A 44,427-nucleotide genomic window follows, 5' to 3' on the forward strand; every position below is an offset into this window, starting at 1 on the left:
TAGAAGTAAATGCTGGTCCAGGATTTAGAATGCACTTAGCACCAACTACTGGGTTACCACGTAATGTTGCAGCTCCAGTAATTGATAAATTATTTCCAACAAAAGGAGAAACAGGACGTATTCCTATTGTAGCAATTTCTGGAACGAATGGTAAAACAACAACCACAAGACTTATTGCACATATTGCAAAAATGAATGGCCATCGTGTTGGTTATACTACAAGTGATGGTGTTTATATACAAAATAGATTATTAATGACTGGCGATTGTACTGGTCCTGCGAGTGCCGAATTTGTACTTAAAGATCCAACCGTAAATTTTGCGGTTTTAGAATGTGCAAGAGGTGGATTGCTTCGTGCTGGATTAGGTTTTAAAAAGTGTGATGTCGCTGTAGTAACTAATGTTGCAGCAGATCATTTAGGCTTAAAAGGAATTCATACTGTAGAACAATTAGCAAAAGTAAAAGCGGTGATTCCGGAAACGGTTTTACCAGATGGTTATGCTATTTTAAATGCAGACGATGATTTGGTTTACGATATGCGTCGTAACCTAGATTGTAACGTCGCTTTATTTTCTATGGATGAAAACAATCCGCATGTAAAAGCATTACAACGTCTTAATGGTATTACTGCTGTTTACGAAAACGGTTGGGTTACTATTTGCCGCGGCGAATGGAAAATGCGTATTATGGAAGCGGTGAATATTCCGTTAACCTATGGCGGAAAAGCAAAATTCATGATTCAAAATGTACTTGGAGCTGTTCTTGCAGCGCACGTGCAAGGTATTAGTATTGAAGATATGAAAGCTGCTTTAGAAACGTTTATTCCTTCGGCAGCGCAAACGCCTGGTCGTTTAAACCTATTCGAATTTAATGACTTTTCTATTCTTTTAGATTATGCACATAATCCAGCAGGAATGCGTGCCCTTCAAAATTTTGTAGAAGAATTGGATGCTACTGTTAAAGTCGGAATTATTGCAGGAATAGGCGATAGAAGAGTAGAAGATAATAACGAAATGGGAAGTATTGCAGCCGAAATGTTTGATGAAATAATTATTAGACAAGACAAACGCTTACGCGGAAAAACGGAAGAGGAACTTATTAAAATGCTGAATGATGGTATTAAAAGTAAAGATCCGAAAAAGAAAACCACGATTATTCCATCGGAAAAAGAGGCGATAAAATTTGCGGTTAAAAATGCAGTGAAAGGTTCGTTAATTATTTTGTGTAGTGATGTGATTCCGGATGCTTTAGAACTGGTAAAAAAGTTTAAAGAACAAGAGTCTAGAGGCGAACTGAATTATGCCGATTAGTTAGAAATAAAGCTCTCGAAAATAATATATAATGTCCGTTTGAGCACAGTCGGAAACCTTTATCTTTTTAAGTATTTCGACTGCGTTTAATATGACATTTTTTAATTGTAAACTTTTTAGTCAGCTTCTCGTTGATTTTAAATAATATTTATGGAACAATGAATTACTCCGATAATAAATACGCTACTTTATTTCATATCCAGAAAGCAAATCAGTATTACATAGGAAATACCACCTATAAGCAACGTATTGCAAAACTGAATGCGTTAAAAAAAGCAGTGGAGTTTACGTATAAGGATAAAATAAGAGAAGCGTTATATACAGATTTTAAAAAACCGTTTACTGAAACCGATTTAACAGAAATCTATCCGGTAATTGGTGAAATTAAATTTGCAAAGAGTAATCTGAAAAGCTGGATGCAACGCCAAAAGGTAGAAACGCCAATGGCTTTACTTGGATCTTCTTCGTATTATATACACGAGCCAAAAGGGGTTTGTTTGCTTATTTCTCCATGGAATTTTCCTTTAAACTTAACGTTCGGACCATTAGTTTCTGCAATTGCAGCAGGAAATACAGTGATTATTAAACCTAGCGAAATGACGCCGCATATTTCTAAAGTGATGGCAGAAATTATTTCTGATTTGTTTGATGCCAATGAAATCGCTTTGGTAGAAGGTGAAGTAGAAGTTTCTACCGAATTATTAAAACTTCCTTTTAACCACATCTTTTTTACAGGATCGCCACAGGTTGGAAAAATTGTAATGAAAGCGGCATCGGCGCATTTAACTTCGGTGACTTTAGAACTTGGAGGCAAATCGCCAACCATTATTGATGAAACGGCAAATTTAAAAGCTGCCGCTAAAAAGATTGCTTGGGGAAAGTTTTTAAATAGCGGACAAACCTGTATTGCTCCAGATTATATTTTAATAAAAGACACGATTAAAGACGCTTTTGTTTCGGAGTTAAGAGCACAGCTGAAAACGTTTTTTACCGAAGATGCTTCTGCTTCCGATTCGCTTTCTCGTGTGGTAAATGCAAAACATTTTGAGCGTTTAGTAGCGCATTTGGAGGATGCGAAATCTAATAATGCCACGATTGAAATTGGAGGTAAAACAGCTTCCGAAGATAACTTTATAGAACCAACCGTTATTTCCAATGTACCAGAAAGTGCTTTGCTTTTACAAGACGAGATTTTCGGACCTATTCTTCCTATAAAAACATATAAAACACTAGAAGAAGCTATTGGTTATATCCATTCTAAAGAAAAACCTTTAGCGCTTTACATGTATAGTAAAAGCAAGAAAAATATAAATCAGGTTATAAAAAACACGAGAGCAGGAAGTACCGCAATTAATAATAATGTATTGCAATATACCAATCATAACTTACCGTTTGGAGGAAGTAATAATAGCGGTATAGGAAAAGCACATGGTATTTTTGGTTTCCAAGAATTTTCGAATATGCGTTCGGTATTAAAGCAGCATACTATAGGTTCTATAGAATTTTTGTTTCCGCCATATACTAATTTTAAACAGAGTCTTGTGGACTTAACTATTAAGTGGTTTTAATGAAAAAAGGGAGTGTTAGTTTTACTTAACCTTCCCTTTTTTACTTCAATTAATAGCGTCTTTAATATTTTATTGAATAACAATTCTTTTGGTAATCTGACCTTTTTTGGTGGTAATGGTAACGAGATAAATCCCTTTTTGAAAAGTACTAACGTCGATTAATTTTGCTTTTGTTGTTCGTGCTTTTTTTCCTAACAGGTCAAATATTTCTACTTGTTCAATTTGGTGTTTTGTTGCAATATTTAAATATTCTGAAGTTGGATTTGGATACACCACTAATTCATTTTCTATAGCTGTATGGTCTTCTAATGAAAGTGTCGAAAAGTTTATTGTTTTTGCAGATGGATCATTTTGATTATAAATGTTTCCTATTCCATTAATATTGATATAATTTTCTAAAAAATTATCTGTAAGAATAGTGTCGCCATTTTCAATAAAAGTAATACTTCCAGACATTGGATTTGGGTTGGTAATCACATCAAACAAAACTAATTGAAAAGGGCCGTCGCCATTTAAAAAGGTACCAAAAGCTCCTCCTTCCACACGAGCTAAATAGTAGGCATCTCCATTTGCATTAGATCCTAAAGAATTAGAAGACCAATCGTTAATAGGTATACCCGAGTTTCCTAATTCAAAATTACCTAAGGTCATTCCTGGAGGTACATAAAAAGCTGCTACCATATCATCGGTGTTCGCATTAGTCATGTTGCTACTAGGCGTGGCTATTAATGCTATTTGATAATTATTAGTAGCGCTATTAATTCCTAAGAAAGAAATACTAAAGTCTATGGTTTGTGCATAGCTACATATACTTAAAAGCATAAGCAGCATTGTTTTGTAACGGTTTTTCATAATTTATGTTTTTATAATTTTTTATTTAAAATGCAATTTGAATTGGGAAATAGTTTGAAAATGAGGTGTTACTAGGATGGTTAACAATCACGTTTTTTAAAATAGCACTATCATTATTTGGTCCGAGATAGCGTACTTGACCATTCATGTTAATATCTGCATTATTATAGCCAGTAAAAGGATAGTAATTACTACTTGTAGTATTACCAGAATGGTTAACGATAGCATTTTTTAAAGCACTAGCATCATTATTAGGACCTAAATATCGAGATTGATTATTTCCATTTACATCTCCTGCCCAAAGTGCCATGGTACCGTTTAGGTTGGCTTGACTATTAGTACCTAAGGTTGCAAAGGCTGGCGTAGTAAAATCTACAAGGGTAGCAGCGTTTTCGTTTAATCCAATAGTTGTAGCACTCATAGCGCCTAAATGATTTCTGTGTTTAACCACTATATAATAGTTGGTTGGTGCTGCGTACATTACCAAATCGGATAGACCATCTAAGGCAACCACATCACCATCGCGTTGTAGTAAAGCCGATTTTCCATTTATCAATTTTTGATTGTCATTAGCAGCGCGTAGTTCTACCCAAACCCAATCTACAATAGCCTGGTTTCCTGTTACTGAAAATACAGACGGGTTACAAGTAGCAGCGTCAGCATACGGACTTGTAGTTGGAAGATAGTTTGAACTACGCAGGTTGTCATTCATTAATCCAGGAGTAGCAGGATTTAGAAATGGTCCTTGTAAAAATAATTTTGGTTCTATTTTAATTTTCAGGATTCCATTAATAAAGCCTTCAGAAACCTGTATGTTTCCAGTGCTCAATTCTTGTGTGTTTAGTTCACCAATGGTATATAGTATTTCAATATTTCCTGCAGTAGCAATTGCACCTCCACTGTCTATACTGAACTTTTCTATGGTTTGTCCAAAACTTATGTAACTACATAATAGACAACTTAAAAAGATAAGACTTGTTTTACTCATCCTCTTCCTTAGGATTACTTGGTGTTTGTTATGTTTCTTTGAAAATTTCATTTTTTGGATGTGTTTTCGGAAATTAAATTTGGTATTTCTCCTTCCATTTTTGAAGCCATCGACAGCACCATTTTTTCAAGGGAAGTATATTTATCATCTTGGGAAGCAATCTTGGTTTCTTGTTCTTGGATGATTGCTTGTTGTTCTTGAATAGCTTTAATCAACACTGGAATCAATTCGGTATAACTTACACTTAACATTTGTGTTGAATCATCACCTATCTGTACTACATTAGGAATTATTTCTTCTATTTCTTGTGCGATTACGCCTAAGGATTTATAGGGTTTATTCTCCTTATCTTTCCAGTTGTATTGTACGGGGTTTAACTTTAAAATTTCAGCAATACCAAAATCTATTGTTTCAATATCACGTTTTAGACGTTTGTCGGATGCATGCGCAAGATTTCCGTTTACAAAAACATTACCACTTCCCGTCATATACATAATATCCCCACCATCACTGTTATTAAATGTTAAGCGATCTAATGAGGAACTAGTGCCTGATATAAATGCATCTATGTCCCAACGATCATTTCCACCACGACCAGAACCCTGCATTCTTAGAGATACCGTGTTAATACCTTCTGACTTTAAAATTAGTAAAGGGATGCCTATATCGTTCTTAATCTCTAACCATCCATTAAGATCTACATCGCCAAAGCCACCTAAAGACAGTATATTACCTTGGTAACTACTAAAAAAATTGAGTCTATCATCAATTCCTTGTTCGCCTATGAAACCAGCGATATCCCAGTAACCATTACCAGGGCGATTGGAGTTCGTGAATTTTAATCGTGCAAAACCTGCATTATTTTCTACTAAGGAGAGTTGAGGTTTACTTAAAGAACTATTACCTTCTATTTCTAACATGCCATTTAGATCGCTATGTTTTCCTATACCTACACGCCCGTTTTTGAGTACGGTTAGCGCATTGGATAGATTGCTGGTAGAAGTACCATTTCCTATTTCAAATAATGGGTCTGTTGATAACCAATTAGTAAGACTACCGCCTCCAATATTATACTGACCAATTGCAGTGTTAGAAAGCGCTTCGGCTTTTGTGTTTTTACCTAAAGATGTTGCGTAATTTGCTGAAGCTTTTGTGTTTCTACCCAAAGCCGTAGAAGCTGTTCCTGAAGATATCGTGTAATCTCCCATTGCTGTAGACATAATACCCGAAGCATTGGTGAAATTACCCATTGCCACAGAGCCATATCCAGAGGCAGTAGTATGAGATCCTTGAGCAAAAGATTTATTGCCAGTTGCACCATACGTTGTCGATGCTATGCTGTTTATATTTAAATCGGTTGCACCAATTCCAATATTTCCATAATTAGCAGGGTTTGTACCTTTTATTCGATATCCTATTCCGTTGCCTTCGTCTATAGCCTCTAAACCAGAAGTTACTAAATTAATGTCAGCGTATTCTTTAGTAATAAGTGCTTTAGGGTCTGTAATTTCAGCTAAATCAAAACTTGGTGCTGTAACGGTGCCATTTTGTAATACGGTAAGGGCATTACTTCGCGTATTCGTATTAGTTCCATTACCGACTTCAAACAGTGGGTTTGTAGAGGCGAAATTGGAAGGAGCACCTCCACCTACATTGTAAGAACCAATTGCTAAAGAAGCTAATGCCTCTGCTTTTGTGCGATATCCCATTGCAGTAGAGTTACCACCAGAAGCTTCGCTTTCAAAACCAAAAGCAGCAGTGGAACTGTTTGAAGCAATTGTGTTTGTCCCTACAGCAAATGATCTATTACCAGTTGCGCCATGGTCATCGGATACTTCGAAAGAAGTACTAAGATCTACAGCTAAATTACCAATATTCCCAAATTGTATGGGGTTTTTCCCTTTTAATCTCCATCCTGGCCCAGTACCCTCATTAATGGATTCTAGACCCGAAACATTACCGGCTTCTGTAGCAAAGGATGCATAAGGCACAGTTTTAAATTGTGTTGTTCCAAGATCAATAAGTCCATTTCCGGTATCGATCTGCACATTTAAAAAATGATCATTTTCTCCCCAGTCAATCGTTGAGAAATCATCAGAAGTAGTACCTTCTCCTATGTTTACAATAATGACCCCATTGGCATTGGTTGTTGGTGTATGGGTTTCTTGATATACATTAGCTAGACCTTTTCGAATGATAAATTGAACTGTAATATTTTGGTTTGCTACTACATTACCAAGGTTGTCTTTTACTATGGCTTTATAGTTAATGCTATTGCCTTGTGCAAACGTAAATTGGATAATGAGTAATAGCGCAATACTTAAAATTGTGTTTTTCATAATCATGTTTTTTATGGACTTTGTTTAGAGAAAGTACCGGATTAACTGCTTTTTATTATGATTTCCTTTTCTAAAAAAAAGAGGTTTATTGAATAACTATTCTTTTTGTGACTTGTCCTTTTTCGGTGGTGATTTTAACGAGATACATTCCTGTTTGAAAATTACTAACATCAATAGATTTTACTTTTGTTATTAATACTTTTTTGCCCAACATATTATAAATAGTAATCGCTGAAATGGTTTGGTTTTCTGCAGATGAAATGTTTAAAATAGTATCTGCTGGATTGGGATACATTTGAATACTGTTTTCTAATGCATTGCTATTTGTGCTTAATGTTTCTGTGCTATGAATAGTAAAGCTTTTGTAGGATTCATTATCTGCAAGTGCTAAAGTTCTAAATACGCGAAGCTTATATGTTGTTCCAGATGTTAAATCAGCAATAGTTCCTTCATCTTCAAAGCAATCTAATGCTGTGCCATTACAAGCGTCGTAAAGGGCAAAATTATTCCAGTTTATTGTTCCATCTATAACTATATAACCATTTATTGGCATGGTGAAATCGTACCAAACATCTGCATAATCTTCAGCAGCAGTTCCAGAACAACCAACTTCATTATTAATGGTTGCTCCAGCAATTCCGAAGTTTACGGTTGTAGGTGAATTGGTAACTGTAATGTTTTCCGCGGAAGCGCAATCGTCATTATTTATAATTTCAAAAGCTTGAATAGAAAAACTTAAGTAACTATTGTCTGCTAAATCAACGGTCCTAAAAAGGCGTAATTTATAATTTGTTCCTGCGGTTAAACCGGAATACAGTTCGTCGGTATTGCCACATTGAATTTGTGTACCATCACAGGCATCATATAATGCAAAATTATTCCAATTTATTGTGCCACCAACAAATAAATTACCGTTTACTGGCATGGTAATATCATACCAGATATCTACATAGTTAGCTGTTGTTCCTGTGCAACCTTCTTCATTATTTAGCATTGCACCACCAATTTCAAAATTGATGTTTGTTTCTTCTGTTGTCACTGTTAATGTTTGTGCGGAAATGCAAAAATCATTTGTTGCTTCTGGGTATGCTTTTATGGAAAAGTTGGAATAGGCGTTATCTGCTAAAGCAACGGTTCTAAAAACACGAAGTTTATAGTTTGTTCCAGCTGTTAATTGAGGATATAGCTGGTCGGCATCACCACATTGTATTTGTGTACCACCACAAGTGTTATATAGCGCAAAGTTATTCCAAGAACTAGTGCCATCAATAAATAAATTTCCGTTTACAGGCATGGTGAAATCATACCAAATATCTACATAGTCAGCTGTTGTTCCAGCACAGCCTTCTTCACTATTTATTGTTGCACCACTAATTTCGAAATCTACATTGGTTTCTACTGTAGTAACATTTAATGTTTGGGCAGATGCACAAGTATCATTTATTACTTCTGGATATGCTTTAATTGAAAAGTATTGGTAGGTGTTATCTGCAAGTGCCACCGTTCTAAAAAGGCGTAATTTATAGTTTGTTCCTGCGGTTAAACCAGAATACAGTTGGTCACTAGTGCCGCATTGCATTTGTGTGCCACCACAAGAATCATATAGTGCAAAGCTATTCCAAGTAGTTGTACCGGCAACAAATAAATTTCCATTTACAGGCATGGTAAAATCATACCAAATATCTATATAGTCAGCTGTTGTTCCAGTGCAACCCTCTTCATTATTTATCGTTGCGCCACCAATTTCGAACGCTACGTAGGTGTCTTCTGTAGTAACGTTTAGTGTTTGTGCAGAAGCACAATCATCATTTGCTACTTCAGGATACGCTTTAATTGAAAAATTCTGGTATACATTGTCTGCAAGCGCAACCGTTCTAAAAAGGCGTAATTTGTAATTTGTTCCTGCTGTTAATTCTGAATATAATGCATCGCCAGAACCACATTGCAATTGTGTGCCACCACAAGCATCATATAGAGCGAAACTATTCCAGTTACTAGTTCCATCAATAAATATATTTCCATTTATAGGCATGGTAAAATCATACCAGACGTCTACATAGTCACTAGTTATTCCACTACAACCTTCTTCATTATTTATGGTTGCACCAGCAATTTGGAAATCGACTTCTGTTTCTTCGGTAGAAACGTTAAGTGTTTCCGCAGAAGCGCAATCATCATTTGTTGCTGCTGGATATGCTTTTATGGAGAAGTTTAGGTAGTTTGTATTCGTAGCATTCGAAGCGGTTCTAAAAAGACGTAGTTTATAGTTCATTCCTCCGGTTAAACTAGAGTATAATTGGTCACCAGAGCCACATTGTATTTGTGTGCCACCACAAGCATCATAAAGTGCAAATCTATTCCAAGAAGTTATACCGTCAATAAATACATTTCCATCAACAGGCATGGTAAAATCATACCAAATATCTGCATAGTCTGCAGTAGATCCAGCACAACCTTCTTCATTAGTAACTATGGCATCGATAATTGTAAAACTGATATTCGTTTCACTAGTGGTAACTATTATGGATTCGGCATTAGCACAAGTATCATTTGCGGGTTGTGCCAAAGCGAATTGTGTTAATAATATGATGCTAATTAAAAAGTAAATCTTTTTCATGTTATTATATATTAAAACTTTAATTGTGAGTGGTTTATGTGTTGTTTTTTTGTGTGACGTTTTTTATTTTTTAGAAAACCAATAGTTTGAGTAGCTTTCTTCTTTAAAAAATAATTGAATTCACTTCAATTATTTCGATTAATAGCGCTTTTGTATCTTATAGAATAATGATTTTTTTAGAGGCCTTACTTTTCCCTGTTTCAATTTTATAGGAATTCCATTTTGGGAAACGGAGATGTTTTTAGATAAGGCAGAGTCATCAATTACTATCTGAGAAAATAAAAAAGGGGTAAACAATAGAGTAGTATAAAAAAAAAGTAGTTTTTTCATTAGATTGACGTTTAAGGAAATTTAATTCCACGAGATTAATAGCTTATGTTCCTTTTTAAGAACGATGTAAAATTCATACTTTATCTGCATTTTTTTTTCATCCTAATGGGTGATTTTTTTAAAAACAGGATGTTGTACTTTTGTATCCTAATGATTAAAAGCAAATGAAATTTTCTATAAAACTATTTTATATATGTATTCTAATTTGTTCGTTGTCTTATGGGCAAGATGCAAAACCGGATGCGTATCAGGATAGCTTGCAATCTGTAATAAATAAGAGTACCAATAAAAAAGAAAAAACGGAAGTACTGTTTTTAATGGGGGAACATTTGGTACAACGTAACCCGCAATTGGCAGAAAAAATTGCGAATCAATTAAAGCAAGAATATGTAAATACTGCAGACAGTAGTCAAGTAAGGCGTAATAATTACATATTTGCAGCTTGTCATCGATGGCATGGAGATTATGCTACGGCACTTAATTATTATCAAAACATTTACAATTATTCTAAAAAGCACAAAGATTCTTTAGATATCGCTATTAGCGGACATTTTATAGGTACCTTAAATATGTATTTAGGTAATAATGTGGTGTCTCAAAAACATTTAATTGAAACCGCCAAAATTTACGATGCTATAGGAACAGCAGAACAAAAAGCGAGAATTAATAATTCTTTGGCAGGCTTTTATATGAATATAGATCAGTTAGAAAAAAGTAAAGAACAATATGTAAAAGCATTACAACAGTTTGAAGTTTTAAAGGATAGCTCTGGTATGGCTGGAACAAATGCTAATTTAGGTTTACTTTATACTGAATTGGGTAATTTTGATAAGGCAGAACTACATTTAATGAAGCAAAAAGAACTCAATAAAGTGTTTCCAACACTTCGAGAAATGGGTTTTCATTATGATTTTTTGGGACTTTTACGACAAAAACAAGATCGCTTAGAAGAGGCATATATGGAGCATCTTAAAGCACTAAAAATTAGAGAACATTTAAGTAGTACCTATAATTTATGTGAATCAAAACTAAATATGGGTAAGGTTTTAATTAAATTAAATAGATACCCAGAAGCAATTTCTCATTTAAAAGATGTTTTTAAATATGATGAACATGAATCGCTTTACCAACAACAAACAGCGTATCAGCTTTTGTCGGAAGCATATGAAAACAGTGGGAATTATAAAGATGCGCTAAAGGATTATAAATCTTTTAAAGAGATTAGTGATTCTATTTACTCTAAAGAATCTATAGAAATTATAGCAGAAAAAGATGCTTTGTATGAAAAACAAAACCAAGATGCAGAGATTTTATTATTGAATAAAGAAAAAGAAGTTGCTACCGTAAAACTTTCTAGAACTCGAGCAATATCTATTGGTACGCTTATTGTTTTGTTTTTACTTTCTATAGCTGTTCTTAGTCTCTTTAAAGTGTATAATAAGATAAAAACCAAAAATCAGATCATAACCAAAGCGTTAAAAGATCGAGAATTATTGCTTCACGAAACACATCATAGAGTTAAAAACAATTTACAAATGATATCTAGTTTGCTTAACCTGCAATCTAAATATGTGGAAGATGAAAAAGCTTTTGAAGTATTACAGAATGGAAGAAATCGAGTGCAGTCTATGGCTATTTTGCATAAAAATCTTTATGCAGGAGACGATTTAACTTTGGTTAATATTCAAGATTATTTTGAAGGATTAGCTACCAGTATATTTAACTCCTATCAAAAATCGGGAAAGGAAATACAGGTTACTATTCAGGCGAAAGGTATTGTTATGGAAATTGAATCGGTTGTGCCTATTGGTTTAATTGTTAATGAATTGATGACAAACTCGCTAAAGCATGCTTTTGAAGGTGTGAAATCTAAAAATCCAGAAATTATAATAGTAATGAAAGAAAGTACTGCTAGTTATGATTTGTCTGTAAAAGATAATGGTATTGGTCTTCGAGAGGATTTTATTAAAAAATCGAATACAGAAACATTTGGGCAACGTCTTATAAATTCGTTTGTTCAAAAATTAAAAGCTACTATTACAACAAATAATAATAATGGTACCGAAGTTGCTTTAACAATTCCTAAAAAATTAGCGTAGCAAGTTGTTTAGTGCGTTTATGGTTTCTAAACGTGTATGCGTATTTAGTTTTTCGTAAATGTTTTTAATATGTGTTTTTGTAGTATTAATACTAACAAATTGTTCGTCGGCTAACTGTTGGTTGTTTTTACCGTCATACATTCCTTTTAGTACATCAAATTCTTTTTGTGTTAACGGCGTTGCAATTAATTTATTAATAACCTCTCGATGTAGCTCTAGCGGGAGTATAAATTTGGAGAAATTATAAAAAGCTATTTCAATACTTGTAAAAAGTTCTTGCTCATTAAATGGCTTTACGATATAGCCCATTGGTAAAGTCTTTTTTGCCTTTTGTACTATTTCTTTTCCGGAATAAGAAGTTAAATATAGAAATGGAATTTTCCGAGTTTTGTTAATATGTTCTGCAATTTCAAAACCTTCATAATTTCCATCCAAATTAATATCTAATAAAACTAAATCGGGTTTCATTTTTTCAATAGCCTGTAAAGCATCTGTTTTATCGTAGGCAGTTCCTACTACTTCATAGTTTACACTAGTTAGCATATCTTTAATATCTTCAGATATAATTGGGTCGTCTTCAACAATTAAAATACGAATAGCAGACATACAAACTCTATTTCAGTTTTTAGGTTAATTTTACGAAAAGTGAAAGTTAAGCTATTTGTGATTTGTAAGTAAGTATTTTTGGTAAAAAATTTAAAATCAGCTGTTTAGTTTTTATTTAGTCTTAATATGTCACGCCTTGTTTATCTAAAACCGTTTTTGTTCTAAAGGCATAGAATAGTAAGTACACAAAACATAAAACAGCAATCCAATAGGAAGATTGAATATTAAAAACATCTGCTAATTTTCCTTGCAGTGGCGGAATAATTGCACCACCAAGAATCATCATGATTAAAAAAGCAGAACCTTGAGAGGTGTATTTTCCTAATCCTGCAATGCTTAATGTAAAGATGCAAGGCCACATAATAGAGCAAAATAATCCTCCAGATAAGAATGCAAATAATGCCACATTTCCAGAAGAAAACAAACCAATTAGCATTGCTAGAACACCAAATAGACTAAATATTTTTAATGTTTTTACAGGATTGTCTTTCGCTAAAAAGAAACCAAAGATTTGTACTGCTACGCAAAGACCAAAAAAGAGTATTTGGTCTGAGGAGTATTTTCCAAAATTGACTAATAGAATAACACCAAATGCAATATATGGTACAATAATTAGTAATACTTTTTTAAGCCCTTTACTAGGATTAAAAATGGTAATCGATCCAACCCAACGGCCAACCATTAATCCGCCCCAATATAATGAGATGTAAGGCGCTAGCTGCCCATCATTTAATGTTGCTAGGCCTAATGCGTTTAGATTTGTGCCGTTTACTGCTTGTTTCAATAATTCGCCTAAATTACTTCCAATAGTAACTTCTACACCAACATAGGTGAATATGGCTAGCATACCTAAAACGAGTTGTGGGTACTTCATTGCTCCCCAACCTTCCGCTTTTTTAGAAGAGCTAGAATATGCAAAAATAAGGCAGCCTATTACTGCAAATAATGCGATAACTAAAAGGATTAATCTTTTGTGTTCTAAAGCTTCCGAAGAAATTTGGCCACCAGAGTATGTGCTAAAAATGTATCCAAAACATGCAACAATAATTACCGTTAAAACTAGAAGTAAGTTTTTGGCTTTGTTTGCGGGTTCAAAGGCTGTTTCTGACTTTAAAGCGGGTAGTTTTTTTGAAAAATGAAACAAGGCTGCAGCTACTAAAAATAATACCCCAACACCAAGATAGAGCGATTGTATTGTGGTTAGTTTTATTTCATTATTTTGAATCATAGTGGTTAATTCTTCACCAGATAAAGGTGCAGAACCAAAGATGATAAATGCTACTACAATTGGGCCAATAGTAGTCCCAAAAGAGTTTATTCCTCCTGCTAAATTAAGTCTATGAGATCCCGTTGCAGGATCACCAAGTGCAATGGTAAAAGGGTTTGCTGCAGTTTGTTGTAACGAAAAACCTAAACCAACAATAAAAAGCGCAATTAAAACAAAATAGAAAACTTGTGTTTGTCCTTGTTCGGCTCCCATAGTTGCCGGGTACATAACAAATGCACCAATGGCAGATAGGAGTAAACCGTAAACAATGCCGTTTTTATAACCCCAAGAATTTAAGATGTCTTTTTTTATAGAACTCGATAAAACAAATAGGAGTAATGCGCCCAAATAATATGCACCATAAAAAGCAAAATCTACTAATTGCGATTGAAACTGATCAATATTGAAATACGTTTTACAAAAAGGAATAAAAACACCATTGGATGCAGCTATAAATCCCCAGAAAAAGAAAACAGTAACCAAAGTAGTTAAAGCCGATTTGTTATTTTGATTGTTCATTTGGTTGGTTTAGTTAATTTAAGAACGGTAATATAATAAATCTTAAGGTATAGTTAAATATAAATGCGGAATGTTAAAATGGGCTGCAATGAATTACATTTGATAAAAAATTATTAAATGAAATTTGTTATCACGCTTATACTAGTTTCACTAGTCTTGTTTTTTGTAGAGTTTTATGCTTTTCAAGCTTTAAAGACGGTTACAAAAAATAAAATAATAAAATGGGTTTGGATTCTTATTGCAGTGGCTATTTACGCCAACTTATTTTATACTGTTTTTACAACACCTAGAAGTGCCGGGCAAACCAAAGGATTTCAGTTAGCTGCAGGGTTTTTGCTTACATTTTTAATTCCTAAAGTATTGATTTTAGCTGTTATGTTTGGCGAAGATGTTTTTAGAGGATTTATGAAATTATTATCCGTTTTTTCTAATGGAGAAACACAACCAGTTGAGGGAAGACGTGCTTTTATAGCTAAAATAGCATTGGGGCTAGCAGCATTACCGTTTGCCTCTTTTTTGTACGGAATAATCCAAGGGCGTTACAACTATAAAGTACTAAAATATCAATTAACTTTTGACGATTTACCGGAAGCTTTCGACGGATTTAAAATCACGCAGATATCCGATATTCATTCGGGGAGTTTTACCAATAAAGAGAAGATTGCATATGGTGTGCAAATGATTAATGACCAGAAGTCGGATATTATTTTATTTACCGGAGATATTGTAAATAATAAAGCAGATGAAATGAACGATTGGATTACTCTTTTTAGTACACTGGAAGCACCAATGGGGAAGTATTCTGTACTTGGTAATCATGATTATGGCGATTATGTAGAATGGGAAACACCACAAGATAAGGTGAAGAATTTTCAAGATGTAAAGGATATTCACCCAAAAATAGGTTTTGATTTATTACTGAATGAAAACAGATACATTGAAAAAGATGGTCAGAAAATAGCTTTAGTAGGCGTAGAGAATTGGGGAAAAGGATTTAATCAAGCGGGAGATTTAGCAATAGCTTCCGAAGGAATTCATAAAGACGATTTTAAAATCTTGATGACGCATGATCCTTCACATTGGGAATATAAAGTGAAAAACGATGATTTTAACTATCACTTGTCTTTAAGTGGGCATACACACGGACTGCAAATGGGTATTGAAATTCCAGGTTTCTTTAGATGGAGTCCGTCACAGTATGTATATAAACAATGGGCTGGTTTGTATAATGAGTTTGGTCGTTTTATTAATGTGAACAGAGGTTTTGGTTATCATGCATTTCCAGGAAGAGTTGGGATTTGGCCAGAAGTAACTGTAATAGAGCTTAAAAAAGGTTCTAATGTTACATAATTTATAAGAAATGTTATTTTTAATACGAAAATGCTTATTTTTATAAATAACACGTAATCCAATTAAAATAGATTTGGATTATTAAACGAATAGAAATAGTAAGTTTGTATATACGTGTTGGAACAAAAACTATTGTATATGTCAAAATTTGGAGAACTTATAGATGTAGAAATTCCTGTGCTTTTAGACTTTTTTGCGGTAGATGAACAATCGCATAGTATGCATGCAATACTTCGAGATGTTGCTGCTGCATTAGGTGATAAAGCAAAAGTTATTAAAATAGATGTAGATAAAAACCAAGAATTAGCAGAAGCTTTGCGTGTTAAAAACGTACCTACTTTAATTATCTATAAAAATGGAGAAATGAAATGGAGGCAAACTGGAGCGCAAGATTCAGATACGCTTATTGGAATCATTCAAGAATACGTTTAATGTATTTCTTTATAAGCAAGAAGCATATTCCTTGCTTTTTTTTCTAAAAAACTATGCTATACTTTTAAAAGCATAGCCCTTTTTACTAAAATATTCTAATACTTTAGGTAATGCATATTGCATGTTTTTTGAAGCTTTTATGCTATCATGAAATACAACAATACTTCCGGAATCTGCCTTAGTAATTACATTGTTTAAGCAAGTTTTTCTAGAAACAAAATCATCCCAATCTATAGAAAGTACACTCCACATGATTATTTTATAACCTAGCTTTATAAGTGCTGTCCCTTGTTTTGGAGTTATTTGCCCATAAGGAGGACGAAACAAATTCAGCTTGATTTGATAATTGTTTAATACTAAATCATATGTTCGTTTTGCGCTGTGTAAATAATCTATAACCGAAGTTTTCCAACCTTTTATATGATTTTGTGTGTGGTTTCCAATTGCATGACCGTCATTAATTATATCTTGAAATATTTCTGGATGCTTTTCTATATTATTTCCAATACAGAAAAAGGTAGCTTTTGCATTATATTGTTTTAGTAAATCTAAAACCCAATTGGTGATTTCAGGTGTTGGGCCATCATCAAAAGTCAAGTAAATTTCTTTAGTATCAGAAGCTATTTCCCAAGTATATTTAGGAAATAGTTTCTGTACAACTAAAGGTGTTTTTACTGGCGTTAAATTCATGTGTTCCAGATTTTATTCTGGTGCAATCACCGTGTCTTTTTGAATTAAATCTATATCTTCTACTGGTGCTCTAGGTGCTTCGTCAGAAATACCAGCATTAAAATGATCAAACAACTGTAAGAAGTTAGTAAACGTTTTAGCTTCGGTTTTAGATAATTCATCATCATAGTCTAGAACAACATCTACAAGTGCTTTATAACGCTCTATATCTGTAATGATAAGTTCCCCAAGTTCGCGCTGTTTTCTTTGGTCTAAAGTGCTGTAATATGTTAAGTTTTCTTGATACTTAACACTTACGTCTTTAAATAATTTGCGTGCCTTTTCTTTTGCACCAACTTCATAATAAGCGCTTATATATGGTTCTAGCAATGTATAGTAACCAAAGTAATCCACAGGCATGTTATCCATTGCTAAATCTGCAATTTCTTCTGCTTTTTCAGGCTTTTCTTCATTTATAAATTGTTCTACCAAACGTGCTAAGTTTCCTCTGTAAGTAATAGAATTTGTTCTTGTTTCTACATCATGGTAAATATCTGGGCTGTTGCTATTTCCCCAATCCCATTTTTTAACAATATTGTACATTTTTTCACTATCTACTCTTCCCATATCAAATGGGTTCGCTCTATCTACAGCAGTTTTAATAGGTGTTAATTTATAACACATACCGTCAAGTTGCAGATAATCTTTCATCCAGATATAATCATCTTCGCCAAAAGCGCCACCTGTAAAATAGATTGGTCTTTTCCAATCATTATTCGCAACAATATCTAACATCAGAAGACGGTTTTTATATAATGCGCTTTCTGTGATTTTGATCTGAATATGATCTTCTATTTTATCGGCATCTTTCGCGGCTACAATTCCGTATTTTAAAGCATTTTCTTTATTCACAGGAATGATAACATCTTCCACAGGGAAATAATTAGAGTTCGTTAAATAACTTGGATACTCATTCGGGTTGTCTCCTTGCTGCTCAATAATATATTTGAATTTTGTTTTAGGATTTTCACTTCCTATAAAATCTAAGAAGTCTTTAATCATCATGGTATCCTTAGAGATGGTTCTTTTCATTACATAATCACGGGTACCATGTTTGTATTGGTCATGCGTAAATTGCGAAGGAATTGGATCACTCTCGTATGCTTTACGTTTCATTTGATCGATATACCAATCGGTTTGAAAAAGACTTGTATTCACCACACGAACATCTGTTCTATAACCTTCAATTTCTTGGGCATACCAAAGTGCAAAGGTGTCATTATCTCCAATAGAGAAAAGTATGGCGTTTTCATCACAAGAATCGAGATACATTTTAGCCATTGCTTCTGCAGTGTATTTTCCAGATCGATCATGATCATCCCAATTATTTGCAGCTAAAATTCCAGGAACTAAAATAAGAGAAACCAATGTAATTGCGGGAGCTAGCATTTTGGAAGGCGCATATTTTTTAAGCGCGTCATAAATGCCGTAAACACCAAATCCAATCCATAAGGCAAATACGTAGAATGAACCAACGAGAGAGTAATCTCGTTCACGAGGTTCAAAAGGTCTTACGTTTGTATATACTTGAATTGCTAATCCTGTAAACAGGAAGAACACAAGCATTGTCCAAAATGTTTTTTTGTCTTTATTATATAAAAAGAATAAGCCAATTAACCCTAGAATTAATGGGAAGAAATAATATGTATTTCTAGCTTTGTTGTTTTTTACATCTCCCGGTAAGTCTGTTTGTGACTGGTCTAAATGCCAAGAATCGATAAAGTTAATACCACTAATCCAGTTTCCGTGGTTGTCATATTCCCCTTGCATATCATCTTGTCTTCCGGTGAAATTCCACATGAAATAACGCCAATACATGTAGCCTAATTGGTATTCAAACATGTAGACAATGTTACTCATTAAGGAAGGTTTTTCAATATCTAGATATTGTCCAAACTGCTTTAAAAATTTGTTATAATCTTCATAGTCTATTAAACCTTGAGAGACATCGGATTTAAAATCAGTAATCGTTTTTTTAAGTTCCGTTTCTTTAAAATATGCTGAAATTAATTCTCTATTCGAAGTAATAAAGTTTTCATATTCGCTTTCCGATATTCCTCCAGATTGGTATCTACCAATAACTTCAGAAATATTAGAACGTTGTTCGTGGTCTAAAGAAACTTCTGGTTTTAGTTTAAAATCTAAAATACCAGTAAACATTAAATAATTTTCGGCATTATCAGCACTCCACATTCTTGGTAAAATAGAAGCATGTTCATGATTGTAGTTTTGCTTCGCTTTTTTGTAGTCGTTTACAATAACATATTCACCTTTTACTAAGTCTTTTTCGTATTTGGGCTTATCATCTACATAAGGTTCAATTTCATCTAAACCAGAATATTGATCTGTAAATTGAGGTCCGTAAAACAAGTGTGTTTCCGGATATTGCTCTAAGTTATAATATGCTAATAATTCTCTAGCACTGGATGGGTTGTTTTCATTAATAACAACATTTGCATTTGCACGAATAGGAAGCATGGTCCATGATGAAAAACCAATAATGATAAAGGTTAAGCAAAGTACTGCTGTGTTTAAATGTATGTAGTTTTTCTTTCTGGTGTATTGTAATCCAAAATAAATAAGCGCGACTAAAAGTAGGCCGGCAATGATGGACCCAGAATTAAATGGAAGACCTATAGAATTCACAAAGAAAATTTCTAGAACACTAAAAAATCTTAATATATTAGGAGCAAGAAGTTTAAATATAAAAAGCAGAATAGCGATAGTCACTGCGTTTGCGATTATAAAATTCTTTACTGTAATTTCTTTATAGTTTTTAAAATAATAGATCAATCCAATTGCAGGAATGGTAAGTAACCCCATAAAATGTACTCCAAAAGAAAGACCAATAACAAAGGCAATTAAAATAAGCCAACGGTTTCCTCTGGGTTTATCCATGTCTTGTTCCCAACGCAATCCTAGCCAAAACAGAATGGACATAATTAAAGTTGCCATAGCATATACCTCTGTTTCTACAGCATTAAACCAAAAAGAATCGGTAAAAGTAAAAGCTAAACTACCAACTAAGGCAGAACCTAAAATAGCTACAGATTGATTTTTATTTAATTCAGAATCCTTAGCAACTACTTTTTTAAGTAGAAGACTAATAGTCCAGAACATGAATAATATGGTGAAAGCACTAGAAACAGCGCTCATCATATTCATTAACAATCCGATTTGTGAAGATTCTAAAGCAAATATGGAGAAAAAAGCGCCAAGCATTTGAAAAAGAGGAGCTCCAGGTGGGTGCCCTACTTGTAATTTTGAAGCAGTTAAAATATACTCTCCAGCATCCCAAAAACTTACGGTAGGCTCAACAGTTAAGCTATAGGTGATTAAAGCTATTAAAAAAGAAAACCAGCCTAAAATGGTGTTCCATTTTTTAAAATTGAATTGTGTCATGTATCTATCTTGTTAACATGGCGAATTTAATAATAAATATGAAATGAGCATAGATTTTAAGGTTTTCATAACTAAAATAGGAAGAATAGTAGTTTGTTGGTAAGGTTGAAATATCTGATACACTGCGTTTTTAAAAAAAAGATTAAAATTTATTTATTTTTTATCTAAAAAAGTTTGCGCAAATAAAACTTTGTGTTAAATTTGCACTCTCGTTTGAGATATTGGCCCATGGTGTAATTGGCAACACGTCTGCTTTTGGTGCAGAAGAGTCTAGGTTCGAGACCTAGTGGGCCAACATTAATTAAATAAATCCTTACTTTTATAAGTAGGGATTTTTTTTGTTTTGGCGAGAAGTAAAAAAGTCTTCCTGAAAAGGAAGACTTTTTGGATTGCAATACTTTGGTACATTATATTTTAAAGGTAATCACTGGCCTTTTTGCATGATTTACAAGGTCTTCGCTAATGCTTCCGTTAAAAAAATGAGCGATTCCTTGTCTGCCATGTGTACTAATACCAATTAAATCTGCTCCAATAATATGAGAGAAATTTAGAATTCCTTTTTCTACAGATTCGTCATTAAAAATATTAATCTCATAATTGCTAAAATCAGAATCCTTAATAAAATCTAATATTCTAGCATTGGCAGTTGCTGTTGTTGTAAATCGACTAGGTGTATTTACAAATAGTAAATGAATTTTAGAATGAAAAGCTTGTGCTAATTCTGTAGCTTGTTTGTATGTTTCTTTGCTGTCGTTTTTAAAGTCTGAAGCAAATACAAAATCATTAATAGTGAAATTTTCGTGTTCGTTCTTAATTACAAGAACAGGAACATCTGAAGTGCGTACTACCTTTTCTGTGTTAGAGCCAATAAACATTTCTTTTAATCCACTTGCGCCATGAGAGCCCATGATTATCATGTCTACACGATGTTCTTTACATGTGTTTTTTATGCCTTCAAAAGTTTGGTGAAAATCTACGGTTTCATGAATAGTAATTCCTTTTAAGAAATCTTGGCTTAAGATTTCTTCAAATTTATTATGTGCTAATTTCATGAAAAACATTGCTTCTGGAATATTACCTACAGTGTCTCCGCCAAGTTCAGGTATCTGATTTAAAGGTAAGTCTAGCATGTGAAGCAGATAGATCTCTCCGTTGTTTTTTCTGGCTAACTGTGCGGCAACTTCAAGCGCATAATTTGCTTGTTCTGAGAAGTCCGTTGGTACAAGTATTTTTTTCATGTTTTTGAAAGGTTTAGTTAAGAGGAATAGCTCCTTAAATTTAAGAAATTAAAATGACAATTCAAACCTTATTGCAAATCAAGATAAAAATTGTATATTTGCAGCGTTGAAACGAAAAAGAAAAGGATGAGGGGACGAAAAGTCCCCTCTTTTTATACCAAAAAATGTTTAAGAATACAGTAAAAGACTTATTAGAAGCAGGCTTAGAAGAAAAGCCAAATTTATTCCTTATAGAATTTTCTATAGAAGCAGATAACACAATAAAGGTTATTTTAGATGGTGATGATGGTGTTACAGTAGAAGATTGTATCTTCATTAGTAGAGCTATAGATAACAATCTAGATAGAGAAGAAGTAGATTTTTCTTTAGAAGTAGCATCGGCAGGAGCAACTTCTCCTTTAACACATAAACGTCAATACACTAAAAACATTGGTAGACTTTTAGAAGTTAAAACAAAAACAGATAACATAGAAGGTACGCTAGTAGATGCTACTGAAAATGAAATCACTTTGCAGTGGAAGAGCAGAGAGCCTAAGCCAGTTGGTAAAGGTAAAGTGACCGTCCAAAAAGAGGCAGATATTGCCTACGAAAATATTGTAGAAGCAAAAGTTATGATTAAATTTTAATTTAAAGGAGTTATGGAAAATCTTGCATTAATTGATTCTTTTTCAGAATTTAAAGACGATAAATTAATAGATCGTGTAACCTTAATGGCTATTCTAGAAGATGTTTTTAGAAATGCTTTAAAAAAGAAATTTGGTGATGATGATAATTTTGATATTATTATCAACCCAGATAAAGGGGATTTAGAAATTTGGAGAAACAGAATAGTAGTAGCAGATGGTGAAGTAGAAGAACCAAATCAAGAAATATCGTTAACAGAAGCACAAAAAATAGAGCCAGATTTTGAAGTTGGTGAAGATGTATCCGAAGAGGTTAAATTAATAGACCTTGGTCGTCGTTCTATATTGGCATTAAGACAAAACTTAATATCTAAAATTCACGAACACGATAACACGAATATATATAAGCAATTTCAAGAATTAGTAGGAGAAATTTATACTGCTGAAGTTCACCATATTCGTCATAGAGCGGTAATACTTTTAGATGATGAAGGAAACGAAATCATCTTGCCAAAAGATAAACAAATTCCTTCTGATTTTTTCCGTAAAGGAGATAATGTAAAAGGAATTATTGAAAGTGCAGAGCTAAAAGGAAATAAACCTGCAATAATAATGTCTAGAACTACACCTGTATTTTTAGAAAAATTATTTGAGCAAGAAATTCCAGAAGTTTTTGATGGTTTAATTACTATTAAAAATGTAGTGCGCATTCCAGGTGAAAAAGCAAAAGTAGCCGTAGATTCGTATGACGACAGAATTGATCCTGTAGGAGCATGTGTAGGTATGAAAGGATCTAGAATTCACGGAATTGTTCGCGAATTAGGAAACGAAAATATAGATGTAATTAATTACACAAGTAATTTACAATTGTATATTACAAGAGCATTAAGTCCTGCTCGTGTAACATCTATTAAAATTGATGAAGTAAATAAAAGAGCAGAAGCAATTTTAAAACCAGAAGAAGTAAGTAAAGCTATTGGTCGTGGAGGACACAACATACGTTTAGCAGGAAAACTAACAGGTTATGAAATTGATGTGTTTAGAGAAGGTGCAGAAGAAGATGTAGAATTACGTGAATTCTCAGATGAAATTGAGGGATGGATTATTGATGAGTTTAGCAAAGCTGGACTAGACACCGCAAAAAGTGTACTAGAACAAGAAGTTGCAGATTTAGTAAAACGTACCGATTTAGAAGAAGAAACAATAAACGAAGTGGTTAGAATTCTTAAAGCAGAATTCGAAGACTAACATATTTTTAGGTTATATTACATTACAAGCAATTTATGGCTGGAACAGTAAGATTAAATAAAGTATTACGCGAGCTTAACATCTCTATCGATCGTGCAGTAGATTTTCTAGAATCTAAAAGCATCGAAATAGAGAAGCGTCCTACTACAAAAATTTCAGAAGAAGTTTACCAAATTCTTTCAAACGAATTTCAAACAGATGCGTCCAAAAGGATGGCGTCTCAAGAAGTTAGTGAAGCAAAACTCAAAGAAAAAGAGGCTTTGCGTGAACAACGTGAAAAAGAAATTGAAGAAAAACAAAAAGCTGAAGCCAAAAGAGAAGAAGCAAGACAAGAAATTGTTAAAGCTAGATCTACTCTGTCTGGACCGAAACAAGTTGGTAAAATAGATTTAGATCCAAAAGCTAAAAAAGCGAAAGAGGAACCAAAACCTAAAACCGAAGAAGTTAAGCTAGAAAAAACGGTTAAAGAAGAAGTAGCTCCTGTAGCACCTAAACAAGTTGAGAAACCTCAAGAAATTAAAAAACCTGAGGTAGTACAACCTGCTAAAACAGAAAAACCGGAAACACCAGTTAAGGTGGAGAAAACGGAAAAAACTGTAAAAGTAGAAAAAGTAGTAAAGGTAGAAAAGGTAGAAGAAACTAAAAAAGTAGAAAAGGTTGAAGAAGTTGTAAAAACGATAAAACCAGCGGCTACTAAAAAAGAAGAAACTACTACTACAGAAGATCAACCTAACAAGGAAGAAAAGGTTGAAACAAAATATCAAAAACTTACAGGTCCAAAAATAGCAGGTACTAAAATTGATTTAAGCCAATTTAATAAACCTAAAAAGAAAAAAGAAGACCCTAAGAAAGACGATAAATCTGCAGATAACAAACGTAAACGTCGTAGAATTTCTAAACCAGGAGATAATAGACCAGGAGGAAATACCGGTGGCGGAAACAGCAGATTTAAAGGAAATAGCAAACCAGGATTAGGCAAAGGAAGAAGAACAATTGTAAAAGAAGAGCCTAGCGAAGAAGATGTTAAAAAACAAGTACGTGAAACCTTAGAAAAACTGCAAGGAAAATCTAGTAAAGGTAAAGGTGCTAAATATAGAAGAGACAAAAGAGATCAACATAGAGAGCAAACTGAAATTGATCAACAAATAGAAGCAGCAGAAAACAAAATTCTTAAAGTAACAGAGTTTGTAACAGCAAATGAAGTTGCAACTATGATGGATGTTCAAGTAACACAAATTATATCGGCATGTATGTCGCTTGGTTTGATGGTTACCATGAACCAACGTTTAGATGCAGAAACACTTTCTATTGTTGCAGATGAGTTTGGCTACCAAGTAGAATTCATAAAAGCAGATCGTGAAGAATCTATAGAAGAAGTTGCAGATAAACCAGAAGATTTAAAACCACGTGCACCAATTGTAACTGTAATGGGTCACGTCGATCATGGTAAAACTTCACTTCTAGATTATATACGTAAAGAAAATGTAATCGCAGGGGAGTCTGGAGGAATTACGCAGCACATTGGTGCTTACGGAGTAACTTTAGATAACGGACAAAAAATTGCATTTCTAGATACTCCAGGTCACGAAGCCTTTACGGCAATGCGTGCTCGTGGAGCCCAAGTAACAGATATAGCAATTATTGTTGCAGCAGCAGATGATGACATCATGCCACAAACTAAAGAGGCTATTTCGCATGCACAAGCAGCAGGAGTTCCAATAATTTTCGCAATTAATAAAATAGATAAGCCAGACGCTAATCCAGAAAAAATTAAAGAGAAATTAGCGCAAATGAACCTTTTAGTAGAAGATTGGGGAGGTAAAATTCAATCTCATGATATCTCTGCTAAAGTAGGAACAGGAGTAAAAGAACTATTAGAAAAAGTACTTTTAGAAGCCGAATTGTTAGAGTTAACAGCAAATCCTGACAAATTAGCGCAGGGTACTGTTGTGGAAGCATTCTTAGATAAAGGTCGTGGATATGTATCTACAATCTTAGTGCAAGCTGGTACATTACGTATTGGGGATTATGTTTTAGCTGGTAAAAACAGTGGAAAAATAAAAGCAATGCATGATGAGCGTGGAAATGAAATTTTAGAAGCTGGGCCATCCATACCAGTATCTATTCTAGGTTTAGATGGAGCGCCACAAGCAGGAGATAAATTTAATGTATTTGAAGACGAACGGGAAGCAAAACAAATTGCTACCAAACGTACGCAATTACAACGTGAGCAATCTGTACGTACACAACGTCATATAACACTGGATGAAATTGGTCGTCGTATTGCACTTGGTGATTTCCAAGAGCTAAATATTATACTAAAAGGAGATGTAGATGGTTCTGTAGAAGCATTAACAGATTCTTTCCAGAAATTATCTACGGAAGAAATTCAAATAAATATTATTCATAAAGGTGTTGGACCAATAACAGAAAGTGATGTATTATTAGCAACTGCTTCAGATGCTATTATTATAGGATTTAATGTGCGTCCAATGGGTAATGCACGTCAAATAGCAGACAAAGAAGAAATCGACATCCGTATGTACTCGATTATCTATGATGCTATTAACGATCTTAAAGATGCTATGGAAGGTATGTTATCTCCAGAGCTTAAAGAAGAAATTACAGGTACTGCAGAAATTAGAGAAATCTTTAAAGTTTCTAAAATTGGAAGTATTGCAGGTTGTATGGCATTAACTGGTAAAATTTATAGAAGCTCAGGAATTCGTTTAATCCGTGATGGTGTAGTAATCTATACTGGAGAGTTAACTTCATTAAAACGTTTTAAAGACGATGTGAAAGAAGTTGCTAAAGGGTATGATTTCGGTACGCAGATTAAAAACTATAATGATATTAAAGAAGGAGATGTTATTGAAGCATTCCATGAAGTAGAAGTGAAAAAGAAATTGAAATAATTTCTTCTCTCATATAATTATTTTAAAAGCGACCAATTGGTCGCTTTTTTTTTAAAATTCATTTTACCGTTTTTTGAAAAGCTAATAACAATTTTATATTTTCTACTATGCTTGCTTTTAGTAATACGGTAATTCGCAAGATGCCAATATAGGAGAAATAGGTATGTTTGCTAGAGATTTCACAATTAATAATTGGATGAAATGTGAAGGCAAATTATTCAAATTGGTCAAAACCCAGCTTTATTTTCTGTGCTAGACATAACCCATGGAGGTGATGGTTACATTACATTTACATTGCCAGATTTTAGAGGTCGTGTCCCAATGCACTATGGTAACCAATATACCCAAGATGATGCTGGTGGTTATGCTATCAGCAGTGTACAAGTTGAAAATTTGCAAGTACATAATAACCATGTAACTGCTATTGTGGAGGAAGGAGATAGTTCTTTACCAATGAATAATTACCCTGCAAAAACAAAGCTGCTAGATAAAGAAGATAGAGCCATATCAAACCGTACCTTTTCTTATATGTGTAAGAGGACTTTATCCTCCAAGAAATTAGATTTATGAGGAAACAAACAAATCTAATTTTAATAATGAGTTTTATGTTGGTTGGTGTAAATGTAAGAGCCCAAACAATAACGCTAAATGCTTGCCATCCACTAATAGAAGCAGAAGATTATATGTTTATTCAAAAATCATTAGATGAGACAGGTAGAAATACCTTTGAAACAAATCCTGTAGACTAGAATTCACCTGGCGATGGAGTAGGGAATTGCGAATTTCAAATTGCTTGGAATATAACTAATTCCCGTTGGGAAATCCTTGCGGATTATGGAAATGGTACGTTTTTAAATACCTACGTATTGTATTATAATGCGGAAATATCTTTACCAAATTCTCCAAGTTTAAGTTAAGGTGCTTGGTTGGAAGGTACCAGCGTAACACAATCCCTTTGTAGAGAAATTAATAATTTAACGGGAACTGTGCAAGACACGACTTTAAGTATAATAGATGTAGAATTAGAAAATGAGATAAATAGGTATCCTAATCCAGTTAAAAATATTCTTAACATGAAACATGCTTACAGAAGTATCGGTCCTGCATATATGTATAATGTTCTGTGTAATTTGGTTCTTAGTAGTGCAAATTCTATCGTTGTTAATGTATCAACACTTAATTCCGGAATTTACTTTGTTAAGTTTAAATAGGAAAATAAAGAAGTAATAAAAAAATAGTTAAAGTATAAAAATCAGACTTTCTGTAAATAAAAAAGCGACCATCGGTCGCTTTTTTTATTTTACTCTTTCTTCTTTTTTGGTTTAAAAAGAAAAGCATTTGGAAATTTCTTTTTCACTTTCAATAAAGCACGCTCCGCTTCTAATCTATTTCTAAAACTACCAATCCATACCTTATAGTTTGGCGTTTCATAAACTAATTTGCTAGACCATTGCGAATAACTACCTCTAAAATCTGTTTGGTTACTTTCTGCGGTGCTTCTTCTTCCAGAATAAATCTGTATTTTATATCTGTCACTAGCGTCTTCATTCTTGTTTATTTCTTTTTTTAGCGCTAACAATTCGGTAATTTCCGGATCTTGATTTACAATAACAGTACCTTGTTGTGCACTACAAATACCTGTAAATGCAAATATTATAAATGTGGAAAGAATGATTTGTTTTATTTTTAATAATTTCATTTTATATGAGGTTTGATGCAAATGTAAATGTTCTAAACTAAATAGTTAGCTGTTTTATTATTTAGAATTTCTCTAAATTAGCAATTAACACTTCCCTAACATTTCTAAAATCGACTTTTAATATTACTTTTGCTTGAGATTTTATAACTGTATTTTTTCTTTTAGTAAATGAAAAAACCATACCAAAGTTTAGAAGTTAATTCAAAAAATAATATGAAACAGGTGATTCACCGTAAATTAAGTGCAACTATTCTTCGTTTAAGCTTAATTATTTTGCTAACGTTTTCCATGGCGCTTTCTGCTCAAGAAGGTGATCCAGCTAAGGGTAAATCTTTATTTAACGCCAATTGTGCTGCTTGTCATAAATTAGACAAGAAAATGACAGGTCCAGCTTTACGTAATGTAGAGCAACGTTTGTCAGATGCTGAAGGTTTAGATAGAGCTTGGCTTTCTGCTTGGATTCGTAATAGTTCAGGAGTAATTAAATCTGGTGATGCGTATGCAGACAAGATTTATAAAGAGTTTGGAGGAGCTGCAATGACTGCTTTTCCGCAACTATCGGACGATGATATTAGTAATATTTTAGCGTATACTGCTGAAGAAGCAGCAGCGCCAGCTGCAGGAGCTGCGACACAAGTTGGAGTTACTCCAGCATCAGGTACTGGAGATGGTGTTTCTAATAAATTAATCTTAGGCGCATTAGCTGTCTTGTTCGGTTTGTTAGCACTAGCGTTAATTTTAGTAACTAAAACTTTACGCAGATTTGCAGATGCTAAAGGAGTAGATGTTGCTATAAAAGATAAAAGTGTTCCATTATGGAAGGCATTTGCGCAAAATCAATTCTTAGTATTGGTAACGGCAATATTCTTTTTATTAGCTAGTGGTTATTTTGTTTATGGCTTTTTTATGCAAGTAGGTGTAGATCAAGGGTACCAACCGGTGCAACCAATACACTTTTCTCATAAGATTCATGCTGGAGATAACGGTATCGATTGTAAATACTGTCACTCTTCTGCTAGAGTAAGTAAAACATCAGGTATTCCTTCTTTAAACGTTTGTATGAACTGTCATAAATCAGTGTATGAATATACAGGAGAAACATCTGCAGAATATTCAAAAGAGTTTTACGATGGCGAAATTCAGAAATTATATGCAGCAGCAGGATGGAATGATGCAGATCAAAAATATTCAGGCGATCCACAACCAGTAAAATGGATACGAATTCATAATTTACCAGATTTCGCATACTTTAATCATTCGCAACACGTAACGGTTGCAGGTCTTGAATGTCAAACTTGTCACGGTCCTGTGGAAGAAATGGAGATAGTGTCACAATTCGCTCCATTAACAATGGGTTGGTGTATTAACTGTCATAGAGAAACAAATGTGAAAGTAAAAGACAACGCATACTATACAAAAATTCACGAAGAGTTATCTAAGAAATATGGTGTAGAGCAGTTAACTGCAGCGCAAATGGGTGGATTAGAATGTGGAAAATGTCACTACTAATAATAAGGTAGTAAGTTTTCTTTTCGCTATAGCGGAAAAATTTTAAATAAATTAATAAGAAGTAATTCAATTATATAATATGTCATCAAACAAGAAATACTGGAAAAGTGTTGAGGAGCTAAACGAAAATAGCTCTATTGTTGAGGCGCTAAAACAAAACGAATTTGTTGAAGAAATTCCTACAGACGAATTTTTAGGAAATAAAGAAACTTTAGAATCTTCTTCAACTACGCGTCGTGATTTCTTAAAATATGTTGGTTTTAGTACAGCCGCGGCATCACTTGCTGCCTGTGAAGGACCAGTTATTAAGTCTATTCCTTATGTAGTACAACCAACGGAAATTATTCCTGGTGTTGCAAACTACTATGCAACTACCATTGCAAATGGATTTGATTTTGCATCTGTTTTAGTTAAAACTCGAGAAGGTCGTCCTATTAAAATCGAAAACAATACCATGGCTCCTTCTAATGGAAGCGCTAATGCTAGAGTTAATGCGTCGGTTTTAGGGTTGTATGATAGTTTAAGGGTTCAAGGTCCAATGCAAGGCGAAAATGCTATTTCATGGACAGAACTTGATAATGCAATGATGCAAAAACTAGAAGCTGTAAAGGGTTCTGGCAAAGACATTGTTTTATTAACACAAACTTTTGCTAGTCCATCCACTTCAAAATTAATTGCAGAGTTTACAGAGAAATACGGCAATGTTCGTCATGTAGTTTACGATGCTGTTTCAGAATCTGCTGCATTAGATGCTTACCAAGCGAAGTACGGTGAACGCGCTTTAGCTAATTATGATTTTTCTAAAGCAATGACAATTGTATCTGTTGGTGCTGACTTTTTAGGAGATTGGCAAGGTGGAGGTTTTGATTCCGGATATGCGAAGAATAAAATTCCAACACACGGAAAAATGTCTCGTCATATTCAGATAGAATCTAATATGTCTTTATCTGGAGCAAATGCAGATAAACGTATTCCTTTAACGCCAAGTCAACAAAAAATAGCTTTAGCTAAATTGTATTCTTATGTGGTTGGTGGTTCTGTATCAGGAACGTTACCAGAAGCAACGGATACAGCAATACGTCAAGCAGCTTCACAGCTTAAGAAAGCAGGAAGAAACGGAGTTGTAGTAACAGGATTACAAGATGTAGATGCACAAACAGTAGTTTTAGAAATAAATGAAGCTTTAAACTCTAGAGCTTTTGATACTACTTCGCCAATACAAACAAGACAAGGGAATGATAAAGCAGTAAATGCTTTAGTTGCGGATATGAAAGCAGGTAAAGTTGGCGCTTTAATCATGAGTGGTGTAAATCCATTATATACATTACCAAATGCTTCCGATTTTGCGGAAGGATTAAATAATGAAAATTTAGTTTCGGTTTGTTTCTCTATGAAAACAGACGAAACGGCTAGCGCTTCCACATATGTTGCCGCGGCACCTCACTATTTAGAATCTTGGGGAGATGTAGAAATGAAAAAGGGACAGTTTGCTTTAATGCAACCAACAATTCGTCCTTTATTCGATACAAGACAATTTCAAGATACTTTATTAAAGTGGACAGGAAATAGCGAGTCATTCCATGATTATATTAAAAAAACATGGAAGTCTAGTATAGTAAGTGGCGGTTCTTTTAACAAAGCATTACATGATGGTGTTTTTGTTGCAGGATCATCTATTGGAGGAGCAAATGGTGCTTCAAGTAATACCATAGAAACTACTTCAACAGAATTAAACGATAAAAAAGATAGAACTTGGGTTGGTGGTGTCATTCATGATGCTGCTGTTGGAGTTGGGATAAAAGAAGAAGATAAAAATACCTATACAAGTACTACGTCTTCTACTACAACATCAAATGGTGGTTCTGTAGCAGGTATGTCTGCTAAATCTGGTGGAGATGCAGCAAGAGCTTTAGCGGCTTCAGCTAAAACATCCGATTTAGAGTTAACCTTATATTCTAAAACAGGAATGGGAGATGGTCAACAAGCCAATAACCCATGGTTACAAGAATTTCCAGATCCTATTACAAGAACAACTTGGGATAACTACTTAACAATGTCTGCTAAAGATGCCGAGAAATTTGGTGTTAGAAATTGGCATGTTGCAACAGGTGGTTTAAACTCTAGTATTGTAGAATTAACCGTTAACGGTATAACAGAAGTAGTTCCAGTAATTATTCAACCAGGTCAAGCGGTTGGTTCTTTAGGAATGTCTTTCGGTTTTGGTCGTAAAAACGGATTAAAAGAAGAAATGCAAACGGGTAAGAATGTATTTCCTTTCTACCAAGATTTTAATACAGTGCAAAGTGATGTGTCTGTAAAAGTTGTACCTGGAGAGCATGAATTTGCTTGTGTACAATTACACAACACATTAATGGGGCGTGGAGATATTATAAAGGAAACAACTTTAGAAGTATTTAATACGAAAGATAAAAAATACTGGAATGCAGTTCCTGTAGTTTCTTTTAACCATGAAGAAATTCCGGTAACATCGAAAGATGCAAATCTTTGGGAAGAATTTGATCGTTCTATCGGACATCACTTTAACCTTTCTATAGATTTAAATGCTTGTACAGGTTGTGGATCATGTGTTATTGCATGTCACGCAGAAAACAATGTACCGGTAGTAGGTAAAGAAGAGATAAGACGTAGTCGTGATATGCACTGGTTGCGTATCGATAGATATTATTCTTCAGAAACTACCTTTGCAGGGGATAACGAAAAGAAAGATAATATATCAGGTTTAAGCAGTTCTTTAAGTGAATTCGGAGAATTGGAGCATGCAGCAGATAACCCACAGGTTGCTTTTCAACCTGTAATGTGTCAACACTGTAATCATGCACCTTGTGAAACTGTTTGTCCTGTTGCTGCAACATCTCATGGTCGTCAAGGTCAAAACCACATGGCATATAACCGTTGTGTAGGTACAAGATATTGTGCAAACAACTGTCCGTATAAAGTGCGTCGTTTTAACTGGTTCCTATATAATGGGAATGATGAGTTTGATTACCACATGAATGATGATTTAGGACGTATGGTATTAAATCCAGATGTTGTTGTTCGTTCTCGTGGTGTGATGGAAAAATGTTCTATGTGTGTTCAAAAAACACAAAAAACAATTCTAGATGCAAAACGTGATGGACGTGTAATTAAAGACGGTGAATTCCAAACCGCGTGTTCAGCTGCTTGTAGTAGTGGAGCAATGGTATTTGGAGATATTAACGATAAAGAATCTAAAGTTGCAGAACTTTTAGAAGATAACCGTATGTATCACTTATTAGAGAGTGTTGGTACTAAGCCTAATGTGCAGTATCATACTAAAGTGAGAAATACAACCGAAGCATAAAAATTAATTAAGAATCAATTATAAAGCATTATGGCGTCTCATTACGAAGCACCTATTAGAAGACCTTTAGTTACAGGTGAAAAATCATACCACGATGTATCTGTGGATGTAGCTGCACCTGTTGAGGGGAAAGCAAACAAGCAATGGTGGATAGTATTTTCTATTGCATTAGTCGCTTTTCTTTGGGGGATTGGATGTATACTCTACACAGTATCTACGGGTATTGGAACTTGGGGTTTAAACAAGACCGTTGGTTGGGCTTGGGATATTACTAACTTCGTTTGGTGGGTTGGTATTGGTCATGCAGGAACACTTATTTCTGCAGTACTTTTACTGTTCCGTCAAAAATGGAGAATGGCAATTAACCGTTCTGCAGAAGCAATGACAATTTTCTCAGTAGTTCAAGCTGGATTATTTCCAATCATACATATGGGAAGACCATGGTTAGGATATTGGGTGTTACCAATACCAAATCAATTTGGATCTCTATGGGTAAACTTTAACTCCCCATTACTTTGGGATGTATTTGCAATTTCAACGTATTTATCTGTATCTCTAGTTTTCTGGTGGACAGGTTTATTACCCGATTTCGCAATGCTTAGAGATAGAGCCGTTAGACCTTTTCAAAAGAAAATATATTCTTTGTTAAGTTTTGGTTGGTCTGGTCGCGCAAAAGATTGGCAACGTTTTGAAGAAGTGTCTTTAGTACTTGCTGGTTTAGCAACGCCTTTAGTACTTTCGGTACACACGATTGTATCTTTTGATTTCGCAACCTCTGTTATTCCAGGATGGCATACTACCATTTTTCCTCCATACTTTGTTGCAGGAGCGGTATTCTCAGGATTTGCAATGGTAAATACGCTTCTTATTATTATGAGAAAAGTGTGTAACCTAGAAGATTATATTACGGTACAACATATAGAATTAATGAACATTGTAATTATGATTACTGGTTCTATAGTTGGTGTAGCATATATAACAGAATTATTTATTGCTTGGTATTCTGGTGTAGAATATGAACAATTTGCATTCTTAAATAGAGCAACAGGACCTTACTGGTGGGCATATTGGTCCATGATGACATGTAATGTTATCTCCCCACAGTTTATGTGGTTCAAAAAGTTAAGAACAAGTATCATGTTCTCCTTCTTTATCTCGATTGTAGTAAATATCGGTATGTGGTTTGAACGTTTTGTAATTATTGTAACATCGTTGCACAGAGATTATTTGCCATCATCATGGACCATGTTCTCTCCTACATTTGTAGATATAGGGATCTTTATTGGAACCATAGGATTCTTCTTTGTGTTATTCTTATTATACGCTCGTACATTCCCGGTGATTGCGCAAGCAGAGGTTAAAACTATATTGAAATCTTCTGGTGAACGTTATAAAAAAATCAGAGAAAGAGGAGATAGCTTAGTAGGAACAGGAACAGATTCTAGAACATCAGGAAATGCTGTTGTTGCTTCTAAACCTAAAGTAGAAAAAGTAGCAGATACTTCAATTGAAGATAATTCAAGTAGAGTAACAAACCTTTTAGGGACTATAGGAACCTTTGATTCTAATACACAAACAGCAGATAATCTTAAAAAGATTAATGGTGTTGGACCAAAAATGGAAGAAGTATTAAATAGCATTGGTATTTATACTTTCTTACAAGTAAGTAAGATGACTAAAAATGAATATGACTTGTTAGATTCTATTACAGAATCATTCCCAGGAAGAGCAGAACGTGACGATTGGGCAGGACAAGCTAAACAACTAATAAACTAAAAGTAGCATATGGAAGCTTCAAAAGTAATTCACGCTATTTATACAGACGACGATGTGTTAATGAATGCCGTTAAGGCCGTTAAAGCCAAAAGGTATCACATTGAAGAAATATATACCCCTTTTCCAGTTCATGGACTAGACAAGGCAATGGGATTAGCTCCAACAAGAATAGCAATTGCATCTTTTATGTATGGATGTGTTGGTTTAGCAGTAGCAACTTTAATGATGAATTTCATTATGATTGAAGACTGGCCACAAAATATAGGTGGTAAACCAAGTTTTAGTTATATCGAAAACATGCCAGCATTCGTGCCAATCATGTTTGAGTTAACGGTGTTTTTTGCAGCACATTTAATGGTAATTACATTTTATTTACGTAGTAGAATGTGGCCTTTTAAGAAAGCAGAAAATCCAGACCCTAGAACAACAGATGATCATTTTTTAATGGAAATCGCTGTTCATGGTAATGAAAACGAACTAACAAACTTGTTAAAAGAAACAGGAGCTGTAGAAGTAAATATTATTGATAAAGAAGATGAACATTAATATGAAGCATTTAATAAAAATATTTGTATTCGTACTTGTAGTAAGTTCAATAGTATCTTGTAAAAAAGATTCTAGACCTAACTATCAATTCATGCCTAACATGTATGAACCTGTACCTTATGAGGCGTATGGCGAGTCTGCTGCATTTGCAAATGGAGTAGAAGCACAATTACCAGTAGAAGGAACCATTCCAAGAGGATATACTCCTTTTGAAATTGAGAATACGACAGCTGGTTACGAAGAAGCAAAAGCAAATTTAGTAAGTCCGTTAACGGCTAGTGAATTTGACGAAGATAAAGCGAAAGCATTATACGATATTTATTGTGGTATTTGCCATGGTAATAAAGGTAACGGGCAAGGAAACTTAGTAAAGCGTGAAAAAATACTAGGTATACCAAGTTATGACGATGCGGGAAGAGCTATAAATGCAGGAAGTATTTATCATACTATTTATTATGGTAAAAATGCAATGGGTTCTTACGCAAACCAACTTAACGAAGAAGAACGTTGGCAAGTAATTGCTTATGTTTTAACGTTGAAAGCTGATTTAGAAAAATAAGATTAGATAAAGTTTATATATAGATATGTACACATTCTCAAATAAATTAAAGACATTTTCTTTCGCACTAATGATTTTAGGATTATTAGGAGTTGGATATGGTTTTATGACATCTCATAAATCCTTTGAAGACGTGGAAGCAATATTAGCTGATGAAGCACATCACGGTAGCGGTCATGGCGAAGAAGCTGCACATGCAGTAACAGAAAACGCACAGGATGCGCATGCAACGGAAAATGCACATGTAGATGAGCATACAAAACATGTCGAGCATGTACAACATCAAATTGCTAACAGACCTTGGGCTGCATTATATGTAGCAGCATTCTTCTTTATGATGATTGCTCTTGGAGTTTTAGCTTTTTACGCAGTACAATGGGCTTCGCAGTCTGGTTGGTCTCCTGTGTTATTTAGAGTAATGGAAGGTATCACAGCATATTTACTTCCTGGCGCTCTAATAGTAATAGCTATTGCTGCAGCATCTCACTTTATTGGTCACAACAATATATTTGTATGGATGGATCCAGAAGTAGTGGCTCACGATAAATTAATTCAAGGGAAATCTGGATGGTTAAACATTTGGGGATTCATTTTTAGAGGTTTAATCTTTACTGGAGGTTGGGTGTTATACAGACAATTTTCTCGTAAATTCTCCATTGCTCAAGATAATGCAACAGATGACAAAAACTTTAAGAAGACTTTTCGTATTTCAGCAGCATTCTTAGTATTCTTTTTATACACAGAATCTATGATGTCTTGGGATTGGATAATGAGTGTAGATCCACATTGGTTCTCTACTTTATTTGGATGGTATGTGTTAGCTGGTATGATGGTTTGTGGTATTACTGTAATCGCATTTATATCTCTATACTTAAAATCTAAGGGTTACTTAGAGTTAGTAAATGATAGTCATTTACATGATTTAGCTAAATTCATGTTTGGATTTAGTATTTTCTGGGCATACTTATGGTTCTCACAATTCATGTTAATCTGGTACGCCAATATTCCTGAAGAAGTTACGTACTTTATAACTAGAATTGAAGACTATAGATTACCATTCTTTGGAATGTTAGTACTTAATTTAGTATTCCCATTCTTAATATTAATGAATAGTGATTATAAACGTGTTCCATGGTTTGTAGTTATGGCAGGTATTGTAATCCTAATAGGACACTATGTAGACGTTTTCAATATGATTATGCCGGCAACAGTAGGAGATAGATGGTTTATTGGTATTCCTGAAATAGGTGCAGTATTTTTGTTCGCAGGATTATTCATATATGTAGTATTTAATGCTTTAACGAAAGCACCATTATTAGCGAAGAGAAATCCTTTTGTAAAAGAAAGTGAAAATTTCCATTATTAATAAAATATAAATAAAGACGATAGACAACAATGACTGTTTTATTAACAATTTTAGTTTTAGTATTTATAGCAATTGCCATTTGGCAGATGGTTAAAATATTTGATTTAGCTCAAGTAGGTACATCAAATAGCCAGGTTGCAACAGACAAAGATAATACCTTAAATGGTTATTTAATGATGGGCTTTTTAGCGTTCATCTATCTCATAACTATTTGGAGTTTTGTAGAATTAGGGGATTTACCATTAACATCTAATTCTGCATCAGCACATGGTCCAGAAGTAGATAATTTAATGCTGATATCCATGGCACTTATTTTTGTAGTGCAAACCATTACGCAATTTCTATTGCACTACTTTGCTTACAAATACAAAGGAGAAAAAGGAAAGAAAGCTTTATTCTTTGCAGATAATAACACTTTAGAGTTTATCTGGACTGTTATTCCTGTTATTGTTTTAGCTGGTTTAATCATTTACGGATTATTTACTTGGTCGGATATAATGAATGTAAACGAAGATGACGATCCTTTAGTGATAGAATTATATGCACAGCAGTTTAACTGGAAAGCTAGATATAGTGGAGTAGATAATACTTTGGGAAAAGCAAATGTTCGTTTAATTGATATCGATAGAGCTAATATTTTAGGTCTAGACGAAGCAGATCCAAATGCCCAAGATGATGTAATCACATCCGAATTGCATTTACCTGTAGGGCGTACGGTATTATTTAAAATGCGTTCGCAAGATGTATTACATTCTGCATACATGCCACACTTTAGAGCACAAATGAACTGTGTTCCTGGTATGATTACACAGTTTGGTTTTACACCTACGGTAACAACTGCAGATATGCGCCAAAACCCGGATATGATTGATAAGGTGGCAAATATTAACAGCATTAGAGTAGAAAAAAGCAAGAAATTAATTGCTAAAGGAGAAGAAGCTCTAGAAAGATATGATTTTGATTATTTGTTATTATGTAATAAGATTTGTGGAAAATCACATTACAACATGCAAATGAAAATAATTGTGGAAACTCAAGAAGAGTATGACGCTTGGATGAAAGAACAGAAGGCTTTCAAAAACTCACTAATTAACTAAATTTAATAAGACAAAAGAATATTAAATTATGTCAGCACACGCAGATACACACGATCACGAAGCACACGAAGAGCATCATCATAAAGAAACTTTTGTAACTAAATATATATTTAGCCAAGATCACAAAATGATTGCAAAACAGTATTTAATTACTGGTACAATCATGGGAGTTATTGGAGTTATTATGTCTCTTATGTTTCGTATGCAAATTGCATGGCCAGAAGAGCCTAATGTAATTTTTGAAGCATTATTAGGTAAATGGGCTCCTGGAGGAGTTATGGATGCAGATATATATCTTGCATTAGTAACTATTCATGGTACTATCATGGTATTCTTTGTATTAACAGCAGGGTTAAGTGGTACCTTTAGTAACTTACTAATTCCATTGCAAATTGGAGCACGAGATATGGCTTCCGGTTTCTTAAATATGGTGTCGTATTGGTTATTTTTCTTATCTAGTGTTATCATGTTATCTTCACTATTTTTAGAAATGGGACCAGCAGCAGCAGGTTGGACAATTTATCCACCATTATCTGCATTGCCAATGGCACAAGGAGGTTCAGGAATGGGAATGACTCTATGGTTAGTTTCAATGGCTATCTTTATTGCTTCTTCATTATTGGGTTCTTTAAATTACATTGTTACTGTTATAAACCTGCGTACTAAAGGAATGTCTATGACTAGATTACCTTTAACAATTTGGGCGTTTTTTGTAACGGCAGTTATTGGAGTAGTTTCGTTCCCTGTATTGTTATCTGCATGTTTATTGTTAATAATGGATAGAAGTTTCGGTACATCTTTCTTCTTATCCGATATATTTATTCAAGGGGAAGTATTGCACTATCAAGGTGGATCACCGGTATTGTTTGAACACTTATTTTGGTTCCTAGGACATCCAGAAGTATATATTGTAATCTTACCAGCAATGGGATTAGTTTCTGAAATTATGGCAACCAATTCACGTAAACCAATTTTTGGGTATCGTGCAATGATTGCTTCTATTTTAGCAATTGCATTCCTTTCTACTATCGTTTGGGGTCACCATATGTTTATCTCAGGAATGAATCCATTCTTAGGTTCTGTATTTACATTTACAACTTTATTAATTGCAATTCCTTCGGCAGTAAAAGCTTTTAACTGGATAACCACTATTTGGAAGGGGAACATTCAGATGAATCCAGCCATGCTGTTTTCTATTGGATTTGTTTCTACTTTCATTACTGGAGGTTTAACAGGAATTATTCTTGGAGATTCTGCATTAGATATTAACGTACACGATACATATTTTGTAATTGCGCATTTCCACTTAGTAATGGGTATATCTGCTCTTTATGGTATGTTCGCAGGAATTTACCATTGGTATCCAAAAATGTTTGGTAGAATGTTAAATAAGAATCTTGGTTATATCCATTTCTGGATAACAGCAATTTGTGCTTATGGTGTATTCTTCCCTATGCATTTTATTGGTATGGCAGGATTACCAAGACGTTATTATACAAATTCAAACTTTCCATTATTTGACGATTTAGCAAATACAAACGTAATTATTACTGTTTTTGCTTTAATAGGTGGAGCAGTGCAATTGATTTACTTATATAATTTCTTTAGCAGTATGTTCTTTGGTAAGAAAGCTGAAAAGAATCCATGGAGAGCTACTACTTTAGAGTGGACTACAGAAGTAAAACACATACATGGAAACTGGGCAGGAGATATTCCGCACGTATACAGATGGTCTTATGACTATTCTAAACCAGGACATGATGTAGATTTCGTTCCTCAAAACGTTCCTTTAAAAGAAGGTGAAGAAGAACTACAACACTAAGATATACCTGTATTAACAGGAACATCATAACAATTAAGAAAAGACCTTTGGATATATATAATATTCCAAAGGTCTTTTTCATTATATTTGTTTTGACTTCTTTGTCATTCTGAACTAGTTTCAGAATCTTTAATATTTTAATCAATACTAGATTCCCACTTTCGTGGAAAGTAAGCATGAACGAAAACCTAGATCCAACGGACGATAATTTTTCACCAGGAGAATTAGATGTCGAAAAAAAGTTAAGACCATTATCCTTTGACGATTTTACCGGACAAGAACAAGTATTAGAAAATCTTCAGATTTTTGTTCAAGCCGCAAATGGTCGTGGTGAAGCATTAGATCATACGCTGTTTCATGGACCTCCAGGATTGGGTAAAACAACCTTAGCTAACATTCTAGCTAATGAGTTGGAAGTTGGAATTAAAGTTACATCCGGACCTGTTTTAGATAAACCAGGAGACTTAGCAGGATTACTTACCAATCTAGAAGAACGCGATGTCTTGTTTATAGATGAAATACATCGTCTAAGTCCAATTGTAGAGGAATACTTGTATTCTGCAATGGAAGATTTTAAAATTGACATCATGATCGAGTCTGGACCAAACGCAAGAACGGTACAGTTAAATCTAAATCCGTTTACCTTAATTGGAGCAACTACACGATCCGGATTGTTAACCGCTCCAATGCGCGCGCGTTTTGGTATACAAAGTAGACTGCAATATTATAACACAAAATTACTAACGACCATTGTGCAGCGTAGTGCTGAAATATTAGAAGTGCCAATTTCCATGGAATCTGCAATCGAAATAGCAGGGAGAAGTAGAGGAACACCAAGAATCGCAAATGCACTGCTACGTCGTGTACGTGATTTTGCTCAAATTAAAGGGAATGGTAGCATAGATATTAAAATTGCACGTTATGCGCTAGAGGCATTGCATGTAGATGCACATGGTTTGGATGAAATGGATAATAAAATACTTACCACTTTAATAGATAAGTTCAAAGGAGGACCAGTTGGTATCACGACGTTAGCAACTGCTGTTAGTGAAAACTCCGAAACTATAGAAGAAGTATATGAGCCTTTCCTTATTCAACAAGGTTTTATAATGCGTACGCCAAGAGGTAGAGAAGTAACAGAACTTGCTTATAAACATTTGGGAAGAGTGAAAGGACCAACGCAAGGAGGTTTGTTTTAGGGCATTCCCAACCTTCGCTAAAAAAAGCTTCGGTTGGTCACGCTTTTACAAGTCGCTATCAGAGATGAGCTCCAACAATTGCGCAATCGTTAATGCAAAGAGGAACACAAAACAAAATAGGAACTATTTATAAAGTATAAATGAATAAGAAAATACCAGAAGTTTCTCTTTTTAATTTTATTAAGCATTCCTTAGAAATACTTAAAAATCCACTTCCTTTTCATCATAAATATTTCGAAAAGTTAGGCGATGTTTTTTGTTTAAATATAGGTTTTAAATCTAAAGTTGTTTTTAGTCGAGATGCTGCTTTGGCAGAATATGCACTTCAGAAAAATCAAAAGAATTATATTAAGTCTAAGATCCAAACAGAAGATTTAGTAAAGTATGTTGGTAAGGGGTTGCTTACTTCCGAAGGAGAACATTGGCGAAAACAACGTAAACTGATTCAGCCAGCTTTTCATAAAAATCAATTAAATAATTTATTAGGTAGCATTCGTGAAGCTATTCTTTCCGAATACCAAAAAATCACAGTGCACCAAACCATAGATGTTTTTCCTATATGCAATGATTTAGCGTTTCAAACGGTGGTTAAATCGTTATTTAGTAGTGCTGCAAATCAGGAACAGATTAACAGATTGCAATTTATTACAGAATCTGGACAAAAAATGTTGGTTAAAGAATTACGGCAACCTTATTTAGGATGGTGGTTTCAGTTAAGCGGAAAATTAAAACATGAATTAGATTTAACCCAAGAAGCACGAAATATATTACGCCGTATTGTTAATGAACGCAAAGCTTCCGAAGAAAAACACAACGATTTATTAGACATGCTTTTAGATGCTAGGTATGAAGATGGTCAAGCGATGGAAGAAGAACAACTCATCGATGAAATTCTAATTCTTTTTACAGCGGGTCATGAAACCACATCTAACGCGCTAACCTTTATCTTTCAATTGTTAGCGAAACATCCAGAATGGCAAGAAAAAATTCATGAAGAAATAGTTAGAGTGGATGCCGAATCGGATGATTTAATGACGCAAATTATGTCTTCAAAAATAACGCAGCAAGTAATAGAAGAAGGCATGCGATTGTATCCTCCAGCTTATTTTATAGATCGCGTGAATGTCAATGCAGATAGTTTTAATGGTTTGGATTTAGAAGCGGGATCCAATTTGTTGTTTTCCGTTTACGAAATACATCGCCATCCAAAATTATGGGAGCATCCAGAGCAGTTTATGCCAGAACGTTTTGGGGAAGGAAGCAGGAAATTCTCCTCGCAGTATTTTCCATTTGGAGCTGGACCAAGAAAATGTATAGGAAATAACTTTGCGATGTTCGAAATGATTTTGGCAGTTAAAGAACTAGTGAAGAGTTTTAAAATTCAAGCGCAATTTGAAGCGATAGAAATTACACCGCTAATCACATTAAAACCAAAAAATGCCTTTTTAAAGTTTGAGAAAAGAGCGTAATGATAAATAATAAAGCGAAATACACAAAAGGTATAAAAACGGAAGCCAAACGCCTCGGTTTTTTGTCTTGTGGTATTAGTAAAGCTGCATTTTTAGAAACCGAAGCACCAAGATTGGAAAATTGGTTAAACCAAAACAGGCATGGCGAAATGCAATACATGGAAAACCATTTTGATAAGCGACTCGATCCTACAAAACTGGTGGACGATTCTAAATCTGTGATTTCTTTATTATTGAATTATTATCCTTCCGAAATACAAAATTCAGAAAGTTATAAGATCTCGAAATACGCCTATGGTACCGATTATCACTTCGTAATAAAAGATAAACTCAAACATCTTTTACAATACATTCAGGAAGAAATTGGCGAAGTTTCCGGACGTGCTTTTGTAGATTCTGCACCAGTTTTAGACAAAGCTTGGGCTGCAAAATCAGGATTAGGATGGATTGGTAAACACAGTAATCTACTAACCCAACAAACGGGCTCCTTTTATTTTATTGCCGAACTCATTGTCGATCTAGATCTAGAATATGATAGTATTACAACAGACCATTGCGGAACGTGTACTGCTTGTATTGATGCTTGTCCTACGCAAGCCATTACAGAACCGTATGTAGTAGATGGCAGTAAATGTATTTCTTATTTTACTATTGAGTTAAAAGACCAATTGCCAAATAGTATGAAAGGTTCTTTTGACGATTGGATGTTTGGTTGTGATGTTTGCCAAGATGTTTGTCCGTGGAATAAATTCTCCAAACCGCATAACGAACCACTTTTCAATCCGAAGCCAGAATTGTTAGAAATGACAAAAAAAGACTGGGAAGAAATTACGCAAGAAACCTTTAGTAAAGTGTTTCAGAAATCTGCAGTAAAGCGTACCAAGTTTAGTGGTTTAACACGCAATATCCATTTTCTAAAAGATTAAAATTTGTCTTATTGTTTAATAATTAGTGCTTTAGAGGATAAATATTTTGTTTTATGTAGAAAATTTTCTATATTTAGTTGTTGTTAAAAGTTAAGTATAGAAGAGACTTGTTCTTACTTCATTTGAAGATATGACGATAGTAATTATTCATGTTTCAAAGTCGGTAAAACTTTAATAATAGGTAGATAACAATAATTGGAATTCTTGAGGAATGTTAATTTTGGTAATTGTCCAAATGACGTTTTAGCAATTTTACATGATTTTATCTGTCCATAATATAAAGCCCCATAAATATTAAAGTGTTTAAAATTCTTAAATATGAAGAAGACTATAGTCTTATTGTTAATTAGTGTTGTCTTCCTTAATTGTAAAAGTGTATTGCTCAACTCCCATTTAGAGAGAATTGGAGTGTTTAATGATGCGATTAAATTGCAACGAATGACAAAGAAGGAGAAACAAATTGTTTTCTTTCCTATTGCTCATTTGGGTACGGATTTGTTTTATATCGATGTTAAGAATAAAATAGACTCTTTAAAAAAAGAAGGATATTATTTTTATTACGAAAAAGTAAAAGTGGACTTAGCAGATACCTTGTTGTTTAGAAAATTTAGGAAAGCAACAACATTGCCTTATTTGAAAAATGGATATGAAGGGATGATAGATTCAACCATAAGATTGAAACTT

Annotated in this window: 33 protein-coding genes and 1 tRNA gene (1 of these 34 cut by a window edge); 24 read left to right on the plus strand and 10 right to left on the minus strand. The window is 34.1% G+C overall.

Going from position 1 to position 44,427, the window contains the following annotated elements; genetic code table 11:
• A protein-coding gene (gene cphA, locus ACVCZW_RS17175; RefSeq protein WP_452233003.1) for a cyanophycin synthetase crosses the window boundary here: on the plus strand, positions 1–1,310 show its end. The gene continues 1,333 nt to the left of window position 1, outside the view; only the last 1,310 of its 2,643 coding nucleotides appear in the window; its start codon lies beyond the left edge, outside the window; the stop codon is at positions 1,308–1,310.
• Between the two features lie 158 nt (positions 1,311–1,468).
• Complete coding sequence (locus ACVCZW_RS17180; RefSeq protein ID WP_452233004.1) at positions 1,469–2,878, plus strand: aldehyde dehydrogenase family protein; 1,410 nt, start codon at positions 1,469–1,471, stop codon at positions 2,876–2,878.
• Positions 2,879–2,947: 69 nt separating this feature from the next.
• Here the strand turns inward: ACVCZW_RS17180 and ACVCZW_RS17185 are convergent, their stop codons facing one another.
• The 4 genes from ACVCZW_RS17185 to ACVCZW_RS17200 form a co-directional block, all read right to left on the minus strand.
• Positions 2,948–3,730, minus strand: a complete 783-nt coding sequence (locus tag ACVCZW_RS17185; protein ID WP_452230925.1) for a T9SS type A sorting domain-containing protein — start codon at positions 3,728–3,730, stop codon at positions 2,948–2,950.
• A gap of 25 nt (positions 3,731–3,755) precedes the next feature.
• Entirely contained in the window at positions 3,756–4,769 is a 1,014-nt protein-coding gene (locus tag ACVCZW_RS17190; protein ID WP_452233005.1) for a hemagglutinin protein, read from the minus strand.
• The gene (locus tag ACVCZW_RS17195; protein WP_452233006.1) at positions 4,766–7,057 is read right to left on the minus strand and encodes a tail fiber domain-containing protein; all 2,292 of its coding nucleotides are present in this window, start codon (positions 7,055–7,057) and stop codon (positions 4,766–4,768) included. Before ACVCZW_RS17195 ends, ACVCZW_RS17190 begins: the two co-directional genes overlap by 4 nt.
• Before the next feature lie 85 nt (positions 7,058–7,142).
• Positions 7,143–9,674: a T9SS type A sorting domain-containing protein gene (locus ACVCZW_RS17200; RefSeq protein WP_452233007.1), complete on the minus strand. Its 2,532-nt coding sequence runs from the start codon at positions 9,672–9,674 to the stop codon at positions 7,143–7,145.
• 494 nt (positions 9,675–10,168) lie between these two features.
• On the opposite strand from ACVCZW_RS17200, the gene ACVCZW_RS17205 reads away from it, so the two are divergent.
• The gene (locus tag ACVCZW_RS17205; RefSeq protein ID WP_452230929.1) at positions 10,169–12,103 is read left to right on the plus strand and encodes a histidine kinase dimerization/phosphoacceptor domain -containing protein; all 1,935 of its coding nucleotides are present in this window, start codon (positions 10,169–10,171) and stop codon (positions 12,101–12,103) included.
• Here ACVCZW_RS17205 and ACVCZW_RS17210 read toward each other — a convergent pair.
• Positions 12,095–12,709 carry a response regulator gene (locus ACVCZW_RS17210; protein WP_452233008.1) on the minus strand — a complete coding sequence of 205 codons (615 nt, stop codon included), beginning with the start codon at positions 12,707–12,709 and terminating at the stop codon, positions 12,095–12,097. The two genes, ACVCZW_RS17205 and ACVCZW_RS17210, sit on opposite strands and share 9 nt — an antisense overlap.
• A gap of 121 nt (positions 12,710–12,830) precedes the next feature.
• A complete protein-coding gene (locus ACVCZW_RS17215) occupies positions 12,831–14,495 on the minus strand; it encodes an MFS transporter (protein WP_452230931.1) in 1,665 nt (554 codons plus the stop codon).
• Positions 14,496–14,612: 117 nt separating this feature from the next.
• Here ACVCZW_RS17215 and ACVCZW_RS17220 point away from each other — a divergent pair, with 117 nt between their 5' ends.
• Positions 14,613–15,845, plus strand: coding sequence for a metallophosphoesterase (locus tag ACVCZW_RS17220; RefSeq protein WP_452230932.1), 1,233 nt, complete (start codon positions 14,613–14,615; stop codon positions 15,843–15,845).
• 138 nt (positions 15,846–15,983) lie between these two features.
• Positions 15,984–16,277, plus strand: coding sequence for a thioredoxin family protein (locus ACVCZW_RS17225; RefSeq protein WP_452230933.1), 294 nt, complete (start codon positions 15,984–15,986; stop codon positions 16,275–16,277).
• A 51-nt stretch (positions 16,278–16,328) separates the two neighbouring features.
• On the opposite strand, the gene ACVCZW_RS17230 is transcribed toward ACVCZW_RS17225, so the two are convergent.
• Both ACVCZW_RS17230 and ACVCZW_RS17235 read right to left on the minus strand, forming a co-directional pair.
• On the minus strand, positions 16,329–16,967 hold the full coding sequence (locus ACVCZW_RS17230; protein WP_452230934.1) for a polysaccharide deacetylase family protein: 639 nt from the start codon (positions 16,965–16,967) through the stop codon (positions 16,329–16,331).
• A gap of 12 nt (positions 16,968–16,979) precedes the next feature.
• Positions 16,980–20,408 (minus strand): protein O-mannosyl-transferase family, encoded by a 3,429-nt coding sequence (locus tag ACVCZW_RS17235; RefSeq protein WP_452230935.1) that lies wholly within the window; start codon positions 20,406–20,408, stop codon positions 16,980–16,982.
• Positions 20,409–20,630: 222 nt separating this feature from the next.
• Between ACVCZW_RS17235 and ACVCZW_RS17240 the strand changes: the two genes are divergently transcribed.
• Positions 20,631–20,703 (plus strand) — tRNA-Gln (locus tag ACVCZW_RS17240).
• 112 nt (positions 20,704–20,815) lie between these two features.
• Here ACVCZW_RS17240 and ACVCZW_RS17245 read toward each other — a convergent pair.
• Positions 20,816–21,646 carry a universal stress protein gene (locus ACVCZW_RS17245; protein ID WP_452233009.1) on the minus strand — a complete coding sequence of 277 codons (831 nt, stop codon included), beginning with the start codon at positions 21,644–21,646 and terminating at the stop codon, positions 20,816–20,818.
• A 164-nt stretch (positions 21,647–21,810) separates the two neighbouring features.
• Here ACVCZW_RS17245 and rimP point away from each other — a divergent pair, with 164 nt between their 5' ends.
• The 6 genes from rimP to ACVCZW_RS17275 all read left to right on the plus strand — a co-directional run bounded on the left by rimP (position 21,811) and on the right by ACVCZW_RS17275 (position 27,643).
• A complete protein-coding gene (gene rimP / locus ACVCZW_RS17250) occupies positions 21,811–22,272 on the plus strand; it encodes a ribosome assembly cofactor RimP (protein ID WP_452230937.1) in 462 nt (153 codons plus the stop codon).
• Positions 22,273–22,284: 12 nt separating this feature from the next.
• On the plus strand, positions 22,285–23,517 hold the full coding sequence (nusA, locus tag ACVCZW_RS17255) for a transcription termination factor NusA (protein WP_452230938.1): 1,233 nt from the start codon (positions 22,285–22,287) through the stop codon (positions 23,515–23,517).
• Positions 23,518–23,552: 35 nt separating this feature from the next.
• On the plus strand, positions 23,553–26,432 hold the full coding sequence (gene infB, locus ACVCZW_RS17260; RefSeq protein ID WP_452230939.1) for a translation initiation factor IF-2: 2,880 nt from the start codon (positions 23,553–23,555) through the stop codon (positions 26,430–26,432).
• A gap of 222 nt (positions 26,433–26,654) precedes the next feature.
• Positions 26,655–27,002 (plus strand): phage tail protein, encoded by a 348-nt coding sequence (locus ACVCZW_RS17265; RefSeq protein ID WP_452231172.1) that lies wholly within the window; start codon positions 26,655–26,657, stop codon positions 27,000–27,002.
• Entirely contained in the window at positions 26,999–27,181 is a 183-nt protein-coding gene (locus tag ACVCZW_RS17270; protein WP_452230940.1) for a hypothetical protein, read from the plus strand. Before ACVCZW_RS17265 ends, ACVCZW_RS17270 begins: the two co-directional genes overlap by 4 nt.
• Before the next feature lie 177 nt (positions 27,182–27,358).
• Positions 27,359–27,643, plus strand: coding sequence for a T9SS type A sorting domain-containing protein (locus ACVCZW_RS17275; protein WP_452233010.1), 285 nt, complete (start codon positions 27,359–27,361; stop codon positions 27,641–27,643).
• 89 nt (positions 27,644–27,732) lie between these two features.
• On the opposite strand, the gene ACVCZW_RS17280 is transcribed toward ACVCZW_RS17275, so the two are convergent.
• Entirely contained in the window at positions 27,733–28,131 is a 399-nt protein-coding gene (locus ACVCZW_RS17280) for an SPOR domain-containing protein (protein ID WP_452230941.1), read from the minus strand.
• Between the two features lie 213 nt (positions 28,132–28,344).
• Between ACVCZW_RS17280 and ACVCZW_RS17285 the strand changes: the two genes are divergently transcribed.
• The 12 genes from ACVCZW_RS17285 to ACVCZW_RS17340 form a co-directional block, all read left to right on the plus strand.
• Positions 28,345–29,640 carry a c-type cytochrome gene (locus ACVCZW_RS17285; protein ID WP_452231174.1) on the plus strand — a complete coding sequence of 432 codons (1,296 nt, stop codon included), beginning with the start codon at positions 28,345–28,347 and terminating at the stop codon, positions 29,638–29,640.
• Positions 29,641–29,719: 79 nt separating this feature from the next.
• Entirely contained in the window at positions 29,720–32,983 is a 3,264-nt protein-coding gene (locus tag ACVCZW_RS17290) for a TAT-variant-translocated molybdopterin oxidoreductase (RefSeq protein ID WP_452233011.1), read from the plus strand.
• Positions 32,984–33,013: 30 nt separating this feature from the next.
• The gene (nrfD, locus tag ACVCZW_RS17295; protein ID WP_452233012.1) at positions 33,014–34,759 is read left to right on the plus strand and encodes an NrfD/PsrC family molybdoenzyme membrane anchor subunit; all 1,746 of its coding nucleotides are present in this window, start codon (positions 33,014–33,016) and stop codon (positions 34,757–34,759) included.
• A 9-nt stretch (positions 34,760–34,768) separates the two neighbouring features.
• Positions 34,769–35,305: a DUF3341 domain-containing protein gene (locus ACVCZW_RS17300; protein WP_452230944.1), complete on the plus strand. Its 537-nt coding sequence runs from the start codon at positions 34,769–34,771 to the stop codon at positions 35,303–35,305.
• 1 nt (position 35,306) lies between these two features.
• Complete coding sequence (locus ACVCZW_RS17305; RefSeq protein ID WP_452230945.1) at positions 35,307–35,864, plus strand: c-type cytochrome; 558 nt, start codon at positions 35,307–35,309, stop codon at positions 35,862–35,864.
• A 25-nt stretch (positions 35,865–35,889) separates the two neighbouring features.
• On the plus strand, positions 35,890–37,230 hold the full coding sequence (locus tag ACVCZW_RS17310; RefSeq protein ID WP_452233013.1) for a quinol:cytochrome C oxidoreductase: 1,341 nt from the start codon (positions 35,890–35,892) through the stop codon (positions 37,228–37,230).
• Positions 37,231–37,259: 29 nt separating this feature from the next.
• Complete coding sequence (locus ACVCZW_RS17315) at positions 37,260–38,327, plus strand: cytochrome c oxidase subunit II (protein WP_452233014.1); 1,068 nt, start codon at positions 37,260–37,262, stop codon at positions 38,325–38,327.
• 28 nt (positions 38,328–38,355) lie between these two features.
• Positions 38,356–40,149, plus strand: a complete 1,794-nt coding sequence (locus ACVCZW_RS17320) for a cytochrome c oxidase subunit I (protein ID WP_452230948.1) — start codon at positions 38,356–38,358, stop codon at positions 40,147–40,149.
• Between the two features lie 176 nt (positions 40,150–40,325).
• Positions 40,326–41,348, plus strand: a complete 1,023-nt coding sequence (gene ruvB / locus ACVCZW_RS17325) for a Holliday junction branch migration DNA helicase RuvB (RefSeq protein ID WP_452233015.1) — start codon at positions 40,326–40,328, stop codon at positions 41,346–41,348.
• Between the two features lie 140 nt (positions 41,349–41,488).
• Entirely contained in the window at positions 41,489–42,817 is a 1,329-nt protein-coding gene (locus tag ACVCZW_RS17330; protein ID WP_452233016.1) for a cytochrome P450, read from the plus strand.
• Positions 42,817–43,743, plus strand: a complete 927-nt coding sequence (gene queG, locus ACVCZW_RS17335; protein WP_452233017.1) for a tRNA epoxyqueuosine(34) reductase QueG — start codon at positions 42,817–42,819, stop codon at positions 43,741–43,743. Before ACVCZW_RS17330 ends, queG begins: the two co-directional genes overlap by 1 nt.
• A gap of 318 nt (positions 43,744–44,061) precedes the next feature.
• The coding region (locus ACVCZW_RS17340; RefSeq protein WP_452233018.1) for a hypothetical protein at positions 44,062–44,427 on the plus strand (366 nt) is incomplete at its 3' end.

It is taken from the genome of Lacinutrix sp. MEBiC02595, from assembly GCF_053601555.1.

What these genes read in the sequence shown, in the direction of transcription:
- ACVCZW_RS17215 (WP_452230931.1), bottom strand. Translation starts at nt 14,495, where the DNA reads ATGAACAATCAAAATAACAAATCGGCTTTAACTACTTTGGTTACTGTT.
- ruvB (WP_452233015.1), top strand. Translation starts at nt 40,326, where the DNA reads ATGAACGAAAACCTAGATCCAACGGACGATAATTTTTCACCAGGAGAA.
- ACVCZW_RS17230 (WP_452230934.1), bottom strand. Translation starts at nt 16,967, where the DNA reads ATGAATTTAACGCCAGTAAAAACACCTTTAGTTGTACAGAAACTATTT.
- ACVCZW_RS17315 (WP_452233014.1), top strand. Translation starts at nt 37,260, where the DNA reads ATGACTGTTTTATTAACAATTTTAGTTTTAGTATTTATAGCAATTGCC.
- ACVCZW_RS17210 (WP_452233008.1), bottom strand. Translation starts at nt 12,709, where the DNA reads ATGTCTGCTATTCGTATTTTAATTGTTGAAGACGACCCAATTATATCT.
- ACVCZW_RS17225 (WP_452230933.1), top strand. Translation starts at nt 15,984, where the DNA reads ATGTCAAAATTTGGAGAACTTATAGATGTAGAAATTCCTGTGCTTTTA.
- nrfD (WP_452233012.1), top strand. Translation starts at nt 33,014, where the DNA reads ATGGCGTCTCATTACGAAGCACCTATTAGAAGACCTTTAGTTACAGGT.
- ACVCZW_RS17310 (WP_452233013.1), top strand. Translation starts at nt 35,890, where the DNA reads ATGTACACATTCTCAAATAAATTAAAGACATTTTCTTTCGCACTAATG.
- rimP (WP_452230937.1), top strand. Translation starts at nt 21,811, where the DNA reads ATGTTTAAGAATACAGTAAAAGACTTATTAGAAGCAGGCTTAGAAGAA.
- nusA (WP_452230938.1), top strand. Translation starts at nt 22,285, where the DNA reads ATGGAAAATCTTGCATTAATTGATTCTTTTTCAGAATTTAAAGACGAT.
- queG (WP_452233017.1), top strand. Translation starts at nt 42,817, where the DNA reads ATGATAAATAATAAAGCGAAATACACAAAAGGTATAAAAACGGAAGCC.
- ACVCZW_RS17290 (WP_452233011.1), top strand. Translation starts at nt 29,720, where the DNA reads ATGTCATCAAACAAGAAATACTGGAAAAGTGTTGAGGAGCTAAACGAA.
- ACVCZW_RS17190 (WP_452233005.1), bottom strand. Translation starts at nt 4,769, where the DNA reads ATGAAATTTTCAAAGAAACATAACAAACACCAAGTAATCCTAAGGAAG.
- ACVCZW_RS17220 (WP_452230932.1), top strand. Translation starts at nt 14,613, where the DNA reads ATGAAATTTGTTATCACGCTTATACTAGTTTCACTAGTCTTGTTTTTT.
- ACVCZW_RS17195 (WP_452233006.1), bottom strand. Translation starts at nt 7,057, where the DNA reads ATGAAAAACACAATTTTAAGTATTGCGCTATTACTCATTATCCAATTT.
- ACVCZW_RS17285 (WP_452231174.1), top strand. Translation starts at nt 28,345, where the DNA reads ATGAAACAGGTGATTCACCGTAAATTAAGTGCAACTATTCTTCGTTTA.
- ACVCZW_RS17180 (WP_452233004.1), top strand. Translation starts at nt 1,469, where the DNA reads ATGAATTACTCCGATAATAAATACGCTACTTTATTTCATATCCAGAAA.
- infB (WP_452230939.1), top strand. Translation starts at nt 23,553, where the DNA reads ATGGCTGGAACAGTAAGATTAAATAAAGTATTACGCGAGCTTAACATC.
- ACVCZW_RS17330 (WP_452233016.1), top strand. Translation starts at nt 41,489, where the DNA reads ATGAATAAGAAAATACCAGAAGTTTCTCTTTTTAATTTTATTAAGCAT.
- ACVCZW_RS17185 (WP_452230925.1), bottom strand. Translation starts at nt 3,730, where the DNA reads ATGAAAAACCGTTACAAAACAATGCTGCTTATGCTTTTAAGTATATGT.
- ACVCZW_RS17300 (WP_452230944.1), top strand. Translation starts at nt 34,769, where the DNA reads ATGGAAGCTTCAAAAGTAATTCACGCTATTTATACAGACGACGATGTG.
- ACVCZW_RS17270 (WP_452230940.1), top strand. Translation starts at nt 26,999, where the DNA reads ATGAGGAAACAAACAAATCTAATTTTAATAATGAGTTTTATGTTGGTT.
- ACVCZW_RS17280 (WP_452230941.1), bottom strand. Translation starts at nt 28,131, where the DNA reads ATGAAATTATTAAAAATAAAACAAATCATTCTTTCCACATTTATAATA.
- ACVCZW_RS17205 (WP_452230929.1), top strand. Translation starts at nt 10,169, where the DNA reads ATGAAATTTTCTATAAAACTATTTTATATATGTATTCTAATTTGTTCG.
- ACVCZW_RS17245 (WP_452233009.1), bottom strand. Translation starts at nt 21,646, where the DNA reads ATGAAAAAAATACTTGTACCAACGGACTTCTCAGAACAAGCAAATTAT.
- ACVCZW_RS17200 (WP_452233007.1), bottom strand. Translation starts at nt 9,674, where the DNA reads ATGAAAAAGATTTACTTTTTAATTAGCATCATATTATTAACACAATTC.
- ACVCZW_RS17320 (WP_452230948.1), top strand. Translation starts at nt 38,356, where the DNA reads ATGTCAGCACACGCAGATACACACGATCACGAAGCACACGAAGAGCAT.
- ACVCZW_RS17235 (WP_452230935.1), bottom strand. Translation starts at nt 20,408, where the DNA reads ATGACACAATTCAATTTTAAAAAATGGAACACCATTTTAGGCTGGTTT.
- ACVCZW_RS17305 (WP_452230945.1), top strand. Translation starts at nt 35,307, where the DNA reads ATGAAGCATTTAATAAAAATATTTGTATTCGTACTTGTAGTAAGTTCA.